We start from the raw sequence: 50,178 nt of genomic DNA, 5'->3' as shown, positions 1-50,178 counted from the left end.
TCGCCAAGCCCATCCCCGCCGTCATCATCTGTGAGCTGCTGGGGGTGCCGTACGAGGACCGGGGCCGCTTCCAGGAGAACATCGACAAGTTCCTCAGCGGAGAGGTCGGCGACGAGGAGCTGATCGCGGCCTACCTCGCGACCCAGCAGTACCTCGCGGAGCTGGTGGCCGCCAAGCGCGCCAACCCCACCGACGACGTGCTCAGCGACCTGCTCGACAGCGACCTGACCGACGAGGAACTGCAGGGGATGGCGCTGATCCTGCTGTCGGCCGGGTTCGACACCACCGCGAACATGCTGGCCCTGGGCACCTTCGCCCTCCTGCAGAACCCGGAGCAGCTGGCGGCGCTGCGCGCCGAGCCCGAGCTCGCCGAGGGCGCCGTGGAGGAGCTGCTGCGGTATCTGAGCGTGGCCAAGGGCTTCGGGAGGGTGGCGCTGGAGGACGTCGAGCTGGGCGGACAGACCATCAAGGCCGGCACGACGGTCCTGCTTACCTACAACACCGCCAACCGCGACCCCGAGCGCTTCACCGACCCCCACGCGCTCGACCTGCGCAGGCGGGAGGGCGGGCACCTGGCCTTCGGCCACGGCATCCACCAGTGCCTGGGACAGCAACTGGCCCGCGTCGAGCTGCGCGTGGCGCTCCCGGCGCTGCTCGAGCGCTTCCCCACGCTGCGCCTGGCCGTGCCGGCCGACGAGGTCGCCCTGCGCCCGGAGACCGCGGACATCTACGGCGTCAAGAGCCTCCCGGTCACCTGGGACTCCTGACCGCGAGCCAAAGCCGCAAGGACCAGCTCACTCTGCGCACCGCCGCGTACGGCGCCATCTCGTTGATGACCGCCGCTGACGCCACCGGCCACCCTCACCGGGCCGCCACCGACGGCTCCATCGCCCTGGCCCCCGCCACCGGCCTGGTCGGGCACGTGCTCGCCGCAAAGACATCAACCTGAACGGCAAGACCGTAGCCGAACTCGCCGACCAGGTGCTGCCGGCCCTGACGGCGGCCATGAACCTGCTCAAGGAGCAGGCTCCTGCAGAGGCCGACAACTTCCGCAGCACCGTCATCGTCGCCGTCGAAGCAGCCGCCCGCACCCACCGGGCCGTGCCCACCCCCACTCTGGCGGACATGATCCGCAAGATCACCGCAGCGCTCGACGCCGCCTGACAGGGCGTCGCCCCGCGCAGCCACCGCTTGTCACGGGGGGCTGTCCGGCCCTGTGACACGGCGGCGAGGGCGGTCAGGCAAGGGCCGGGCACCTTCGAGGGTGAACTCTTGCTGACCGTCCATCAGGTAGAGCGCTCACGGCGGCTGCGGCTTCGGGATGGTTGCGTGCACCTATCGCGGCGACTACGCGTCCATCGGTCAGTTCATCCTGATCAAACCCGCGCCGCCGTGCCGGGCCAGAGCCTTCGACGCTTTCGCGTATTGGCACCCAAAGGGTGCCGTTGCTGGAAACAACCCGCCCAAGAAGGAATGCACATGTCGAATTCGCGACGGCGAGGGTTCCTCGCCGCAGTCACCCTCGCGACCGCGCTCGTGGTCGCCGGCGCTCCCGCCGCCTCCGCGACGGCGAAGCCGAAGATCAAAGTCTCCGGCGGGCTCACCCAGCCCGTCTTCTCCTACGCCGACGCCATCCGCGAGCACGTACGGGTGCAGTCGACGGTCGACAGCGACGGCGATGGCAAGAAAGACCTGATCCGGGTGGACATCATCCGGCCGAAGGAGAGCGATTCCGGGCTCAAGGTCCCGGTGATCATGCAGGAAAGCCCGTATTACGACAACCCGGGTGTCGGCTTCGAGATCGAACACAAGAAATACGACGCGAACGGGAACGTGACGAAGTTCCCGATGTATTACGACAACTATTTCGTACCGCGCGGGTATGCGTTCGTGTCCGTCGACATGATCGGCACCAGGCTGTCCGACGGCTGCCCGACCTCCTACGGCGCCCCCGACGTGCTGGGCGGCAAGGCGGTCGTCGACTGGCTGAACGGCCGGGCGACCGCCTACGACGACAAGGGCGACCCGGTCAGAGCGACCTGGACCACCGGACGCACCGGAATGATCGGCCACTCGTATGAGGGAGGACTCGCCGCCGGCGTCGCCGGCACCGGCGTGGCAGGGCTGGAGACGATCGTGCCGATCGCGGCCTACACCAGCGGATACGAGAACGCGCACGCCAACGGCGTCCTCACCTGGTTCAAGGGCGGGGCGAGGTGGCAGTCCGAGCATGTCGACAAGGATCCGGCGGAGAAGTGTGAGGCGGTGCGCGAGCGGATGGACGCCGAGTCCGGCGACGCCACCGGCAACTACAACGCCTACTGGGACGAACGCAACTACCGGACCGGGCCGATCTCCAAGGCGCGCGACGTCCGCGCCAGCGTCTTCTCGGTGATGGGTATGCAGGACCGCAACGTGGTGGGCAGCCAGTTCTCCGAGTGGTGGGCCAAGCTGCCCCGCGACGTGCAGCGCAAGGCGTGGGTGACGCAGTACGGGCACCTCGACCCGTTCTGGGCCCGCCGCGAGGTGTGGCTCACCACCCTCAACAAGTGGTTCGACCACGAACTGATGGGCATCGCCAACGACATCATGCGGCAGCCGCGCGTCGACGTGCAGCTCGGCCCGGACCGCTGGATCACCCAGACCGACTGGCCGGCACCCGCGGCGCGGCCGACGACCCTGCGCCCGCAGCAGGACGGCTCCCTGGGCGGCACGCCCTCGACCGGCACCGGCAGCTACCTCGACACCGCCCGGACCGAGATCGCGATGGCTGCCGACCCCGCCACCGCCAACCCCAACCGGCTGGCCTTCCTGAGCCCGCCGCTGAAGAACGCGATGCGGCTGTCCGGAACGCCGACGGTGAGCCTGCGCCTCAAGCTGGACCAGCCGACCGCCAACCTGGGCGTCCTGCTCGTCGACTACGGCCAGGACACCCGCATCAACTACCGCGAGACCACCACGACGGCCTCGCAAGGCCTCAAGTTCATCGGCGGCGAAGACTGCGTCGGCCCGAGCACGGCCGATGACGACGGCTGCTACCTGCGGGCCGGCGACAACACGGCGACCTCCGGCTTCAACGTGGTCACCCGCGCGATCCTGGACGCGCAGAACCACAGGTCGCTCAGCCGCTCGACACCGCTGACGCCGGGCAAGCCGTACCAGATCACCTGGAAGATGCTGCCGCAGGACTACGAGTTCAAGGCCGGGCACCGGCTCGGCCTGGTGCTGACCGGGACCAACGACGACTTCAACCTGGACGAGTCCGGCAACGGCTCCGGCACCGACGTCGAACCCGGCACCGGGGCCAAGGTCACCGTCGACCTGGCCGGCACCTCGATCTCACTGCCGCTGGTCACCGGCACGTCCATCAAGTAACAGCAAGATCGATCATGCGTACGGTCGCGGCCGTACGCATGACATCCCGGGTTGGGGTCGGCCTCGGCTGGACCAGAGCCGCTGCACTCGACCACGTCCGGGGGGCGCCTTTGACCTGCACGATGTAGCCGGGCCCAGCGCTGCGGAACTGACTGCAAGCCCAGGGCGGCCTCGGCCACCTCGTCATCTCATGACGTCGGCACAAACCGCCGCTGATCGAGTGGACTCGACGCGGTGTCGGTGACCGTATGGACGCTCACCCCGATCTGGCAGTTCGTCACCATTGCGGGCGTGCCTCGCCACACACGGTGAGCCCTTGCCGTCCTTCGGGACACCCGTCTCGTCGGCCACCGGCTCTACCAGGTCAATCGCTCGACGGGCCAGCCTGGCCCACACCGCGACAGCCACCCCACGGCACTGGTTGCTGGTCTCTTCTGTCCCGGATTTCCCATGGTCAACAGATAGTTGTACTTTTCGAACGGTGAGACCTTTACGTGTCCGATCGCTCACGGCCGTCGCGCTGGTCGCCGCGAGCCTCCTCGTAGCGGCTCCGGCCGATGCGGCGTCCACGCCCTCCGCAGAAGTGCTCTTCGACGGAGGCAACGAGGCCTACGTCAGCGGCGCCTACCGGGTTGACTACCACTCCTTCCGCGCGCCGGCCGTGATCCGAACCAAGGGGAACACGGTCATCGCCTTCGTCGAAGGCCGGGTCGGCGACAACGACGACTACGGCAACATCGACCTGATCTACAAGACCTCCAGGGACTCCGGCAAACCTGGCACCTGGTCCGGGATCAAGGCGGTGGCCACCGGGTGGCCGGACGCCGTCGGCAACCCAACCGCGGTCTTCGACGGGCAGACCGTCTACCTGTTCTTCAACCGGATGGCGGCCAGTTGGACGAGCGTCGGCGACTTCGACAGCTGGGACGACCGCGAGGTGTGGGTGGCCTCGTCGGCCACCGACGCCAACGGCCTGCCCACCGGCGGCTGGACCCTCACCGAGAAGACCGACACGCTCAAACCGCACAAGGACCCGAGCGATCCATTGAACAGGAGATGGTTCAACGACTCGATCGGCCCCGGCGCCGGCATCAAGATGACCGACGGGACCCTGGTCATCCCGGCCAAGTGGCGCAACATCTACAAGCGGCCAGGGGATACTGACTGGCGCTACCAGGAGTTGACGAACACCGGCGTCACCATGACCGACGAGGCCACGATCCTGCAGCGGTTCGGCGGCGACCTCTATCGCAACGATCGTGCCAGGTTCGCCAACGCCGGCGATCCGCCGCTGCTCAAGCGGCTGGTCGCCACCGGCACCCTCGATGGCGGCTTCTCCGGCTACGCCGATCACCTCGAGCCGGACGGCCGGGTCCTGCCCGATCCCGACTGCCAGGCCTCGACGCTGCGCTTCGCCGGGTCGCCGAACCGGATCCTGTTCCTCGGCCCCCACCCCGGCGGCAGCTCCCGAAGCCGGACCCCCATGCGCGTCTGGATGAGCTACGACGACGGCGTCGGCTGGCCGTACACCCGCCTGCTCGGCGACTTTCCCGCGCCCCTGCCGAAGGGACGGGACGGCAGGCCGAACGTGAACGGGGTCGAAGGGGGCTACTCCAGCATGCTGCAGACCGCCGACAACCAGGTCGGCGCGGCCATCGAGTGGGGCGAGCAGAACAGCTCGGGCAGCGACAAGAACATGAGCATCATCTTCCGCCGCTTCCACCCCACCTGGATCGCCAACGGTCGCCCAGAACCGCCGCCGGGATAGCCGTCCCCTTGGCTGCCGCAGCGCTCACCGCAACCGCCCCCGTCCGCATTCCGAGGCCCGCCCAAGAGCGGTGGGATGACGTGGTCGGCACCTGCACGATGATCCGCGGGTGCTGCGGCCGCGGTCACGCCGAGCAGTGGACGAGGGACAACGCGCCGGACAGCGGCTATCAGGCGACCGGCCCGGCCAGGAGATCGGGCCGTCCCGATCAGCGGGGGGTGCTGTCACACGGTGGCGCGGAACCGGTCGCTACGGCTTCCAGCAGGCGAATGTCGCTTGCACCTCTCGGGACCGCGTTGGATGCGCCCGTTGTGGGCGGCCAGGATGATGCGGTCCTCACGGCGCAGGATCCATTCGACCGTCTCGGCGATCGCGGCGTCGCGGTTGATCATCGCGCTCTGCATGTCGCCACGGCTCATCGCGTGGACGACCGTGTCGAGGGCGACCGCGACGCGCAGTGACCCGAGCGCCGCGCCGGTGGTCCTCGGCGGTGGTGCGCCGCAGGTAGTCCAGCCGCCTGCCTGTCATGTGTGCGGTGAGGTCGGCGAGACCTGCCGTCAACGCATCTCTGGCCTCGGAGGGGAGAGCACCGTAGGCGGCGAGGGCCGCGGGCGCGGACGTCGCCGCGGTGGCCGCGGCCGTCTCCCGGATGCTCAGGTCGGCCTGGAACTCGGGATCGGCCTGCGCGAGGTAAACGAGCACGGCGTCCAGGCCGGGGAGCAGGGAGGCGTTCGAGCCGCCCAGGTCGAGCCCGTGGAAGCAGGTGGTGGGGTGGTGCCGCCGCATCCACTCCAGGTGGTCGCGCATCTGCGTCCACAGCCCCGTCAGCGAGGATCACGCGATGGTCGTCGTGATTTCCTGACGCCACGCCTGTGACCAGGTCAAACTCGTACACCACTCCCGCCGACGCAATCGGTGAACGCGCCGGCGCCTGCAGGTTTCTCAGCCGGGCCCGTGACGGTAGGTTCTCCCGCTCCGTTTGATGAGGTGTTCGCCGCCAGTGGTGTGGCGGGTCATCAAGACGCCTGTACGGTCGCCAAGGGCGAACGCGTTCGCGGAACGCTGCCTCGAAGGACCGTCACCGGACTGATCAGTGAGCACCGCAGAGCAGCCTGATCGCCCTGCAAACGCCCGGATCGGCAACAGTATTCGCCGTTCTGGCACCGCACCGGCCTTCACCCGTACGTCATGAAGGGCGAGCGGGATGAGCGGCAAGATGAGGTCGATTGGCCAACTGCTCCTTCTTCCCTCCCGGAACTTCGCCTGGATGCAGCGCACAGCCCCCGCGCGCAAACAATAGTAAGCCTTCGCCGGCGGACTCCAACAGGTGATTACCGTGCGAAGCGATGTCATTTTACAATCATCGGCGGGTAATTTTCTGTGAAACCGTTTCGGCCTGGATCGGGTCGGCGTCCTTTCGCAGGTATAAATCATGGCATCACTCATGTTCGCAAACGCAGAGCGGCCCCGTCGACCGCCAGCAGGAGAGGTGTGCCGCGAAATGATTTGCCACTTCACCGAGAAAGGTCCCACCGAGGTAAGCCGTAATATGCGGCGGTTCACGCTGTTCGTGCTCACGCTTGTCGTATCGGGCATCGTCACGCCGCCACCGGCAGTTGCAACAGGTCCCACCGGTTGGGGAGACGGCAAGCACAACAAGAACTATATGGCAGTGAACAGCCCCACCAACATGCGCGGCGCACAGCAGATATCAGTTTCCATCAGCGGCAAGACCAAAACGCAGGCCGCCTACTGCAAAAGGAAGGCTCGGATCTGCAGGATCTCCCAGCGAATGGGCTACTGAACACGGGATCCGCCCGACCCTCTTCGTGTCGAACGCACACCATTTTACTACAAAGGTTCCGCAATAACCCGGCCCTGGAGTGTCGAGGCCTGATCGGTGTGCCGGTGATCAGTACGCTCACAATCTATCGGTACTCTCTTAATAGGCAGAGGACAGCAAGAAGAATGATTGATCGGACTCGCGGCGGAGCGATCAGGTCGAAGCCTCTCACGGCTCACTTGCTGGTCTTCGCATCTGCTTCGACGATGTTCGCCGGGTGCATCACACCTTTTTCCGCGTACGCGGACACATCGAGCTTCCAGTCGCTGCGCGAAGCAAGGAGTCTCGATATCACCTCGGGTACGGGCGGAGGACCCGACCCCTCCGAAAACGACTCCGTCGTCAGCAAAACGATTTCCGTGGAAAGTCCTACCAACAACCAGGGCTACCAGCACACATCGACCAGCACCCCCGGCGGGGCGACCAGCGTTCAGAACGCCCTCTGCAGGCGGGCTCCGGTGTGCAAGATAACTCAGAAGGTGATCGTGGTGGCCCCCGGCAAGGTCAAGGAGGTTGCCGAAACGGCGACGGACGCCGCCATGCCGGACAACGAAGAAGACCCGGGGCGAGAAGGTGTCGAAACGCGCACTGCTGAACGCGGGATGGACGCCGAGCCTCTCCTTGGCGAGAGATCCATCTCGTCCGTTTTCAAGGCAGCGCTGTTGTCGGAGATGGTCGAGGCTGTCCGTGGTGAGCGACCGATGGCGTCTGATCCGGCCGACACATCGAACGGAGCAATCAGAGGCTGTCGATCTGCGTTGCCGTGGCGCTCATCTGGGAAATCGGGGCAGTGCTGTAGCCTCGCCTGGGACCTCGGCAACCAAGGACGCCTAAGTTCTGCCGATCGCGCTGGAACGCATGTATGCACCGTTAAAGGGTGAATCCACCAAAAGCCCATGGTGTCAAAGTCGGCATATCTCCACGAAACGTCGTCCAGGAGGCTGCTGAGCCGGTCTCGTTGAGCGTCCTTGATGTCGGCGTCGACTCGATCGGGTGGCGCCCGCAGCGCTCTGGCCTGTTTCAGGGTCCGGTGCGGACGATGCATATTGAAGTAGGTCTCGTATTCGGCAAGGACCTTGATGAGGATCCGGTCGCGTACGCTGCCCACCACCGCTCCACCAAAGCGTTCTCATGTTGTGAAACCGAGTTGCTGAAGGCCGTCGGCGGGGTGGCTGCGGTAGTGGTCGGCGGCGGCGGTGATGTTGGTCCAGTCGATCAGGCGGTCCAGGTCGACGGCCAGAGCGGCGAGTTCGCTCCGGCCTGAGGGCCTTCTGTCTGTGGTGGCGAGCGAGGCCGGGTGGCCGCAGTTGGCGATGTCGAAGGCGTCGCCGTCCAGGCGGGCGAGCAGCCGCCCTAGATCGGGGTCGCCTTTGTCGTTCGCACTCGGGGGGGTGCCCTCAGCCAACCAACTGTCTCAGGCCCTTGTGCGGGTCCAGCCGAGATACGGGTAATAGCGGCCTTGAGCGGATCTTGAAGACGCCGGCTTGTGCGACGTTACGGATTCGGGTGTGACCATGGGGCGGATGGCTTCGTCTGTGGTGGTGTGAAGACGACATCCCGTTCGCGGAGGACACCATCGGCAGCCGTATCGAGCAGCTCTATCGCGAGCACTGGCAGCTGGTCTGCGGATATCTCATGCGGCGGACCCGTGACCCGCATCTCGCCGAAGATCTTGCTCAGGAGACGTTCGTCAAGGCCACCCGCGCGATGCTCGGCTGGCGCGGCGAGTCTCCGGCCGCATGGCTGCTCGCCATCGCCCGCAATGTCCTCCTCGACCATGTACGACGCAGCCGGATCTCGCTCCCGCTGCCCTCTCCCGACGCTCTGGGCCTCCCCGAGCTCACCCCGGACGCCATCGCGGTCCGCGACGTGCTGGACCGCATGCCGGAGCGGCAGCGACAGCTGCTCACGCTCGTCTACTTCGACGGGTTCTCCCTGGCGGAGGTGGCCGCGATGACCAGCCGTTCCGTCTCGTCGGTCAAAACCGCCCTGTGGCGGGCCCGCGCAGCCTTCGCCGAAAGCTATGGAGAACACCGATGACCGAGCAGGAAGACATCCCCCCGATCCCGAACTTCGACCCAGGCAAGACGAGACGAGCCGTACGGCGGGGTGTGCTGCGCACCGCCCTCACCGCCACCGCGATCTTGCTCGTCGGCGTGCTGCTGCTCGACCTGGGAGCCCAGTGGATCCAGCGGCGCGGCGACCGGGACGACCGCATGCTGAACGTGCTCGGCACGGCCCTACAGGTCGCCAACCCCGGCTACAGCACCGACGCCATGAGATGCTGCGACACCACCCCGTTCTCACTCTCCTTCACCGTGCGGCTCACCCCGCTCCGGGCCGGGGGATACTCCTCGTCGAACCAGTTCTCCGGCGGCGCCATCTTCACCGTCAGCCAGAACCAGTTCGGGCGAGTCGAATGGCCGCCTCCGGGTTTCATCAGGGAGACACCCCTGTTCACGGCGCTCGACTCCGTCGGCACGGATGCCCCTCCGAGCAAGGCGGACACCAAGAAGATCTTGGACCGGTTGCCCGAGTCGATGTACGCCCTGGCGGTGGTCGATTTCGCCAAGCCGTTGGGGGAGAGCGAGTTCTCGGCGTTCGTCCAGCGGCACACAGCCGTTCCCCCGGAGACGGCGATCTACGACGGGCGGATCGGCGGGACCCCGATCAGCTGGCGCTTGGACACCCCCCTGGCCGACGCGCCGCAAGGCGACGCCCCGCAGCTCGCCCCCGGCGAACTGCCGCGGAACGGGCTGGCCGGGTTCCGTCGCTGGGTCGGGGGCCTGCGCGACCATGACGCGGTCAACCTGGACAAGTTCGGACTCGGTCTGAAGCTGCTGCGAAAGTCGGCCGCTGACGGAATGGCGTACGCCTACATCACCCAGCACGCCCGCGTCCGCGACCTCCGCGCCCTGATCGATGACCCCCAGGTCCGCGCGATCAGAGTGGCCGACGTCGCCTACGATCTCACCGGTCTGAACTGATCGCGGGCGCCTGGGCGCGCTGTCAGCGTTCTCTGCCAAGCACACCGGTCGACCGCAGTCGCGCGCCCGCTGGCGGGCGGGCCGCTCGCGGACGTGGCCCTGCCAGCCGGCCAGGTCCCCGGTGCGGAGCGGCGTGATGATGTCGCCGAGGAGGTTGTGGCGGGTTGCCGGCTTCGAGCGCGCCGCGAGCTGCCGGCCGTGTTCCGTCGGTGACCGACGTGAGTTGGCGGGCGGGGATCGGGTCCGCTGTGAGCGGGAGTTGCTGGCTGCCGAGGCCGGGGTGCTTGGCCGACGTCCGGCTGGGAACGCTGCCACGTACGACGGCCCAGCCCGGTTAGCGCTGGCAGCGCCCATAGTCGACCACGAACGTCCCACTGCCCGCCGCGCCCGCGCCGGCCGGGTCCGCCGCCCCCGCCGCCGCGCCGATGCCCACGTCGGTCAGCGTCGGGCTCAGGACAATCTGGCGGTGGCCGTACGTGCTGACGTACACCCACCAGTGGACGGCGGCCCGCGGCGTGCCTGACCCGCCCCAGCCGGTGTAGGTGGTCTCGGCGTAGGCCCAGGACAGCGGGTTCGGGCAGTAGCCCGCGCCCGTTATCCGGCTGTACGGCGTCGAACCGGTCTGCGGGTTGGTGTGCGAGTCCGCGCCCGGCCGCCACCACTTCAGGCTCGCGGCGGCGCCGGCGTGCGCGGCCGCCGCGGCATCGAGCTGGCTGTTGCGCGTGAGCGGGCTCAGCCCGGCCCTGGAGCGCTCAGCGTCGATGAGGCAGTGCACCGCCTGCCGCACCATCGTCAGGTTGCCGCTCGTGGGAGCCTGGTCGTAATACGCCGATGCGGCGGCGCAGTTCGGCGCGGCAGTGGCCGGGGCGCTCGCCATGGCGCTCAGCGCCGTGAGACCGAGGGCGGCGGCACCGAGCAGGCGGACGGTGCGCGACAGGACGGCGGGGAACTGGGGCCGCCGCCGGATGGATGGTGACAGATCGCTCATGAGAGGACTCCCTTCGTTGAGCCTCCAGTGAAACGGCGGCTCCCGGGCGGGCGCCTGAGTAGGCCCTACTCAGATGTCCGCAGGCCGGAGCCCGCCGGAGGAATCGTCGGCCGGCCCGCCCGATCGGGCCATGCGGTCACCGCAGGCCGCGATCACGCCGCCGTTCACAGCGATGATGAGCAGAGTTCCCCAGAGACCGGGAGGTACCCCCGATGCCCGGCGGCCCCCAGACCGAAGCGTCGACGCCGTGCCCCATGGAGACGCCGTGCCCCGTGGACACGTGTGGGTACGGCCAGGTGTATCCGGCAACCCCGCTCGCCTTGTGCTGAGCGGGCCCATTGCACGCCTCATCCCAGGCCCCTCGGTCGGAACGTGAGGCCCCGCTCGCCTGCACGTCGACGGGCTGCTCCGGCAAGCCTTCCCGCATCTGCCCACCGATACCGATGCGCCTTCACCAGTGGTCCAGGCACTGCGCCGGCAGACGCGCCGCACAGCTTCAGTAATCAGCGAGGTGCCAGGCGAGGTCGACCGGCACGAACTCAGACATGCCTTCTCCGGCGGAGATCACGGATGGGTACCCAGGTCGGTCGACTTCGCCCCGATCGAAGAGCTCGCCGTCTGGTGCTGCCTCGAGGCGGTCAGCTTGGACCTGGAGTGTGGCCCAGCCGCTACGTCGTTTCCGTCACCGATGTCCACCATGACGAGGTCCGGTCCTCGCCGCATCTCCCTGTCAAGTCAGCGTGTCGAAGTTCTTGCCACGGTCTCGGCCGACGTCCGGGAAGGTTGTTCCGGTCCATGGCCTATCGGCTGTCTGAAGGTGTGGACGGCCCGACGCTGTCGGCCTGATGAGGAGCTCTGCATTGGCCGCAGAGGTTCCGAGCCCCGTGGGGCCGGCAAGGCATCGGGGGCGACCGTGGGGGGTTGCGGGGTGGAAGGGTGAGACGTCCCACCACCAGGAGACGGCGGGTATCGGCAAGGGCGCCGGGTTGATGGCGTTGGCCGGGGAGGAGCGGATGGCGGGCATCGCGACATTGTCGGCGGTGTGTTCGCCGGGGTTGTTGGGGTTGCTGTAACGGTCGCTGGCCAGGTGCCAGTCCAGGCTGCCGCGGACCCATTGGCACAGGCCGTTGATGAAGCGGGCCGTGTGGGGTGGGACCTGGGGGCGCACTTGGAAGCTCAGCTCGATCAGTCGGCGCATGGTCCGGTCGTGCATATCGGCTGCTTGGTCGGCGGCTTCCTGCATGGAACAACGGTGCTCGGCGGCCAGAACCGGGATGAGGTTCAGGACCGCGGGGAAGTCGTACCGGGCGGCGCGGAAGGCTTCTTTGTTGTAGGAGATGATGTCGTTGCCCCAGCCGACCAGGGCGGTGGCTATGTCGCGCAGGGCGTGGATGCGAGGGTCGTGGAGCTCTTCGGCGGTCAGGAGATAGCCGTGGGCGGGTTCGAGGAAGGCGAAGGCCGATTCGGTGGCGCTGCTTTTCTGCCAGAGCATGATGTAGTCGTTGAGGCTTGGCGGCCGGTCGGTCTCGCGGATGGCAGCTTCCCAGCTGAGCCCGGTGAAGTAGTCGTGGACCTGGTCGATCCATCGATATGTCTGTGCCGGTGTGCCGTTCTCCGCAAGGTCGGAGCGGATGTCCAGCGAGGACATGGCCAGCTTGTCGTCGTGCGGCATCGGTGTTCCGGGGGTGGTCAGCACGCGGGCCAGACGTGTCAGATAGGTGACCACCGCGGCGGTGGGTGTGCCGTTTTCGGTCTCGTCGGAGACGGCGTCGTCGAAGACGAACAGCCAGCTGTAGTAGTTGGTGGCCGCTTGGAGAGGGCCGGGCAGCCCGTCGGGGATGCTGCGGCCCACGAGCCGTCCGATGTGCGCGCGCCGGTAGTACTCCTTCTGCCGGTCGTCGCGGAACAGGTCGAAGCGCTCCATCCATGCCATCGCGCGCCGGTCGAGCTCGTCGGTGAGGGGTGAGATGGCGGTGGGGAAGGGGCAATACAACGACGGAACCGATCAAACCGAGCGTCTGCTCAGCACCTGCTGGACGTAATTTTCGGCACGCACAGGCCGGCGGATCAGTACGGGTGGTGGTTCGGCTTGTTCGCCCAGGCGGCGTACGCCTGGGCGCCGAGCTCGGGATAGATCTGCTCGATCCGGATCTTGCGCTGGTCGAGGGGCCGCTGGAAGTCCTCGTACTGGAAGGCGTCGTCGAAACCGATCTTCCTCGTCGCCTCGAGGTCGGAGCTGAAGTGGACCGAGTCGATCCGCGACCAGTAGATGGCGCTCATGCACATCGGGCACGGAGCCCCGCTCGAGTAGAGGGAGTATCCCATGAGCATCCGGGCCCGCTCCGGCAGGAGGTCGGGAGATCCTTCCGGGTGCGGCACGAGTTCGAGCGTCGAGGCGTTCAGGTGGTCCTCCGCAACGGAGGGTGCCTCCGGGTTCAGGATCTGGATGGCCTTGCGGATGGCCTCGATCTCGCCGTGCGCGGTCGGGTCGCCGGTGAGCAGGACGCGGTTCTGCCCGCGGGCGAGAATCTCCCCGTCCTTGGTGATGACCGCGCCGAACGGGCCGCCCCAGCCGTTCACGACGGACTCCGTGGCGAGTCGCACGGCTTCGGCCATGAATTCCTTGGGTCCCATCTCATAACCTCCGGCAGGTAAATTAAGGCTGAAATTTCGTCATGATCGACTGCCGTGTCCGAGCCATTGCCGCCATGCTTCTCCGGGCGGCCGTGGACTATACTTGCCCAGGTGAAGCCTGGTTCGAACCGTGGGGCCTCGGAGCGCGGCGTGACCGTGGTCATTTCGTCAAAGGTTCGCGAAGGCCGCGAGGAGGATTATCGCCACTGGCAGCAGAAAACAAATGAGCGCATGCGCTCATTCGCTGGTTTCGAGGGGGTGGAGGTTTATCCGCCGATTCCCGGCGAGCAACCCTCCTGGGTGTCTGTTTTTCGTTTCTCGGATATCGCCCGGCTGACCGGGTGGCTGAATTCGGAGTCGCGCAGGGCGCTGCTCGACGAGGTCCGGCCGCTGCTGGAGGAGCCCCCGGCGCTGGAGGTCCTCGCGGGAAGGACGTCCGGCAGCGAAGCGGTCACCGCGGTGATCTCCCACAACGTGCGGCCGGGCCGCGAGGGCGACTACACGCGCTGGCAGGACAGGATCCACAGGGCAGAGGAGAGGTTTCCCGGCTTCCTCGGATTCGAGGCGTTCGCGCCCGTGCCGGACGTACAGCCGCACTGGGTGGTCATGACCCGGTTCGACACCCGCGAACACCTTGAGAACTGGCTCGCGTCCGACACCCGCAGAAAGCTCCTGGACGAAGGCCGTGACTGCGTCATCGACTTCGACGTCCGCACCGTCAAGTCGGCGTTCGGCGGCTGGTTCCGGTTCGGCGGCGGGGCCGCTGGGGAGGGCGCTCCGCCCAACTGGAAGCAGGCCATGTGCGTGCTGCTGGCCCTCTATCCGACCGTGATGGCGCTGAACCTGACGGTGAGCCGGGTGCTGACCAGCGCGGGCCTGCCCTCCTACCTCGTCCTGTTCATCGGCAACGTGCTGAGCGTCGCCATCCTCACCTGGGTTCTGATGCCGCTCGTCAACAGGGCCTTCGCGGCTTGGCTGCGCCCCGGTGTGCCCCGCTCGTTCCTCGCCGGCGCCGCCGGAGCGCTCGTGATCGTGCTGTGCTACGCGCTGTCCATCGCCGTCTTCGCCGTGATCACCCGTTAGCGGCCGCGGCAGGCGCGTCCATCTGGAGGATGTACGACATGGAGCTGGGCCGAGACCTCAAGGGGCTGCTCGTCAGACGAGGCGAGGCCGGCTACGAGGCCCTCAGGGCGGCCACGGTGTGGAACGGGCTCAAGCCGGAGCGGTTCCCCGACGTGATCGTCAAGGCCGCCTCCGAGCGGGACGTCCAGACGGCCGTCAGGTTCGCCCGCTCGGAGGGCATGCGGGTCGCCGTGCGGGCGGGTGGCCACAACTGGGTGGGCGCCTCGGTGCGCGACGGAGGCATGCTCATCGACCTCTCCCGGCTCGACGCGTGCGCCGTCGACACCGCCTCGGCCACGGCGAGCGCGCAGCCCGCCGCCAGAGGCCGTGATCTCGCCGCCGCGCTCGCCGAGCACGGGCTGGCCTTCCCCGTGGGGCACTGCGGCTCCGTCGCGCTCGGCGGCTACCTGCTGAGCGGCGGGCTCGGCTGGAACCCCGGAGTGTGGGGGCCGGCCTGCCTGAGCGTCGCGGAGATCGAAGCCGTGACGGCGGTCGGCGAGGTGGTCCGGTGCAGCGAGAACGAGAACGCCGACCTCTTCTGGGCGGCGCGCGGAGCAGGGCCGGGGTTCTTCGCGGTCGTCACCCGGTTCCGGCTGATTCTGCGTCCTCTCCCGGCGGCGATCACCACCAGCGCCTACGTCTTCCCGCTCCCGTACGTGGCGGACGTGACGTCCTGGGCCGTCGAGGCCGCGGCGTCGCTCCCCCCGACGGTCGAGCTGAGCGTCGTGCTCGGCACGGCGCCGCAGGAGCCCGGGACGAAGGCGATTGTCGTCACAACCACCTGTTTCGCGGACTCCGCGGACGAGGCGGCCCGATCTCTTGAGGAGTTCCGAGCGTGCCCCCTCGCCGGGCGTGCCCTGGCCCGCTCGGCGGAGCAGCCGGTCACCTTCGACGCCCTGTTCGAGGGCTCCGACGCGCTCTGGCCGGAGCGCCACCGCTTCGCGGCCGACACCCTCTGGTCGATGGAGGACCTCGGCGCGCTGCTGCCGCTGCTCGCGGACGACGTCGCGAAGGCTCCGTCCGGCAAGTCACTCGTGCTGGCGAACATCCCTCCCGCGCCGCCCGGCGGAGCCGCGATGCCCGATACGGCCTTCTCGGTGCTGGGCAGGAGCTACGTCGTGGGTTACGCGATCTGGCAGGACCCGGCGCACGACCAGGTCAACATCCGCTGGTTGCGCGAGGCGATGGGCAAGGTCATGCCGCCGGCGGTCGGGCACTACATCGCGGAGGCCGATCTGCTGGCCGCTCCGTCCCGAAGCCGGCGGTCGTTCACACCCGACACGTGGGAGCGCCTGCAGGCGGTGCGAGCGCGATGGGACCCCGAGGGCGTCTTCCAGCCCTACCTGCAACCATGAAGCTCAGGCCGCCGATCGAGCTGCCGATCACGACGGGCGGCGTCGAGCTCCGTCGCTGAGGTCGGCCAGGTAGACCTCGCCGCGGGCGCTGCAGGCTCTCGGACAGGACGTCCGTGATCCCCGGGCGACACACCGGCCCCGGACCCACTCCTGCAGACACTTACCGCTTAACCTGCAGAAACAGGATCACGCGAAGATCGATTCATACTCCACGTCCGTGGAGGTGACCCTCTGGTCTCTCCCCGAAGGAGTTTCGTGTCGTGAAGGGTTACACCGTCCCTCTGTCTCCCCGTGGAATCGTGAACCTGGCGTCCGCTCCGCCGTGGCACTACGCCGGCACCGTGGTGGGCGTGGAGTTCTTCACCGACCCCGCCGCCGCCGCGGCGACCTTGCCCGAGGGCCTGACGCCCGACCCGGACTCCGCCGGCCACGGCGTCGCGATGTTCATCGACTGGCAGTACTCCTCCACCGCCCTGGAGTACCTGGACCCTCCACGCTCGCAGTACCGGGAGTTCTTGATCACCCTGGACGCCCGCTACAACGACACTCCCGTGGCCTGGTGCCCCTACATCTACGTCGACAACGACTCCGCCATGGCCCGTGGCTGGGTCCAGGGCTTCCCCAAGAAGCTCGGCGCCGTCCACCAGACGCGCGCCTACTCCGTCGGCGGCCCCGGCACCTCGGTCCTCGGCGAAGGCGGACAGTTCGCCGCCACCGCCTCCGCCGCCGGACAGCGCATCGCCGAAGCCAAGATCACCTTGGAACGGCTGCTCCCCGACCCCGCGGCCCTGATGAACCGCCCCGTGGTCAACCTCCGCCACTTTCCCCGCCTGGCCGCCGGACAACACGACAACCCCGCCGTCCACGAACTGGTCATGTCCGTCCTGGACGACGTCGCCGTCAGCGACGCCTGGGTCGGCACCGCCGACCTCGCCTTCCTCCCCGCCCACGGCGAAGAACTCGCCGACCTGCCCATCCAGCGCATCGGCAAGGGATTCCACTTCGATCTCGCCTACACCGTCACCGACCTCAAGACCCTCGGCGACTAACGCCGAGGTGTGATCCGCAGGTGCATCTGAACTGTCGGCGAACAGGTCGGGCCGGCGTGTTCAGGCGACGACAGGTTCGCCGCTCAGCGCGACACCGGCCCGGCGCAGTTCTTCCAGTGCGGTGCGCGTGGTGTCGGCGGCGACGCCGGCGGTGTAGTCGAGCAGGACCCGCACCCTGAAGCCCGCGCGCGCCCCGTCCAGTGCCGTGGCCTTCACGCAGTGATCGGTCGCGATGCCGACGACATCGAGGTCGTCGATGTCACGGGCCTTCAGCCAGGCGGACAGTGTCGTGCCGTCCTGGGCCGAGCCCTCGAAACCGCTCTTGGAGGCGGAGTGAGCGCCCTTGAAGAAGACCTCGTCGACGTGCCCGGAGTCGACGGCGGGCGCGAAATGCGGATGGAACTCGCCTCCCTCGCTACCGGCGACGCAATGCACGGGGAACGAGTCGTGGAAGTCGGGGTTGTCGGAGAAGTGGGCGCCCGGATCGATGTGGTGGTCACGGGTGGCGACGACGAAGGCATACTGCCCATCGGCGCGCCGTACCAGCTCGGCGATGGCGGCGGCTCGATCCGCGCCACCCTTCACCGGAACGCTGCCGCCCTCGCAGAAGTCCTTCTGCACATCGACGATGATCAGTGCACGACTCACGGAAAATCCCCTTTCTGCGGGTGCACGATCACTCTTCCGTCGATGGGCGGGCACACCGCTCGCCGGACGTTCGTGACATTGAGTGCAAGTGTACTCACTATATGTGTTCGCGCTGGGGGGTGGAAGGGTGTCCCGGTCGAAAACCCGGTTTCGCGCTGGGAGCTGGGGGTTCGCTGCGCGATCGGAGTGGCGGCTGCGACTGTCGCGAGGTGTTGTTGTCGCTCCTTCACCCACTGGCCTGGCACCCGAGGGTCGGTCAAGGCGCTGATCGTTCGGATGAAGGGGGAGAACAGTACGCCGCCACCGGGCAGGGCGTCGGAATCAGCGTCTTGTACGGCTTGAATTCTTGTATGACAATAATTTTCGTCTGACAACAAGCCTGGCGAGAGGTGTGTCACCATGCGAACTTCCGACTGGCCCCGTACGGCGACCCGCTGGACGCAACTGACGTTGGCCGAGGACGACCCGGCGCATCTCGATGTCGACTTCTGGACGGAGGTGATGCGCGACAGCAGATCCAACGCGGCCTGCATCAGCGCCGGTGGCTACATCGCCTACTACCCGACCCGGATCCCCTTCCACCACCGCAGCTCCTTCATGGGCGACACCGACCCGTTCGGCGCGCTGGTCGAGGCCGCCAGAGGGCTGGGCATGCACGTCATGGCCAGGGTGGACCCCCACGCCGTGCACGCCGACGCGGCCAGGGCGCATCCCGAGTGGCTGGCGTGCGACCCGCAGGGGGCGCCCATCGAGCACTGGTCCTACCCCGACATCTGGCTGACCTGCGCTTTCACCGGCTACCACCGCGAGTTCATCACAGAGGTGACGCGCGAGATCGTACGGGAGTACGACGTGGACGCCGTCTTCGCCAACCGCTGGGAGGGCTACGGCGGCATCTCCCACAGCGAGGAGGCCCAGCGCTCTTTCCGGGACGAGACCGGGTTCGAGCTGCCAGAACGCGAGCAGGACCCGTCCGATCCGGCCTGGCCCGCGTACGTGGCCTGGCGGCGGCGCAAGCTGAGCGAGCTGGTCGCGATCTGGGACGCGGCGGTCACGGACCTGCGGCCGCATGCCCGTTTCATCCCCAACCTGGGCGCGTTCGCCGCCCGCGACCTGGAGCCCGAGCTGGTCCGCCGGGTCTACCCGCTGTTCGTGGTCGACAAGCAGGGCCGCTCGGGGATCGAGGCGCCCTGGGTGGCCGGGCGGGTGGCCAAGCGCAGCCGCGGCCTGTTCCCCGACCGGCCGATCGGGCTCATCGCCTCCGTCGGCCCCGAGCACCACCAGCACCGGTGGAAGGACTCGGTGGCTCCCCCCGAGGAGGTGCGGACCTGGATCGTGGACGGGTTCGCGCAGGGCGCGTTCCCGTGGTTCACCAAGTTCAACGCGACCGTCTCCGACCCCCGCTGGGTGCCGGCCGTGGTGGAGGCGTTCGACCTGCACGCGCGGCTGGAGCCGGTGCTGTCGGCGCTGCCGATCACCGCCGAGGTGGCACTGCTCGACCCCGGCCGGGCGGGCAAGCTCGTGCCGGGGGCGGCGCACAGCTTCCCCGACGAGGACGGGTTCTACCAGGCGCTGGTGGAGGCGCGGATCCCGTTCGAGCTCCTCGCCGACCAGATGCTGACCGCCGAGCGGCTGCGGCCGTACAAGGTGCTGGTCCTGGCCAATGCCGAGCATCTTGGCGAGGCCCAGTGCCAGGCCGTCCGCGAGTACGTGGCCGCGGGCGGCGGGCTGGTGGCCGCCTACCAGTCCTCCCTGTACGACGAGCACGGCGAGCCACGCGCGAACTTCGGCCTGGCCGACGTGTTCGGCGTCGACCTGCTCGAACCGGTCAGAGGGCCGGTGAAGAACAACTACATCGCCCTGACCGGCGAGCACCCGGTGAACGCCGGCTTCGGCGGTGCCGAGCGCATCATCGGCGGCACCCGGCTGCTGAAGGTCGCGGCCGGGGAGGACACGCGGGTGCCGTTCCGGTTCGTCCCGGACTTTCCCGACCTGCCCATGGAGGAGCTGTACGCCAGGCAGGCCCCCGACGCCCCGGCCGTCATCACCCGGGAGGGCCCGGGCCGGGTGGTCTACTTCCCGTTCGACCTGGGCGCCGTCTTCTGGGAAACGCTTCAGGCCGACCACGGCCGCCTGATCGCCAACGCGGTGCGGTGGGCGCTCGGCGCCGAGCCGGCGGCCACGGTGCGCGGCCCAGGGCTGGCCGACCTGGCCGTCCGCCGCGACGAGCGCGGTGTCGCCGTGACCGTCGTGAACCTCACCAACCCGATGACCATGCGCGGCGCCATCAGGGAGACCATCCCGCTGCCCCCGCAGACCGTGACCGTCGCCCTGCCGCCAGGCGTCGAGGGTGCCGCGGCCCGGCTGCTGGTCGCCGACGCCGACGCCCCCGTCGTGGTCCGCGACGGCCGGGCCGAGGTGGAACTGGCCGGCATGGGGCTCGTCGAGGTCGTGCACCTGATCTGGGAGCAGCGGTGAGCCGGGTGTGGTGGCGTGAGCCGTTCCGGATGTTCCAGACCAACCTCCGCGAAGTGGATGCCGGGCTCGACGTCGAGCGGGTGCTCGACTACCTGGAGGAGTTCGGCGCGAACGCCTGGCTGATCAGCGTCGGCGGCATCCTGTCGAACTACCCGACCGACCTGGACTTCCAGACGCGCAACCCGCACCTGGCCGACCGGCCGTCCGGCGACCTGGTCGGGGACGCCGTGGCGGCGGCCCGCCGCAGGGACGTGCGCGTCCTGGCCCGCATGGACTTCTCCAAGATCGACCACCGTCGCGCCGAGGAGCATCCCGAGTGGTGCTTCGTCTCGCCCTCCGGCGAGCCCCAGGTCTACAACGCGCTGACCAGCGTGTGCCCGAGCGGCGACTACTACCAGGTCAAGCTGTTCGAGGTCATCGGCGAGGTGCTCGACAGGTACGAGATCGACGGCTTCTTCCTCAACTGGATGTCGTTCAACGAAGTGGACTACAGCCGGCGCCACTGGGGGGTCTGCCAGTGCCTGGCGTGCGCCCGCAGGTTCGGCGACGAACTGCCCGAGGGTCCGGACTCGCCCGGCTACGGCCGCTGGCGGACGTTCGCGCGCGACACGCTCGAAGACCTCAACGCGCGCATCAGGGCCGAGATCGCCCGGCGCCGGCCGCAGGCGGCGTTGATCCTGGGCGAGCACGCCGACATCGTCTTCCACGAGGCCAACAACGCCGTCGGCCGGCCCCTGTGGCACCACCGCACCAGCGAGCACGTCAGCGCGGCCAAGTCGTACCGGCCGGAGGTGCCGGTGCTGGTGAACTCGGTGGGGTTCGTGGACATGCCGTACCGGATGGCGGGGGAGGAGCCCCACCATTTCGCCCAGTACCTGCTGCAGGCGATCTCCCGTGGGGCGATCCCGTCGACGTACATCATGGGGACGCCCGACGACAGCCCGTACGAATGCCTGGGGATCGCGGGCGAGATCACCCGCTTCCACCGCGACCACGCCGGCCTCTACCGGGACCTGGTCTCAGAGGCGGGCACGCTGCTCGTCCGGCCCGAGGGGGCGTCCGCCGAGTTCCAGGGGCTGTACCTGGCGCTGCTGGAGCGGCACATCCCCTTCGACGTGCTGCCGGTGGACAAGCTGCCGGTGAGCGACCTGTCCCGGTACGGGACCGTCGTGCTGCCCGACCTCGGCCCGCTGGCCTGCCCCGAGGTGCTGGACGCCTACGCCGAGTCGGGCGGGACCGTGCTGGCGACCGGTTCGAGCGGGTTCGACGTCGACCGGCCCCAGCTCGCCTGCCTGCCTGCGGCCCGCCGTCTGGCGAGCTGGGAGAGCGAGGAGTCCGTGCGCTCGCTCCACCTGCGCGGCGAGCGCGGCATGGTGCCCGTGATCGGCGCCTTTCACGTGATCGAGCCGGCCGCGCAGGCGCAGACGGGCCTGTACGCGCTGTCGCGGGCCAGGTACGGCCCGCCGGAGAAATGCCACGGCCACCACGAAACCGGTCACCCCGGCTGGCTGAGCACCTCGTACGGCCGGGGCCGGGGCGTGCTGATGCCGTGGACCGTCGGCCGCGGCTACCGGGAGAGCGGGCTGAGCGCGCATCGCGACCTGTTCGCCGACCGGGCGGGCCCCGGCCTGCAAACCAGCCTGCCGGAACAGGTGGAGATCGTGCCGGCCCGCTCGGGCGAGGTGAAGGTGATCCATCTGCTCAACCGCTCCGGCGACGCCGACCAGCGCTTCCGCCGGCCGGTGCCGATCGCTCCGGCGTGGCTGGAGCTGTCGTGGCCGGGCGAGTGGCGGGCGCATGCGCTGCGCGCGGGCCGCGAGCTGGAGATCGACGACCGCAGAGTGAGGCTCCCCGAGATCGGCCTGTACGAAGTGATCGTTCTGGCAGATTGTCAAACAAGTATTCATGACCTATTGACGCTCAGGTCAGACAAATGAACACTAGGTCATCACCGGGGTAGCCGGTCCCCTGTGAGAGCGACGGGAGAACAGTGATGAGCGGACTCGATCGGCGGGGATTCCTGAAACTGGCGGCGGCGGGAGCGCTGGGGGCCGGCCTCTCAGCGTGCGGCGGCGGTTCCGAGGGCGGCGCCACCTCGCTGAGGTACGCCTTCTGGGGCAACAACATCCGGCAGCAGAACTACACCAAGGCACTCAAGGAGTTCGTCGCCAAGAACCCGGGCATCCAGGTCGAGCCGGAGTTCGCCGATTACTCCGCCTTCCAGGAGCGCATGACCACCCAGATGGCCGCCCGCGACGTGGCCGACATCTTCTGGGTGGCCTCGCCCCAGGTGATGACCTACCACAAGAGCAAGCTCTACCGCCGCCTCGACGACGTCCCGACCCTCAACCTGGCCGACTACTCCAAGGAGGAGCTGGAGTCGTTCAAGCTGGGCGGGCAGCTCAACACCATGCCGTTCGGGATCTTCGTCGCGGTCATCCGCTACAACGAGACGTTCGCCGAGGAAGACGGCGTCAAGCTTCCACCGAAGGAGGCCGACTGGGACGCCTGGTCGGCCTTCCTCATCGACTACGCCAAGGACAACCCGGGCAAGCGCAAGGGCATGCCGTACGAGCCCGACGCCGACCTGGGCTTTGAAGCCTGGCTGCGCCAGCACGGCGAGCAGCTCTGGACTCAGGACGGCAAGCCCGGGTTCACCGCCGACACCGTGCGCGCCTGGCTCGACTGGTGGGACAAGCTGTACAAGGCGGGCGCCGTGACCACGCTCAGCGAGCAGGAGGGCATAGGTCCCGACTGGGCGCTGGTCGGCAAGAAGGTGCTGGCCAAGATGGGCAACTCCAACCACCTGATCGACGACGCCAAGATGTTCCCTGATTACCGCTTCAAGCTACGGTCGATCCCCGTGGCCAAGGACGCCCAGGCCGGTCATCCGTTCCTCTACTTCCCCCGGATGGCGATATATCAGGGCATCGACGATGACAAGGTCGAGACCGCCGGCAAGCTCATCAGCTACAACACCGGCGACCCCGCGATGATCAGGACGGTCGGCATGACCATGGGCGCGCCCGTCAACCCCAAGGTCTTCCAGCAGTCCCTGCAAAGCGCCAGCGGGGACGAGAAGGAGATGCTCACTACCGTACAGGCTGGTCGCGAGGCCGAGCGCCGCCCCCGCTTCGAGGCACCGCCCGGCACGAACGGCTGGCGCACGGCCATGGGCAAGGTCGGTGAGGAGCTCGCGCTCGGCCGGCTCAGCACCGCCGACGGCGCCAAACGGCTACTGGACGAGATCCAGGCCGGCATCACCCGGGCCCAATAGGAGAGCGTCATGGCGAAACGCAGCCTCGAACGACAGGGCGGCGCCGCGCACGTCTTCCTCATCCCGTGGTGGCTCGGGCTCGTGCTGATCACGCTCGTACCGCTGCTGGCCTCGCTCTACCTGGCCTTCACCGACTACAACATCCTCAGCACGCCGGAGTTCAACGGCCTGGCCAACTTCGAGCGCATGTTCGCGGACAAGAACTTCTGGGCCGCCGTCCAGGTGACCCTCGTCTACGTCGTGATCTCCATCCCCCTGCAACTCGGCTTCGCGCTGCTGCTGGCCCTCATCCTCGACCGGGGGCTGCGCGGGCTGGCCTTCTACCGCAGCGCCTTCTACCTGCCCTCGCTGCTGGGCACCAGCGTCGCCGTGGCGATCCTGTGGCGGCAGCTCTTCGGCGACGACGGCCTCGTCGACCGGGCGCTGTCGCCGTTCGGCCTCGAACTCGGGAGCTGGCTGCAGAACCCGAGCCTGTCGTTGTCGACGCTGATCGTCCTGAACGTGTGGACGTTCGGCTCGCCGATGGTCATCTTCCTGGCCGGGCTCCGCCAGATCCCCGAGGAGCTGTACGAGGCCGCCAGGGTGGACGGCGCCAGTGTGGTCCGCCAGTTCACCCGCGTCACGATCCCGCTGCTCACCCCGATCATCTTCTTCAACCTCATCCTGCAGACGATCGGCGCATTCCAGACCTTCACCCAGGCCCAGGTCGTCAGCGGCGGCACCGGGGGTCCCGCCAACTCGACGCTGTTCTACACGCTCTACATCTACCAGCAGGGATTCACGAACTTCGACATGGGCTACGCCTCCGCCCTGGCCTGGGTGCTGATGGCCGCGATCGGCCTGGTGACGGCCGTGCACTTCATCCTGTCGAAGTACTGGGTCTTCTACGGAGACGACTGATGACGACCGCGACCACCTCGTTCGAGTCCACGCGGGCCGGCTCCAGGGCGGCCATCCGGCGGCGTGGCCGCCGCGACCTGCTCAAGCACCTCGGGCTCGGCGCCTTCGTGGTGCTGATGCTCTATCCGCTGGTCTGGATGATCGTCAGCTCGGTCAAGCCCGACCACCTGATCCTGACCGAGACCGGCCTCATCCCCAGCGAGGTCACCTTCGACAACTTCGTCGAGGGCTGGAACGCGCTGAACCGCCCCTTCTCGGTCTTCTTCGTCAACTCCCTGGTCGTCACCGTCGGCGCGATCATCGGCAACCTGTTCTCCTGCTCGCTGACCGCGTTCGCGCTGGCCAGACTGGAGTTCCGGATGCGCAGGGTCTACCTGGCCATCACGCTGGTGTCGGTGATGTTGCCGATGCACGTGCTGGTGATCCCGCAGTACATCTTCTTCTCGCAGCTCGACCTGGTGAACACCTACTTCCCGCTGCTCGTGCCCAAGTTCCTGGCCACCGACGCGTTCTTCATCTACCTGATGGTGCAGTTCATCAGGACCATCCCGCGCGACCTCGACCGCGCGGCCTGGATCGACGGCTGCGGCCCCTTCCGCACCTTCTGGTACGTGGTCCTGCCGCTCATGCGGCCGGCCCTCGTGACCACCACGATCTTCACCTTCATCTGGACCTGGAACGACTTCTTCGTCCCGCTGATCTACCTCACCTCGCCGAAGATGTTCACGGTGCCGGTCGCGCTCAACTCCATGGTCGATTCCGAATCGCAGACCGGCGTGGGCATGCTGTTCGCGATGTCGCTCGTGTCGCTGCTGCCCGTACTCATCTTCTTCGCCGTCGCCCAGAAACAGCTCATCCGCGGCATCGCCACCACGGGGCTCAAATGAGGATCACCGTCACCGGACACCACGACGAGATCACCCGCCGGCGCATCCGGCGGGCCGCGGGGGACGCGCAGGTCACGTTCACGGCCGACCCGGCGGAGGGCATCGAGATCGCGGACGCCGTCGTCGGGAACGTGCCGGATCCGCTGCTGGCCAGGGCGCCCAAACTGCGCTGGGTGCACAGCCCGGCGGCCGGCGTGGACGGCGTGCTGTCCGACCGGCTGCTGGCCAGCGAGGTGATCCTCACCTCCTCCACGGGCAACGGCGCGATCCCGCTGGCCGAGCACGCGATGATGCTGATGCTCATGCTCGGCAGGGACGCCCCGCGCTGGTTGCGGGCCCAGTCGCAGCGCCGCTGGGACCGTTACGTCCACGGCGAGCTCGCGGGCCGGACCGTCGGCCTGTACGGGCTCGGAAACGCGGGCCTCGACCTGGCCGCCAAGGCGAAGGCGTGCCACATGCGGGTGCTCGGCATGCGCAGATCGCCGGGCGCCACCGCCCCCGGCGTGGACGTACTCCTCGGCCAGGACGACTTCCCGCGCTTCCTCGCCGAGTCCGACTTCGTGGTGGTGACCGCGCCGCTCACGGCGGCCACCGCGGGCCGCTTCGACCGGGCGGCGTTCGCGGCGATGCGGCCCACGGCGTTCTTCGTCTGCGTCTCGCGCGGCGGGATCGCCGACGACGAAGCGCTGCTCGACGCGCTGCGCCGGGGCGAGATCGCCGGAGCCGGGCTCGACGCCCACGGCATGGAACCCCTCCCGGGCGACAGCCCGTTCTGGACTCTGCCGAACGTCATCGTCACCCCGCACAACGGCGCCACCACCGACGAGACCGCCCGCCGCGGCCTCGACATCATGCTGGACAACGTGGGCCGGTTCGCGCGGGGCGAGCCGCTGCGGAACATCGTCGACAAGGCCGCGGGATACTGAGAGGTTTAGTATACTTGTCTGACGATTTCGGCGATCTCGGGAGGAGTTTCGTGGACGGCCAGACCAACTTTTCCCTCGGACCGTCTTCTCTGACAGACGCACTCTACGAGTCGGTCAGAAAGCGCATCGTCAACGGCGAGATCGCCCCGGGGGAGAAACTCACCGAGATCCGCATCGCCGGCGAATACAACGTCGCGCGCCCGACCGCGAAAGCGTGCCTGGAGCGGCTCACCGCGCTCGGGCTGCTGCGCCGTACCACCCACAAGACCGCCGTCGTCCCCAAACTGGACGAGGAGGAGATCCGCGACCTGTACTTCAGCCGCGAGACCGTCGAACGCGCGGCCGTCGCGGCGCTGGCGCGCACGGCCACCGTGCCGCCCGCGGCCGTGCGCGCCCAGGCGGCGATGAAGGCCGCCGCCGGCGACATGGCCTTCGCCAACCAGGTCGAAGCCGACATCGCCTTCCACTCCGCGCTGGTCGGCGCCGTCGGCAGTCGCCGGCTGTCGCGGATGCACGAGGTGATCCTGGGTGAGGTGCACCTCACGATGGGCCAGTTCCAGGCCCACCGCACCACCCACCCGATGAACGTGGTGCACGAACACGACGACATCCTCAAGGCTATCGGCGACGGCGACCCCGAGCGGGCCCAGCAACGCCTGGCCCACCACCTCGACCAGGCCCAGGAGCGCCTGCTCGGCCAGCTCCGCCGCGAACAATCGGAAGAGGCCCCCGCGTGACCCAGTGGACCGTCAACTGTTCCATCCTCTACACCGACCTGCCCCTGCTCGAACGCCCCGCCGCGGCGGCGGCCGACGGGTTCGCGGCGGTCGAGTTCTGGTGGCCGTGGCCGGTGGCGGTCCCCGCCGACCGCGACGTGGACGCCTTCGTCCGCGCCGTCGAGGACGCCGGGGTCCGGCTGACCGGCCTCAACTTCTTCGCCGGCGACATGCCCGCCGGCGACCGCGGCGTGGTGTCATGGCCCGCGCGGGCGCGCGAGCTGCTCGACAACATCCCCGTGGTGGCGGCCATCGGCGAACGGCTCGGCTGCCGCGCCTTCAACGCCCTGTACGGCAACCGGCTCGACGGCGTCGAGGCGAAGGATCAGGACGAGCTGGCTCTGGAGTCGCTGACCGCCTGCGCACGCGGCGTCGACGGCATCGTGCTGCTCGAACCGGTCAGCGGCGCCCCGCGCTACCCGCTGCTGACCGCCGACGACGCCGTGGCCGTCCTCGACCGGCTCGGCGAGGTGCCCAACGCGGGCCTGCTCGCCGACTTCTACCACCTGGCCGTCAACGGCGACGACGTGCCCGCCGCCATCCGGCGGCACGCGGCCCGCATCGCTCACGTGCAGATCGCCGACGCCCCCGGCAGGGGCGCGCCCGGCCAGGGCACGCTGCCGCTCCGGCAGTGGATCGACGACGTGCGGGCCGCCGGATACGACGGCCACGTCAGCCTCGAATACCGCTTCGAAGGCCCCGGCGCCTTCGACTGGCTACCACGCGGACAGCGCGCGGGAGGATCAACGTGAGCACCATCGCCTTCATCGGACTCGGCATCATGGGCAGCCCCATGGCCGTTCACCTGGTCAATGCCGGGCACACCGTGGCCGGCTACAACCGCTCGCCGCACAAGACCAAACCCCTGGTCGAAGCGGGCGGGCGGGCGGCCGCGTCCGTCGCCGACGCCGTGACGGGCGCCGAGGTGGTCGCGCTCATGGTGCCCGACTCGCCTGACGTACGCGCGGTGCTGACCGGCGAGGACGGCGTGTTCGCCAACGCCGCCCTCGGCACGCTCGTCATCGACTTCTCCACGATCCGCCCCGACGTCACCCGCGAACTGGCCGACGAGGCGGCCCGGCACGGCCTGCGCTACCTCGACGCCCCCGTCTCCGGCGGCGAGGCGGGCGCGAGGAACGCCACCCTGTCGATCATGGTGGGCGGCGCGAGCGAGGACTTCGCGTCCGCCAAGCCCGTCTTCGACGCGGTCGGCAAGACAGTCGTGCACGTCGGCCCGAGCGGCTCCGGCCAGACGGTCAAGGCCGCCAACCAGCTCATCGTCGCCGCCAACATCGAGGCCCTGGCCGAGGCCGTGGTGTTCCTGCGGGCGTATGGCGTGGACCTGGAGGCGGCGCTGGAAGTGCTGGGCGGCGGACTGGCCGGCTCCGCCGTGCTGGCGCAGAAACGCGACAAGATGCTGCACCACTCCTTCGAGCCCGGCTTCCGCATCGCGCTGCACCACAAGGACATGGGCATCGTCACCGCGGCCGCCCGCGAGGCCGAGGTCGTGCTGCCGCTGGGTGCGCTGGTCGCCCAGCTCGTCGCCTCGGCGAACGCCTCGGGCGACGGCGCCCTCGATCATTCCGCCCTGCTACGAGGCGTCGAGCGCCTGTCGGGTGAAGCCCTCTGAACCGGGGTGATCCGCCTCTTCTGCGCTGACGATCACCCAGGCCACGTTGATCGCGATCACTGTGACGAGCCACGCGCTACCCCGGCATCGAGTCCGGGGGCTGGTTTCGCGTTCCGCTAGATTCTCGGCCATGTTGTACGGGCGGGCCACGGAGCAGGCGCAGGTCGATCAGCTGCTGGAGGACGCGCGGTCCGGGCGCAGCGGCGTGCTGGTGGTGCGCGGGCAGCCGGGCATGGGCAAGTCCGCGCTGCTCGGCCACATGACCGAGCGGGCCGCCGGAGTGCGGGTGCTTCGCGGGGTCGGTATCGAGTCCGAGGCCGAGCTGCCGTACGCCGCCCTGCAGCTGCTCCTGCGTCCCGAGCTTGATCGCATCGACGAGCTGCCGGAAGCCCAGGCGGCGGCGCTCCAAGGCGCGCTGGGCCTGGGTACGGCGACGCCGGAGAACAGGTTTCTCGTCGGACTGGCCGTGCTCAGCCTGCTGGCCGAGGTCGCGGGCGAGGGGGCGCTGCTCTGCCTGGTCGATGATGCGCAGTGGTTCGACCGGGCGTCCATTGACGCGTTGGTGTTCGTGGCGCGGCGGCTGGACGCCGAAGGTGTCGCGCTGGTGTTCGCGGGCAGGGAGGAGTTCCGGCCGCAGGGGCTGCCCGAGCTGTGGCTGGACGGCGTCGACCGTGACGCCGCCGTCGCGCTGCTGGCCGAGAGGGCCGGGGATCTGACGCCCTCTGTGCGAGAGCGCGTCCTGGACGAGGCCGAGGGCAACCCGCTCGCACTCATGGAGCTGCCGTCCGCGCTCACCGCTGAGCAGCGGGCCGGGCAGTTCAGTCCATTCGCCACCATTCCGGTCGCCAGCCGGGTCCAGGAGGCTTTCCAGCGGCAGATCAGGGCGCTGCCCGGTACCGCCCAGTCGCTCCTCGCGGTGCTCGCCGCCGACGACCTGGGCGACCTGGGCATCGTGCTGCGCGCCGCGGAGTCCTTCTCCGCCCGGCTGATAGACCTGGAGGCCGCTGAGCAGGCCAGGCTGGTCACGGTGAACGGGGCCGCGGTGGCCTTCCGCCATCCGCTCATCAGGGCCGCTGCCTACCAGAACGTTCCGTTGACGGCGCGGCTGGCCGTGCGGCGCGCGCTTGCCGAGGTGCTCGTCGGCGGCGAGCACGCCGACCGCAGAGCCTGGCATCTGGCCGCCGCGACGACCGCACCCGACGAGGAGGTGGCGCGCGAGCTGGAGCTGGCCGCGGAGCGGGCACGCACCCGTGCCGGCTACGCGGCCATGGCCGCGGCCTACGAGCGGGCCGCCGAGCTCACCCCCGACCCCGCCAAGCGGTCGGTACGGCTGGCCGCGGCAGCGGTGGCGGCCAGCGACGCGGGCCAGCCGACCCGCGCGGGCGCCCTGGCCGACCGGGCAAGCCAGGAGATCCGGGATCCGCTCGCCCTCGCCCATCTCATCCAGGTGCGGGCCCATCGGGAGTTCGAGCAGGGCACCCCGGCCGCGGCCGGCGGGCTCATCATCGGCGGCGCGGAGCGGGTCCTGCCGCTGGACGCCGAGCGGGCCGCCTACTTGCTGGTGGAGGCGGTGCGCTGCGCGTGGTACGCCGGCGACCCCGAGCTGGCGGGACGGGCGGCGAAGCTGCTCCGGGCATTGCCCGAGATCGGCTCCCCGCTGGTGAGCGGTGCGATCGGGCTGGCCGCGCTGCTCGAGGGCGATCTGGAGAACGCGGTCACGCCGATCCAGGAGCTGGTGCTCGAACCGGATCAGTCCGAGTTCCAGGTGCCGGGACTGCTCTTCGTGGCCCAGCTGTGCGCGCCGATCGGGCGCTACGGTCTGGGCGAGGCCGCCGCGGCGCGCGTGGAGGCCGAGTGCAGGGCTCACGGCATGGGCGGCTGGCTGGCCGGCGCGATGGAGACCAGGCTGCACGCGCAGACGCTGCTCAGCAGGTCTCGCGAGGTGGCGGCCAGGCTGGAGGAGATCATCCCCGTGGTCGGCGACCTGGGGCAGGCGAACAGCGTGGTCGCGCTCACCGCGCTGCTCGCCCTGGCACGCGCCGAGCTGGGCGACGAGGAGGGCTGCAGGGCGGCGGCCGCGGCCGCCTTCGAGCAGGCCGGAGCGCGCGGACTCCACCTGGCCGAGGCGATCGCGGTGGCCGGGCTCGGGCGGCTGGAGCTCACGCTGGGCCGTCCCGAGGCGTCGCTCGCAATCCTGGAGCGCATTCCCGCCGCGGCCGGCGCGCTCTTCTTCGCCCCCGACCAGGTCGAGGCCGCGGTCAGGGCCGGGGAGCCCGAGCGGGCGCGCGTGCCCTTGGCGTACTACCTGGACTGGGCGGCCCGCGTCGGCCTGCCGTCCGCACACGCGGTCGCGCTGCGCTGCCGTGCCCTGGTCGAAGACGACGAGGGCCTTTACGAGGAGGCCGTGCGGCTGCACGAGCAGGGCGAGCAGCCGCACGAGCGGGCACGCACGCAGCTGCTCTACGGCGAGTGGCTGCGGCGCGCGCGCAGGCGCGCCGCGGCCCGCGCCCAGCTGCGTGGTGCGCTGGAGACCTTCGACCGGCTCGGTATGGCGCTGTGGGCCGAGCGGGCGCGCGCGGAGCTGCGCGCCACGGGCGACGTCCCCGCCGCCCCCCGCCAGGCGGACGACCCGCTCAGCGTGCTCACCGCGCAGGAGAGGCAGGTGGTACGGCTGGCCGCCACGGGCGCGTCCAACCGCGACATCGCGGCCCAGCTCTACCTCAGCCCGCGAACGGTCGGCTACCACCTCTACAAGGCCTTCCCCAAGCTGGGGATCACCTCACGGGCCGAGCTGGCCGGGCTCATCACCTGAGCTTGGCGTACAGCTTGATGATCTCGTCTTCGCCGGCGACGAGCGGCAGTTGGTCGAAGGTCAGGGCCCAGTCACTGGAGACGCCCCCGGTGTCGCCGATGCGCTCGATGACGCCGAAGCTGACCGGGTCGGACTGGTCCTCGGGCAGGACGGTGCCGTGCCACTCCAGGTACGTCGCGCCGTCGACCTTGACCGCCTGGCCCGGCCGCAGCCGGACGTCACTGACCTGGTCGAAGAAGGTCTTCAGGTAGGCGCGTTTGCCCTGCGTGGTGGCGAGCACGCCGCCGTCCAGTCCGGGCGCGGACAGCGGCGCGCCGGTGAGCCTTCCCGCGAGCGCGCCGGCGTCCTCGTTGTTCCACGCCTCCATGCGCTCGGTGAGCTCGTCGGGGCTCAGGACGGGTGTGCGGCCCCGGTCGGGTGTGCCGCCGTCGGTGACGTTCGCGAACAGATCGGGCAGCGTGGGGTCGAGCGGCTTGAACCAGGAGTGCCGGTCGTAGTAGCGGCGGCCCTGGATGACTTTGCCGTCGTCGGTCAGCAGGACCCGGTAGACCGCGTCGTAGGCGACCTCGTGGCCCTTGAGGGTGGCCTGGTTGTGCGCCTCGAACATGACGGCGGGGCCGTTCACGGCGATGCGCGTGCCGCGGAAGCGGAAGTCGGGAACGAGGCTGAGCGAGCCGCTGATCGCCGTCCTGATGGCGTCGAGGCCTTGGGTCGGGAGCCGGTCCGCCTTCGCCGGCTCCCACAGCGTCGCGTCCTCGGACCACAGGTCGACGTAGGCGTCCACCCGATCGGGGGTGGAGACCTTGCCGAACTTGATCTGCCGCTTGATGAACGCGCACGCGCCGGGCGACACCCAGCCGCTGATGGAGGTGACCTCCGGTCGCGCCTCCGCGCAGCCCGTTTCCTCCCAGCCTCTCCCCGTCGCCTGCGCCGGGGCCGCGCTCGTGCACAGCGCGAGCGCGGCTCCGGCCGCGAGCCCCGCTGCCGCTGTCCGGATCACCTTCATGACCTGCTCCTATCGGTGTTCTTTCTGGTGACACCGAAATTAGGCCGATCTTCTTCGCGGCGAATCCGTCAGCGTGACGGTAGTCCCGATGCGAGAAACGGCGGGCGGGTCAGGGGTCGTTCCTGGAGGCGTGGGCGGCGCGGAGGATCCGTGCGGCCTCGGCGCCCGTGATGACCTTCGAGGCGGCGAGCCGGGCCACGACCTCGGCCACGTGGCGGGTGAGCTCCCGGCCGGAGTACTTCTCGTCCTCGATCAGGTCCTCGACCGTACAGCCGTCGGAGCGGTAGCGGTTGCGGACGCCGCTGTCGGTCTTCTTGATGACCACCTGCGGTGTCAGGTCGGAGCCGGGGCAGGCGTCGGCCGGCGGGGTGTAGCGGAGGAGGCGGGCGCCTCCCTGGACGGCGTTGTTGGCGGCCTTGGTGCCGCTGCGGAACCACAGGTTGCCCGCGCCGTCCTGGGCGGAACGGTAGGTGCTCGAATCGCGCAGGACCGTGACCGCCTTGGAGAGGGGGTCGACGCGGAGCAGGTAGCCGTCGAGCGAGGCGTAGACGTGCTCGTCGGGGTTGACGTGGAGCTCGTCCTGGACGCCGCTGTAGCCGGCGGGGAGCTCGATCCGGCGGGTCACCCGGGAGGAGGCGGGGTCGAGGATGAACAGTACGCCGTCCGCCAGGCCCCAGATCAGGCCGTCGGGGCCCTGGACGATCGAGGTGATCGAACTGGCTCCGGGCACGGGGGTCAGCTCGGCCGTCTTCGTGCCGGTGGCGAGGTCGTAGGTGAAGAGTTTCGCCTCCTTCGCCTTGGGCGTGGTGCCGCCTCCGCCGTTGACGGTGGTGCCGCCCCACAGGGTGTCGCCGCGGACCAGGAGGGAGATCACGCCCTGGTCGGCGACGGGGGCGCGGTTCACGGTGTGCTCGCCGGTGGCGTAGTCGTAGACGGTGAGGGCGCCGCCCCACAGGCCGTAGTCGGGGGTGCTGCCGATGTAGAGCTTGCCGGCGGCGGTGGCGAACGTCTGGGGACGGTTCTGGCCGTCGCCGATCAGGCGGAACAGCTCGCGGGGGTTGGTGCCGGTCTTGAACGGCAGGGCCGGGTCGTAGACCATGACCCCGCCGTTGGGGTAGGTCCCGAGGTACATCTTCCCCTCGTGCCAGAACCACCCGTCGGTCTGGGCGACGCGGCCCAGCTCGGTCACCTTTCCGCTGGCCGGGTCGAGGGTGGCGACGTTGCCGTTGATGTACAGGTTGGTGTAGATCTTGCCGTCCTGGCCTGCGCTGACGTTGTTGATGTCGATCGGCTGGGCGGGGAAGGGCAGCTTGAAGCGTTCGGAGGCGCCGGTGGCCGGGTCGTACGAGAGCGCGTCTCCGAAGTAGTTGCCGATCAGCGCGTAGAGGCGGCCGTTCACGAAGCCCCATCCGACGCTGGGGCCGCCCGCGGCGACGGGTCCTGGGACCGCCTCAGGGGTGTCGGTCGTGAGGTCGTAGCGCCACAGGGCGGTGCCGGAGGTGAAGTAGACGTACTTGCCGTCGGCCACCCGGGTGGTGCCGCGCGAGCTGATGACGAAGCCGTCGGCGAGCACCGCCCCGGTGTCGGGATCGAGCACCACCGCCTGGAGCTTGCTGCGCTTCACGAACAGCTTGCCGCCGACCAGGTTGATGTCGTACGGGTGGCTGGCGTCGCCGCGCAGCGCCTCCGGCCAGATGTCGCGTTTCTCCCCCGTTCGCAGGTCCATCCTGATCAGGTGGCCGCCGGTGCCGACGGCCGCCCACAGGACCTCGCGCTCGGGGTCGACGGCGACGTCCATGACGTACTGCTGGCCCTCGTACATGGCCCCGAGATCGCGGAAGCCCTCGGCGGGGGAGTAGGAGAACGCGTGCGCGTCCGGGTACGTGCCGCCGTAGATCTTGCCGTCCTTGCCCGGCTGGAACCCGTAGAGCACGGTCTGCCCGGCGACCGGCGCGCCCAGATCGGTCGCCTCTCCGCCGGCGGGGTCGTAACGGTACACGTGGCCGTTGGGGTAGCTGCCCGCGTAGACGGTGCCGTCGTCGGCCTGCGTGATGCCCCAGCCGCCCGAGGAGCCGGGCAGCTCCACCGTACGGAGGTGCTGACGGGTCACGGGATCGACCACGGCCACCACGCCGGGCGTGCCCATCTGGACGCCGTAGACGACGGGACGCCCGCTCGCGTCGGCGCCGAAGAACCCTTCGAACACCGTGAGCGCCGTCGACTGGACGCCGAAGTCGGTGACCGAGCCGACCGGCGGCCGCGGCTCGTCCTGCGCCGAGGCGGGAGCGGCGGCGGTGACGAGCAACAAGGCAGATAAGAGGATCGTGGTGAATCGCATGCTCATTTCCTCCCTGTGGCGATCCGGACCAGATCGCGCTCGCGCAACGTGTAGAGACCGCAGCCCGCGGGATCGGCCGCGAGCTTGGCCCCGTCGAACCAGTCGCCGGCGAGTCCGTCGGCGAGCGTGTGGGCGGTGAAATCGGTCAGGTCCATCCGGTAGACCCGGTCGCCACGGCTGACGGCCTCGCCGGAGACGCCGTACACGCGTCCTGCCTGGACGACCAGGTCGCCGCCGAAGCCGCCGACCTTCACGGTTCTGGTCACCTTCCGGCGTTCGGGGTCGATCTCGAAGAACACTCCCGTGTCGGACACCCCGTAGACGCGTCCGCGCAGGCGTACGACGTCGGCGATGTAGGCCGCGCCCGGCACCGGCTCCACCTGCCAGAGGAGCCTGCGTTCACGCAGGTCGTACGCGGCGAGCCGGGCGGTGCCGGTCTTCGGCGGCAGGCCGAAGCCCTCCTGGATGTAGGTGCCGAGGTAGGCGGTGCCGTTCCAGGTGGCGACGGAGTAGACGCTCTGGCCGGGTACGGCGGGCCGCCGCACGTCGAGCTCGCCGGTGCCCGGGTCGTAGAGCGACAGGGCGCCGCCCTCCTGGCCGGGTTCGGGCTGCGTGGCGACCACGATCAGGCCGGTACGCGGGTCGTAGGCCAGGTCGCGCGGCCGGTCCTGCCGGTTGCCGATCCTGGCCAGCAGGCTCGCGGTGTCCGAGCCCGGCTCGTGGCCGTACAGGAGGGCCTGGGTGTAGACGCCCAGGTAGACGCGGCCGCCTACCTCGACCATGGACTTCGGCTCGCCGGGGACGCCGACGCGGCGCGACCCGCCGGAGGCGTCGTGCACCTGCATGCCGCCCTTGCCTCCGAGGTAGACGTACCGCCCGTCGGCGAAGACGTTCATCGGCTGCTCGGGACCGGCGCGCAGGCCGCGGGAGACGAGGTTGCGGTACTCCAGCCCGGCGGTGGCGGGATCGTAGACGAACACCGCGCCGTCCTGGATGCCCCAGATCCTGCCATCGTGCGCGAGCAGGCTCGGCGTCCCTCCCTCCGGGTACGGCACCCCGAGCGCCTCCACCTCGCCGGTGGCGAGCCGGTAGCGGTACAGCGTGCCCGTCGGGCGGCCGGTGAAGTAGACGTACTCGCCGAGGAACGCCACCGAGGTGACGTACTTCTCGCCGGGGGCCTTGGCGATCCGGTAGTCGCCGGGGTCGGCCTTGTTCAGCACGAGCAGTTCGCCCTGCGAGGAGATGCCCATCGCCAGGTGGGTCGCGTTCATGGCCATGCTCGCCACGAAGTCGCGGGTCGCCAGCTCGGCAGGCAGGATGTCCTTCCTGGCGCCGGTGGCCCGGTCTATGGCCACGAGGTGGGCGTGGGCGCCGACGCCCGCGTAGACCGTGTCGGCGTCGGCGGCGATGCTGCGGACGTACTGCTCGCCCGGGCTGGCCACGCCGAGATCCCGGGTGGCGCCGGTGGCCGGGTCGTACTCGACCACCCGGCCCGACTCCGACATGCCGAGATAGATCTTGCCGTCCGGTGAAGCGGTGATGTTCCAGATGAAGTGGTCGTCGAAGGCGGCGACCTTCGTGACGCGACCGGTGAGCGTGTCCAGCTTGTACAGGTCGGAGGGGACGTGGGTGCCGACGTAGACGTCGGTGCCGACCCTGGTCATCGCCCAGGCCCCGATGCCGGTGGGGAGATCGTGGTGGGCGGTCACCTTGCCGGCCGCGACGTCGTACGCGCCGACGACGTTGGGCGACAGCCCGCGGGTGACCACGTACATGGTGTCGCCGACGAACTCGGCGTTGCCGAGCGCGTTCGTGACGCTCGCGGGCCCGAGAGAGGTGATCGTGCCCTCTGCCGGGCCGCAGCGGGACGGCGGGGCCCCGGCTTGGGCGACGCCGGGCGAGCCCGGTAGGAGCAGGCACGCGATGGCGGTGAGGGGGATGAGCCTGCGTAAGAAGGACATACGGCTCCCGACAGGATCTGCATTACGGTCACACCTGTAACGCCGATCCGTGGAACGGATCGAGCGATGAAGGTAATAACGGTCCCGACCGTAATAAGTTGATCGCGATACTGTCAACAGGCCGCGAAGATTCTCCCCCCGGCGCGTGGCGCTGCGGGCTACTGCCGGTCGAGCGCGACCGCCTGCCGGATGTAGTCGCGCAGGGCGTCGCGGTCCACCGCGTCCGGGCTCTTGAGCTTGACGTGCCTGGTGGTCTTCCCCACGCCCTCCAGCAGGCCGTGATCGTCGCTGAACTCCGCGCCACGGGCGAACGCGAAGGTGACGTGGGTCCTGCTGTGACTGATGATCGCGAGGATCGAGCCGCCCTTCCACGCGGGCGATCCGCGGCTGATCACCTCGGACGCGCCGGGCGCGCCCTCGGCCATGAGCTCCCGCAGGACGCGGACGATGCTCTGGTGCTGCGGCGACAGCCTCGTCCGTACGAACTCGTCGACGTCGGTGCTGGACATGGGACGGCCCTCCTCGGCCACGGGTGAACTCCAACCGATGCCGCCCACCGTGCCGGAGGGTCCTTACGGTCTGTTTACGCTCCCTCGAGCACCCCGAGCCCCCGGCGGGCGCAGACCCGTAAACAAACCGAAGACGCCTTCACGCAGGGTTTGACCACGACGCGAACCCGAGGGAGGCCCGAGATGCCGGACAGCACACCTCTGCGGCTGGTGATCATCATCGGCAGCACCCGCCGCGGGCGGTTCGGCCCCGTCGCGGCCTCCTGGCTCGCCGGCCACGCCCGCAAGCGCCGGGAACTGGACGTCGATCTCGTCGACCTGGCCGCCGCCCGCCTGCCCGACACCCTCACCGACCAGGACGAGCCCGTGCCGGAGCCGGTACGGGCGCTGGCCCCGAGGCTGGCCGCCGCGGACGCGTTCGCGGTGGTCACGCCGGAGTACAACCGGAGCTTTCCCGCTCCGCTCAAGACGGCCATCGACTGGTTCCACGAGGAGTGGCAGGCCAAACCCGTCGCCTTCATCTCCTACGGGAGGGAATCCGGCGGTCTGTACGCCGCGGCCCAGTTGCGCGAGGTGTTCGGCGAGCTGAACACCGTAGCCATCCGCACGTTCGTCAGCCTGCCCTGCTACTGGGAGCTGTTCACCGCAGACGGCGACTGGCCCAAGCCCACCGCAACGTGCAACACCACGGTCAGGACGACGCTGGACGAGCTGACATGGTGGGCGTACGCGCTGCGCGAGGCGCGGGCCAGGCGTTCGCACACCTACTGATCATCGCGACCCGCAGGAGCACCGCCATGCGCAAAGTGATCGTTTCCGTGTTCGCCTCGATGGACGGCGTCCAGGAGAACCCACACGAATGGTCCCTGGTCTACGCGACCCCCGAGTACGAGAGCTACGCCCGCGACCAGTTGTTCGCCGCGGACGCCCTGCTGATGGGACGGGTGACCTACCAGGGCTTCGCCGAGTCCTGGCCGTCCATGAGCGAGGAGGGACCCGCGCCGGACGACTTCACCCACCGGATCAACACCATGCAGAAGTACGTCGTCTCGACCACGCTCGACGAGGCCGGCTGGACCAACTCGACCCTGCTCAAGGGCGACCCCGCCGAAGCGGTGCGCGAGCTCAGGCGGCAGCCCGGCCAGGACATCCTCATGTACGGCTGCGGCGAGCTGGCCAGGACGCTGACGCGGCACGACCTCGTCGACGAGATCCGCGTCTGGGTTCACCCCGTCGTCCTGGGGCGCGGAGAGAGCCTGTTCACCGGGTGGGACGAGACACGGTTCTGCCTGGCCGGCACGCGGACGTTCGCGTCGGGTGTCGTCGTCCTGGCGCACACGCCGATCCCCGCCGCCGAGAAAGACCACCGACTCCCATGAAAGCCGCCGAGAAAGAGCACCGACTCCCATGAAAGAGGAGCACATCGCCATGACCGACATTCAGCATCGAACGCAGGACGCCATCGACCTGCTGGTCGAGTCCGGCGTCGAACGGGGCCTGCAGGTCGCCGTCTACCTTCGCGGCGAGCTGGTGGTGGACGCCGTCGCCGGCCAGGCCGACCCGGCGACCGGCCGGCCGGTCACGCCGGACACGCCGTTCCACGTCACCTCGACCGGCAAGGGGGTGACCTCCACTGTCGTCAACGTGCTCGTGGAACAGGGCGTTCTCACCTTTGACACCCCTGTCGCCGAGCTTTGGCCGGAGTTCGGCGCGCACGGCAAGGACCGCGCCACGATACGCCACGTGCTCAACCACTCGGCCGGCGTACCGGGTCTCCCGCAGGGCACCACCCCGCAGGATCTGACCGAGTGGGACAAGATGTGCGCCGTGATCGCCGACGCCACACCATGGTGGGAACCCGGCACGAAAACCGGATACCACCCGCAGTCGTTCGGCTACATCATGGGCGAGATCGTGCGCCGGGTCAGCGGCCGGCCGATCTCCCAGGTGCTCCGCGACGAGGTCGCCGGGCCGCTCGGCGTCGCGGACGAGCTGTTCTTCGGCGTGCCGGCCTCCGAACTCGGCCGGCAGGCCCGCATGGAGGAGGCGGCGGGCGGCATGGAGCTGACCCCGGACCTGATCGCCGCGATGGCCGGGCAGGTGCCGTTCTTCAAGGTCGTGGACGGATGGACGGCGGCACCGCCGGCCGCCCTGCCCACCGCGGCCTTCTGCAACCGTGACGACGTGCTCGCCGCCGACATCCCGGCGGGCGGTGTCATGACCGCCCGCGCCGTGGCACGCATGTACGCCGCCCTGATGGACGAGGTCGACGGCGTGCGGCTCATCTCCTCCGAGCGGCTCCGGGAGGTCACCACGGTGTCGATCGGCGGAGTCGACGAGGTCACCGGATCCCCGGCCGCCCGGGGACTGGGGTATGACATCGGCTTCCCCGGACCACTCGACGGCCCCACCCTGTTCGGGATGGCCGGGAGCGGGGGGACCGCGGCGTACGCCGACACCGCGAGCGGCATCGTGGTCGCCGTGGCCAAGAACCGGGTGACCGCCGGCGACTACAGTACGTTCCACCACATAGGCGAGCTCGTCGCCGGGGCCCTCGGCCCGCGCTGAGCGGCCTTCCGGGCCCCCGGATCTTGTCACCCCTCCGCGTTATCGTGGCGGTCATGCGCATTGGGGTGCTGGGCCCGCTCACCGTGTGGAGCGACGACGGCGGCATCGTCGCGGTGCCCGGCCTGAAGGTCCGGGCACTGCTGGCGGCCCTTCTGGTGCACCGGGGGCGACCGGTTCCCGCCGACCTGCTGATCGATCACTTGTGGGGCGACGATCTGCCGGGCAATGCGCCGGGCGCGCTGTCGGCGAAGGCCTCTTACCTGCGCCGAGCGCTGGAGGACGCCGAGCCGGGCGGTCGCGCGCTGGTCGTGTCCCCGCCGCCGGGCTACCTGCTGCGCGTCGAGGCCGACGCGGTGGACGCCTACCGGTTCGAGAGCCTCACCGCCAGGGCCCGCGAGACGGACGACCCGCAGGCGAAGGCCGAGCTGCTGTCCGGAGCGCTGGCTCTCTGGCGGGGCCCGGCCTTCGCCGACTTCGCCGACGAGCCGTTCGCCCGCACCACGATCGCGCGCCTGGAGGAGCAGCGCCTCACCGCCATGGAAGACCTGGCCGAGGCCCGGATCGCGCTCGGCATGCACGCCGCGGTCGCCGGCGAGCTCGGCGACTTGCTGGCCGGCCACCCGCTGCGGGAACGGCCGCGCGCCCTGCACATGCTCGCCCTCTACCGGGCCGGGCGGCAGAGCGAGGCCCTGAGCAGCTACGAAGAGTCCCGTGCCCACCTGGCCCAGGAGCTGGGCGTGGATCCGGGGCCCGCCCTGACCGGGCTGCACCGGTCGATCCTGGCCCACGATCCGGAGCTCAACGCGCCGCGCGCCCCGGCCCCGGCGACCAACCTGCCCAACGCCCTCACCGGCCTGATCGGCCGCGACGAAGCGGTCGTCGAGGTGCGCACGCTGCTGAAACAGCATCGGCTGGTGACGCTCACCGGCTCGGGCGGGGTGGGTAAGACCCGGCTCTCGATGGACGTCGCCGCCCCCATGGCCGAGACCTTGACCGACGGCGCCTGGCTCGTCGAGCTGGGCGCATTGCGGCCTGGCCTGCCCGATGAGCGGGAATCGCTCACCGACCTGGTGATGGCGGTCCTGGACCTCCGCGACGGCGGAGCCGGACCGCGGGAGGCGCCGGCCGACCGGCTCGCCCGCGCCCTGCGCACCAGGCGGCTGCTGCTGGTGCTGGACAACTGCGAGCACGTCATCGAGCCCGTCGCGGAGCTCACCGGCCTGCTGCTGCGCGCCGTGCCCGGACTGCGCGTCCTGGCGACCAGCCGGGAGCCGCTCGGCCTGGCGGGCGAGGTGGTGTGGCCCGTCCCGCCGCTGGAGGTGCCGGGCCCCGGCGACGGCACCGACCCGGCGACGCTGGAGCGCTTCGGCGCGGTGCGGCTGTTCGTAGCCCGTACGGCGGCCGCGGCGCGCGGTTTCACCCTCACCCCGGACAACGCGGAGGCCGTCGCGGTGCTGTGCCGCAGGCTGGACGGCATCCCGCTGGCGTTGGAGCTGGCCGCCACCCGCGTGCGCACGCTGGGGATGCATGGCCTGCTCGCCCGGCTCGACGACCGGTTCCGGCTGCTCACGACCGGGCACCGGGGCGCTCCACCACGGCAGCAGACGCTGATGGGGATGATCGACTGGAGCTGGGAGCTGCTCACCGAGCCCGAGCGCACGGTGCTGCGCCGCCTGGCCGTGCACGCCGATGGATGCACCCTGGAGGCCGCCGAGGCGGTCTGCGCGGGCGGCGGCGTACCGCCCGGTGACGTGCTGGACCTCCTGGCGCGCCTGGTCGACCGGTCCCTCGTCGTCATGTCCGACCGGCACGACGACGGTCCCCGCTACCGGCTGCTGGAGTCGGTGGCCGCCTACGGCCTGGACCGCCTGCACGAGGCCGGCGAGCTCCGGCAGGCCACGCGGCGGCACTGCGCCCACTACACCGACCTGGCCGAACGGGCCGAGCCCCACCTTTATGGCCCCGACCAGCGGCGCTGGCTGCAGCGGCTGGACGCCGAGGCGGGCAACCTGCACGCCGCGCTCGATGACGCGGTCCGGCACGGCGCGGCCGGGCTCGCGCTGCGCCTGGCCAACGCGCTGGCCTGGTACTGGTTCCTGCGCGGCCGGCCGGCTGAGGCACGCCGGTCGCTCCAGGCGGCGCTGGGCGCCGCGAGCGAGGCGCCCCAGGCGGCCCGGGCCAGGGCCATGGCCTGGCACACCGGCATCTCGTTCCTGCTGGGCGACATCGCCGACTGGCCGGCCCGCCACGAGGCGGTGCTGAGCGCATACGAAGGCGTGGCCGATGAGCAGGGGAGGGCCAGGGCCGAGTGGTTCCTCGCGTTCGCCGAGATCGACCTCGGCGATGTGGCCGCCACCGGGGAGCTGATCGACCGGGTCCTGACCACGTTCCGCGCCGTCGGCGACCAGTGGGGCGTGGCCGCGGCGCTCAGCCTGCGCGCCAAACACGCGCACGTGAGAAGCGACGCGGGCGCGCTCGAACGTGACGGCACGCGCGGCGCGGAGCTGTTCCGCCGGCTCGGTGACCGGTGGGGCCTGCTGCAGGCCACCGAATGGCTCGGCGCCCACGCCGCGCTGACCGGCGACTATGAGCAGGCCGCCCGCCTGCACCGCGACGGGCTGCGCATGGCCGGAGAGCTCGGCCTCTGGCCCGAGTACGCCGGGAGCCTGTCCTGGCTGGGCTGGATCGCCATGGAGCGCGGCGACCACGCGTCGGCGCGCGAGCACTGCGAGCAGGGGCTCAGGCTCGCCACGGAGCAGGGCTCGTCCCTCGGCGCCGTGTTCGCGGAGATGGGGCTCGCCTTCGCCGCCCGCAGGGAGGGCGACCTCGACGTGGCCGAGACACACCTGCTGCACCTCCTGCGGGCCGCCGCGCAGCACAACACCGGGCCTGGACGTGCCCTGTTCGCGCCGAGCGTTCTCGTCGAGCTCGGCTACGTCGAGGAGCTTCGCGGCAACCCGGCGGCGGCCATGACCCGCCACGCGGAAGCCTTAGCCATCGCACGTGACCTGGGCGCCGTCGCGGACACCGCGCAGGCGCTGTCCGGTCTCGCCGGCGCGTGCGCTCTCGACGGCCACCCCCGCCAGGCCGCCCGGCTGCTCGGGGCGGCCGCGGCGGCCCGTGAGTCGATTCCGAAGGCGGTCACGCCTGCCGAACAGGCCGACCTCGACAGGATCACCTTCGCGGCCCGTACGGCGCTGAGCGAGGAGGAGTTCGCCGCGGCGTTCGGCCACGGTCGCCTCCTGCGCCCCGACGAGGCCTGCGCCCTCTTCGACGGTCCGGGGCATCCACGCGTGCGCGCCACCACCTGAATCCGCGATTACCCGAAGGGTTACCTGCGAGCTGCCGGTACGTCGGCGCTGCAGCTGTGCGGAAGATCCGTGGTCACCGGCTCCGTAACGGCGGTCGGCGTCGCCTATTCGAACAGGGACGTGTCTCCCGTGCCCCGCCGGAGAATCTCGGGCTCCTCCTGCGAGAAGTCGACGACGGTCGTCGGAGTGGCGCCGCATTCGCCGGAGTCGATGACCGCGTCCACCACGTGGTCGAGCCGCTCCTTGATTTCCCAGCCCTGCGTCGAAGGTTCGGTCTCGTCAGGCAGCAGCAGGGTGCTGGACACCAGCGGCTCGCCGAGCTCGGCCAGCAGCGCCTGGGTGACGACGTGATCAGGGATGCGGACGCCGACCGTCTTCTTCCGGGGATGCAGCAGCCGCCGCGGCACCTCCTTGGTCGCGGGCAGAATGAACGTGTAACCGCCGGGAGTCGCCGCCTTGACCTGGCGGAACAGCGCATTGCTCAGGTGTACGAACTGCCCGAATTGGGCGAAGTCTCGGCATACCAGGGTGAAGTGGTGGTCGCTGCCAAGGCCGCGGATCTCCCTGATCCGGTCGAGGCCCTCCTTGTTGCCCGGTCGGCATCCGAGGGCATAGCACGAGTCGGTGGGGTAGGCGATGAGTCCGTCCGCCCGCAGGATCTCGGCGATCTGGCTGATCAGGCGAGGCTGGGGATTGTCCGGATGAAGATCGAAGTATCTGGCCACGCCTCGGATCTTAGGGTCAGGCGTCATGGCATGACAGGCGACCCCCGGGCGGTGCGGTCTCGCCCTCGCTGAGTCCGCACCGCAGGCTCCTGATTTCGTGTCAGTCGGCGACCTCGCCGGTGACCTCGAGTGGACCCACGCCATCCGCCTGCTCGCTCTTACCAGGTGAGGTCGCTCTTGTAGAAGACGGTCGCCCGGAACTGGTCAGGAGTTCCGCTGATCTTGCTGGAGAAGCCGAACGCGAGGCGCGGGCCGTCCGACGATCGCCAGATCGCCATTCCCTGAGGTTCGCGACCGGGCAGCGACTCGCCCGCTCTCGTCCGGTACACCTCCTCGACCGAACCCCCGGTCTTGTTCATGTCGAGACGGACCAGGTAGGACGGCTTGGCCGGGTCCGTGGGCTTCGCGGGCGGACCACCGTAGGAGAGGTACGCGTACTGGCCGTACGAGGTCACGCCCTGGAAGAGGTCGGAGTCGGAGAGCCCGAGCTGGGCGTTGGTCGGGAGGGCGCGCTTGGCGAGGACGGGAGTGGTGTCGCTGATGCCCTTGTCGATGACGGCGGGGAGGTCGAACAGCGCGAGGCGCCACGGGCTCGTCGTCCCCATGTACCGGACGAGCAGCCGGTTGGTGTAGGGATCGATCGACGGTCTCGGACAGTCCAGGAAATCGGAGAGCCCGATCGGGAATTTCCGGACCCCCGCGTCCGTGGCGTAGTCGAGCTGGGCCCCGTCGCTGTACTTGATGCGGCAGATCGTGTGGCTGTTCGGGGCTGTGTCGGGGGACAAGCTCCTCCAGTCGCCCGCGAGCCACACATACGGAGATCCGGACGTGTCCGGCTGGATCGCCATCGACGAACCGTGGTCGAACCCGTGGAGCGCCATGGCGCCCAGCACCTTGCCGGTCAGGTCGGTCCTGGTCATCCAGAGGTCGCCGTTCGTGCTCCCGACCTTGGACTGCGCGAAGTAGATGTGCTCGTGGACGTGGTCGACGGCGAAGGACTGCATCGCCCAGTAAGGCTGGTGAAGTACGGCCCGCACAACGGGATCGTCGCCGTCCCCTTCGAAGACGAAACGCTGCGATGTTGCGACGGTCGCGGACGCCGATTCAGCCGCGAACAAGGAAAGGCCGCCGCCGGCGGCTGCCACTGCTATCCCTGTACCGGTTCGAAGGAGCGTGCGACGACTTACGGCAGATGCTTCCCCGAGGTGGATATTTTCGCGCAAGTGCATCACCCTGCCGGTCATTCGGCTGATTGGTTGATCACGATCAACGTAGCAATCGGACCGATGGGTGTCGATAAGATCGCCAGGAGCATGTCAACCGCAGTGCGCCGAACGTGTTCGTGACGGTGAGGCAGGCCAGGCGAGGCATCGGCGACCGCGACTGCACCTAGGTACACCCCTGCCGGGCACCTGGATCGATTCTCCCTGGTCGCGCCGGCCCCTAGCGTCTGCGTCATGACAACCCCCACCACCGGCCGCCGCGCGGCCAACGTCGCCTTGTGGGCGCTCCAGGTCGTCGTAGCAGGCTTCTTCGTGATGTCGGCCGTGAGCAAGTTCGCGAACGCCGAGCCCTCCGCCTCCACGTTCGAGGCGATCGGATGGGGCGACTGGTTCCGCTACTTCGTGGGCGTGCTGGAGGTGGCGGGGGCGGTGGCGCTGTTCGTCCCGCGGCTGGCGGGAGTGGCCGGGCTGGCGTTCGCGGGCCTGGCGGTGTGCGCGACGCTGACCGAGGTGTTCGTGTCGGGCGGGAGCGTGGTGCTGCCGCTGGTCCTGCTCGCGCTCTGCGCCGTGATCGCCTGGGGGCGCAGGGAGAGTACGGCGCGGCTGTGGGCACAGGTCGCCGGCGCATGACGAACCAGGCACGGCGGATACGACTCGACGGCCTGATCCGTTTGGCGACGTGCGAAACCGCAGACCAGCGCCACGAGTGAGTTGTGGCACCGGACAACCCCGCGGTGCGGGCGCTCCCGAACACAGATACGCATGGACACAATGAGTGACAGCGCAGATACTCATCGTGTCAGCCCCTTTTTGCCCCCTGCAATCAGGCCACCACCGTCAGCGTGCATTCGCCGGCGTGCCGCGCGCTGCCCGGAGTCGTGGCTGTCAGGGGACAGGACAGAAGGAGAACGATGCAGTCGAAGTGGTTCCTGGCCCTCCCCCTCACCGTCCTCACGGCGGGGGCGTGCCTGATGACAACCGCCGTCGCCAGCCAGGCGTCCGCACCGGTCACGGCGGCCGCCCGCCTATCGGCTCTGCCACCCGGCTACCAACTCGTCACCCTGCCCAACGCCAACGTCCCCAACTTCCAGCGCCGCACGCTTTTCTGTCCCGGCAACAAGAAGGTCCTCGGCGGCGGCGCCGAGGCTCGCGGCAACAGGGCGATCCTGGTCGGGTCGTTCCCCACCGATGACGGCCGCGGCTGGATCGGCATCGGCCGCCAGGACGGCTACAACGACGTCGGCATCAGCGTCTTCGCCATCTGCGCCGACTGACCTCCGGCTCACCCGGCCCCGGCCGTCCGTCGGCCGGGGCCGGCCCATGGTGCGCCGCGCATGAGATGGTCAAGCGAGGGCCTGCCCGTGCAGGTCGGCTGCCGGGTGCCGCAGGTGTCGGAGCCGGGCTACAACGCCTGGCGCGGCCGGCTCGCCGCACCCTCCGCCGAGCTGGCAACATTCCTAAAGTTTCCGGCATCTCATGATGCATGAGATTTCGTACGGCTCTGGGGGCACTTATCCTGACCCCCGTCACGCTGATCGCACAGCCTGCTGAGGCTGCCACGCGGGCCACGATCGCGTACGCGCAGCTGAAGCAGACCTGGGAACTGGTGCTCACCGACGGAGACGTGGTCGAGGTGCCGGAGGCGCTGGCCAAGGCGCCCGCCGACGCGGTCAATTCCGGTTCTCGGGCGCCGTTCCTGGTGAGCGGAGACGGGCGGCATTTCTTCTATTTCCGGAAATCAGATGAGCGGTTTGTCGAGCGCACTCTGAACAGCAAGGAAAGGGTCGTATCGCGGAACCTCACGGCGTACTCGATCAACGAGGAGTGGCCGTTGGTGTCGGACGACGGCAGCTATGTGATCACGATGACCTCGGGCCCGGGGGTGGGGGTCTTCGCGGACCTGCGGAAAGGCAAGGAACTGCCGCCTCCGGGAAAGACGGACGCGTGGGGTTTCGGCGGATTCAGCCCGGACGGCAAGCGACTGCTGCTGGAAGGGGAACGGGTGGTGGTGTTCGACCGAGGGCTGCGTACCCGGACCCGGCTCAAGACGAGGCTGTCACCGGCCGCACTGGCGAACGACTACGTCACCGCGGCGGTGCCGGTCGGCACCTACCCCAAGTACCGCCAGCTCCGCCTGCTCAACCTGCGTACCGGCCGCGCGGGCAGCACGGTGACCGTACGGCTGCCGCGCGGGCAGTACATCGACGACCTGGACTTCGACCGGGCCGGACACGTGATCGTGCGATCGAGGACCAAGACGGGGGTGGCGATCTACCGGGTCTCGAAGGCGACCGGCAAGACGACACTGCTGCGGCGAGTCGCCAGACCTGCCGCGGCGGTCTGGGTGCTCCCGGGGGACAGCGCGTACGAGCCGTGGACGGAGCAGAAATGACGTGAGGGGCGCGCTCTGTTCGGCTGTCCCTGGCGGGTCACGCATCGCGCTTGACGAAAGAGGCCACAGCGATGGCGAGCGCGAGCGCCGGCCACGCGGTAAGGACAGCCGCGCCTTGGGCAGACGTAAGACCTTCCAGCGGCGCCGGCCCTATCGTGTACATGCGCATCCCGGCCTGGCTGGGCAGGTAGCCGGCCAGCGAGGTGACGCCCGCCAGGAGTGGCGGTACGACCAGTACGAGTGACAGCATGGTGACCAGGGCCGCGATCAGGTTGCGGATCAGGGCGGCGACGGCGTAGCCGAGCAGGCCGATCAGCACGAGGTAGGAGCCCGCGCCGAACAGCGCTCCGGTGTGCTCGCCGCTCCAGCGCATGCCCGGCGTTAGCAGGGCCCCGACCAGGGGCGCGGCGATGGTCAGCGACGCGGCCGGCAGCGCCGTCACCACGTAGGCGGCCGCCTTCGCGGTCATGAGCAGCGTGCGGCCTGGAACGGCGGCCAAGGTGGTGCGAATCTGGCTGCCGGCGTACTCGGTGGCGACGGTCAGGATACCGAGCAGGATGTGCCCGATCTGCCCGTACTCGACGACCCGCAGCGCGGCCTCGGCGGCCGAGGCGGAGCCGCCGAGGTGTTCTCGCCCCGCGGCGAACGCGATGGCGAGCACGGTCGTGCCGAGCACGGTCGCGGCGACGGTGATCAGTGTGGCGGGCAGGGTGCGGAGCTTGAGGAGTTCCGCTGCGATGGTGTTCCAGAGGTCGTTGGTCACCGTGGCGGTCCTCTCAGGCGTCCCGCCGGGCGAACACCCGCGCGGCGACGGCGAGCAGCGCGGCGGCCCAGGCGGTCATGACGAGGCCGCCGGGAAGCGGTTCGAGCATGCCTTCCGTACGCTGGAACACCCCGATCATCTGGGCCCCGGCCACATCGGGCAGGTAGTTGGCCAGCGGGGTGAGCCTGGTCAGCAGAAAGGTGACCGACACCAGCGTGGTGTTCGCGACGAACATGATCAACGGCAGGATGCCGCTGCGGGTCAGGACGGTGACGGCGAAGGCGATCAATGCGATCAGCACCCAGTACGCGACGCCGCCCGCGGCCCGCCAGCCGAGCGCTGCCACCACCTCACCCGGCGAGTTGCCGTGCGGGCCGAGCAGGGTCTGCGACAGCGCGATGGTGGCGGGGATCGTGACGGCGGCGAACCCGCCGGTGACCATGATCAGCACGATCGTCTTCGCCGCGAGCAGCATGCCGCGTCGCGGCGTGCACGTCAGACTCGCCAGGATCTGCCGGCCGCCACCGGGGTCCTTGCTGTTGGGCGTGTACTCGCTGCTGATGATGACGACGCCGAGCACGATCGTGGCGACGGTGCCTATCGGGATGAGGTTGAAACCGATGTCCATCGTGGTGTTGTAGGCCAGCGCACCGGGGTCGCCGCTGTCGAGCCTGCTCCGCATGCGGTCGGCGGCCATGGCGGCGAATCCGAGTGTGGACGCGGCGCCCAGCACGAGCGACAGCAGCGCCGAAGGGAGGGTGAGGAGCTTTCTCAATTCACCGGCGACGGCATGGGCGAGGGTCATGACCCGCTCCACGCGTCGCGAGCGGGGTGGGCAGGAGTGGTCAGGGCGAAGAACGCCTCCTCCAGCGAGGCGTGCCCGGCGGTGACCTCTGCGAGCGGGCCGTGCGTGACGATCCTGCCTGCGCTGATGACCACCAGGTCGTCGGCGGTTTCCGCCATCTCGCTCATGAGGTGGCTGGAGACCAGCACCGTACCCCCGGTCTTGGCGTGATCTTTCAGCAATCGCCTGATCCAACGGATGCCGTCCGGGTCGAGGCCGTTGACCGGCTCATCGAGGACCAGCACCTCAGGTTCGCCGAGCAGGGCCGCCGCCACGCCGAGTCGCTGTCCCATGCCGAGCGAGAAGGTGCCGACCCTCTTGCCGGCGACCTCCGCCAGCCCGGTCTGCTCCAGTACCTCGCGCACCCGGGTCTTCGCAATGCCGTTGCTGCGAGCCACCCAGGTCAGGTGGGCGCGCGCGGTTCTGGACCGGTGCGCGCCGCTCCCCTCGAGCAGCGACCCGACCGTGCGCAGCGGGTCGCGGAGTTTCCGGTACGGCGTGCCGCCGATCAGCGCGCTGCCAGAATCGGCGCGGTCCATGCCGAGCAAGATGCGCAGAGTGGACGACTTTCCGGCGCCGTTGGGGCCGAGGAACCCGGTCACGCGACCTGGGGCGGCGGTGAAACCGGCGTCGTCCACGGCGAGCCTCGCGCCGTGGCGTTTGGTGAGTCCGACTATCTCGATCATGGTGCTCAGCGTTCCAAGAGCGCGGCGGCAGGCGCATCGGCCAAAGGTTGACACTCGGCCGTCAGGCGAGGGTGTCCACGTAGCCGGACTCGTAGGCGAGGATCACGAGCTGGGTTCGGTCCCGCACGCCGAGCTTCAGGAACAGCCGGCTGAGGTAGGTCTTGACCGTGGCCCGGCTGAGGAACAGCGCGGCGGCGATCTCCTCGTTCGACATCCCCTGCACGATGGCCGCCACGACCTCTCGCTCCCGCTCGGTCAGCGCGCCGAAGGGGGACGGCCCCGGCCGCGGCCGGCTCCTGCTCCGGGCATAGTCCACGATCATGCGCCTGGTCACCTCTGGGGCGAGCATGGCGTTGCCGTCGTGGACGGTCCGGACGGCCTTCAGGATGTCCTCCGG

Annotated in this window: 43 protein-coding genes and 2 pseudogenes (1 of these 45 cut by a window edge); 28 read left to right on the top strand and 17 right to left on the bottom strand. The window is 69.5% G+C overall.

What is annotated here, in order from left to right:
- The 3 genes from ABZS69_RS44005 to ABZS69_RS43995 all read left to right on the top strand — a co-directional run.
- Positions 1–767, top strand: a 767-nt coding sequence (locus tag ABZS69_RS44005) for a cytochrome P450 (RefSeq protein WP_355383399.1), incomplete at its 5' end; no start/stop codon positions are given.
- Between the two features lie 238 nt (positions 768–1,005).
- Complete coding sequence (locus ABZS69_RS44000; RefSeq protein WP_355383396.1) at positions 1,006–1,164, top strand: hypothetical protein; 159 nt, start codon at positions 1,006–1,008, stop codon at positions 1,162–1,164.
- Between the two features lie 315 nt (positions 1,165–1,479).
- A complete protein-coding gene (locus ABZS69_RS43995) occupies positions 1,480–3,375 on the top strand; it encodes a CocE/NonD family hydrolase (protein WP_355383393.1) in 1,896 nt (631 codons plus the stop codon).
- Positions 3,376–3,479: 104 nt separating this feature from the next.
- Here the strand turns inward: ABZS69_RS43995 and ABZS69_RS43990 are convergent.
- A pseudogene (locus ABZS69_RS43990) lies at positions 3,480–3,710 on the bottom strand (transposase); the annotation flags it as partial.
- A 146-nt stretch (positions 3,711–3,856) separates the two neighbouring features.
- Between ABZS69_RS43990 and ABZS69_RS43985 the strand changes: the two are divergent.
- Complete coding sequence (locus ABZS69_RS43985; RefSeq protein WP_355383390.1) at positions 3,857–5,143, top strand: sialidase family protein; 1,287 nt, start codon at positions 3,857–3,859, stop codon at positions 5,141–5,143.
- A 224-nt stretch (positions 5,144–5,367) separates the two neighbouring features.
- On the opposite strand, the pseudogene ABZS69_RS43980 reads toward ABZS69_RS43985, so the two are convergent.
- A pseudogene (locus ABZS69_RS43980) lies at positions 5,368–5,929 on the bottom strand (erythromycin esterase family protein).
- Positions 5,930–6,575: 646 nt separating this feature from the next.
- Between ABZS69_RS43980 and ABZS69_RS43975 the strand changes: the two are divergent.
- Positions 6,576–6,947 carry a hypothetical protein gene (locus ABZS69_RS43975; RefSeq protein WP_355383388.1) on the top strand — a complete coding sequence of 124 codons (372 nt, stop codon included), beginning with the start codon at positions 6,576–6,578 and terminating at the stop codon, positions 6,945–6,947.
- Between the two features lie 218 nt (positions 6,948–7,165).
- The gene (locus tag ABZS69_RS43970) at positions 7,166–7,867 is read left to right on the top strand and encodes a hypothetical protein (RefSeq protein WP_355383386.1); all 702 of its coding nucleotides are present in this window, start codon (positions 7,166–7,168) and stop codon (positions 7,865–7,867) included.
- Positions 7,868–8,115: 248 nt separating this feature from the next.
- Here the strand turns inward: ABZS69_RS43970 and ABZS69_RS43965 are convergent, their stop codons facing one another.
- A complete protein-coding gene (locus ABZS69_RS43965; protein WP_355383383.1) occupies positions 8,116–8,391 on the bottom strand; it encodes a hypothetical protein in 276 nt (91 codons plus the stop codon).
- Between the two features lie 128 nt (positions 8,392–8,519).
- Between ABZS69_RS43965 and ABZS69_RS43960 the strand changes: the two genes are divergently transcribed.
- Entirely contained in the window at positions 8,520–9,026 is a 507-nt protein-coding gene (locus tag ABZS69_RS43960) for a sigma-70 family RNA polymerase sigma factor (protein ID WP_355383410.1), read from the top strand.
- Complete coding sequence (locus ABZS69_RS43955) at positions 9,023–9,973, top strand: hypothetical protein (protein WP_355383380.1); 951 nt, start codon at positions 9,023–9,025, stop codon at positions 9,971–9,973. Before ABZS69_RS43960 ends, ABZS69_RS43955 begins: the two co-directional genes overlap by 4 nt.
- 334 nt (positions 9,974–10,307) lie before the next feature.
- Here the strand turns inward: ABZS69_RS43955 and ABZS69_RS43950 are convergent, their stop codons facing one another.
- The 3 genes from ABZS69_RS43950 to ABZS69_RS43940 form a co-directional block, all read right to left on the bottom strand.
- A complete protein-coding gene (locus ABZS69_RS43950) occupies positions 10,308–10,961 on the bottom strand; it encodes a CAP domain-containing protein (protein ID WP_355383377.1) in 654 nt (217 codons plus the stop codon).
- 730 nt (positions 10,962–11,691) lie between these two features.
- Complete coding sequence (locus tag ABZS69_RS43945; protein WP_355383375.1) at positions 11,692–12,885, bottom strand: terpene synthase family protein; 1,194 nt, start codon at positions 12,883–12,885, stop codon at positions 11,692–11,694.
- A 143-nt stretch (positions 12,886–13,028) separates the two neighbouring features.
- Positions 13,029–13,595, bottom strand: coding sequence for a nucleoside deaminase (locus ABZS69_RS43940; RefSeq protein WP_355383372.1), 567 nt, complete (start codon positions 13,593–13,595; stop codon positions 13,029–13,031).
- A gap of 54 nt (positions 13,596–13,649) precedes the next feature.
- Here ABZS69_RS43940 and ABZS69_RS43935 point away from each other — a divergent pair, with 54 nt between their 5' ends.
- From ABZS69_RS43935 to ABZS69_RS43925, 3 genes are all read left to right on the top strand, one after another.
- Entirely contained in the window at positions 13,650–14,678 is a 1,029-nt protein-coding gene (locus tag ABZS69_RS43935; RefSeq protein ID WP_355383370.1) for an antibiotic biosynthesis monooxygenase, read from the top strand.
- Between the two features lie 38 nt (positions 14,679–14,716).
- Positions 14,717–16,072: an FAD-binding oxidoreductase gene (locus tag ABZS69_RS43930; protein WP_355383367.1), complete on the top strand. Its 1,356-nt coding sequence runs from the start codon at positions 14,717–14,719 to the stop codon at positions 16,070–16,072.
- Between the two features lie 260 nt (positions 16,073–16,332).
- Positions 16,333–17,121 carry an acetoacetate decarboxylase family protein gene (locus tag ABZS69_RS43925; RefSeq protein ID WP_355383364.1) on the top strand — a complete coding sequence of 263 codons (789 nt, stop codon included), beginning with the start codon at positions 16,333–16,335 and terminating at the stop codon, positions 17,119–17,121.
- A 60-nt stretch (positions 17,122–17,181) separates the two neighbouring features.
- Here the strand turns inward: ABZS69_RS43925 and ABZS69_RS43920 are convergent, their stop codons facing one another.
- Entirely contained in the window at positions 17,182–17,769 is a 588-nt protein-coding gene (locus ABZS69_RS43920; RefSeq protein ID WP_355383361.1) for an isochorismatase family protein, read from the bottom strand.
- Between the two features lie 399 nt (positions 17,770–18,168).
- Here ABZS69_RS43920 and ABZS69_RS43915 point away from each other — a divergent pair, with 399 nt between their 5' ends.
- The 10 genes from ABZS69_RS43915 to ABZS69_RS43870 all read left to right on the top strand — a co-directional run bounded on the left by ABZS69_RS43915 (position 18,169) and on the right by ABZS69_RS43870 (position 31,455).
- Positions 18,169–20,247, top strand: coding sequence for a family 10 glycosylhydrolase (locus ABZS69_RS43915; RefSeq protein WP_355383358.1), 2,079 nt, complete (start codon positions 18,169–18,171; stop codon positions 20,245–20,247).
- Complete coding sequence (locus ABZS69_RS43910) at positions 20,244–22,184, top strand: alpha-amylase family protein (RefSeq protein ID WP_355383355.1); 1,941 nt, start codon at positions 20,244–20,246, stop codon at positions 22,182–22,184. The genes ABZS69_RS43915 and ABZS69_RS43910 overlap by 4 nt, the downstream gene beginning before the upstream one ends.
- Before the next feature lie 56 nt (positions 22,185–22,240).
- Complete coding sequence (locus ABZS69_RS43905) at positions 22,241–23,524, top strand: ABC transporter substrate-binding protein (RefSeq protein ID WP_355383352.1); 1,284 nt, start codon at positions 22,241–22,243, stop codon at positions 23,522–23,524.
- A gap of 9 nt (positions 23,525–23,533) precedes the next feature.
- On the top strand, positions 23,534–24,424 hold the full coding sequence (locus ABZS69_RS43900) for a sugar ABC transporter permease (protein ID WP_355383349.1): 891 nt from the start codon (positions 23,534–23,536) through the stop codon (positions 24,422–24,424).
- Positions 24,424–25,311: a carbohydrate ABC transporter permease gene (locus tag ABZS69_RS43895; RefSeq protein WP_355383346.1), complete on the top strand. Its 888-nt coding sequence runs from the start codon at positions 24,424–24,426 to the stop codon at positions 25,309–25,311. Before ABZS69_RS43900 ends, ABZS69_RS43895 begins: the two co-directional genes overlap by 1 nt.
- Positions 25,308–26,237 carry a D-2-hydroxyacid dehydrogenase gene (locus tag ABZS69_RS43890; protein ID WP_355383343.1) on the top strand — a complete coding sequence of 310 codons (930 nt, stop codon included), beginning with the start codon at positions 25,308–25,310 and terminating at the stop codon, positions 26,235–26,237. The genes ABZS69_RS43895 and ABZS69_RS43890 overlap by 4 nt, the downstream gene beginning before the upstream one ends.
- Before the next feature lie 50 nt (positions 26,238–26,287).
- Positions 26,288–26,974, top strand: a complete 687-nt coding sequence (locus tag ABZS69_RS43885; RefSeq protein WP_355383340.1) for a GntR family transcriptional regulator — start codon at positions 26,288–26,290, stop codon at positions 26,972–26,974.
- Positions 26,971–27,765 (top strand): TIM barrel protein, encoded by a 795-nt coding sequence (locus ABZS69_RS43880; protein ID WP_355383337.1) that lies wholly within the window; start codon positions 26,971–26,973, stop codon positions 27,763–27,765. The genes ABZS69_RS43885 and ABZS69_RS43880 overlap by 4 nt, the downstream gene beginning before the upstream one ends.
- Positions 27,756–28,643 carry a 2-hydroxy-3-oxopropionate reductase gene (locus tag ABZS69_RS43875; RefSeq protein ID WP_355383407.1) on the top strand — a complete coding sequence of 296 codons (888 nt, stop codon included), beginning with the start codon at positions 27,756–27,758 and terminating at the stop codon, positions 28,641–28,643. Before ABZS69_RS43880 ends, ABZS69_RS43875 begins: the two co-directional genes overlap by 10 nt.
- 130 nt (positions 28,644–28,773) lie before the next feature.
- Entirely contained in the window at positions 28,774–31,455 is a 2,682-nt protein-coding gene (locus ABZS69_RS43870) for an AAA family ATPase (RefSeq protein ID WP_355383334.1), read from the top strand.
- Here the strand turns inward: ABZS69_RS43870 and ABZS69_RS43865 are convergent.
- From ABZS69_RS43865 to ABZS69_RS43850, 4 genes are all read right to left on the bottom strand, one after another.
- On the bottom strand, positions 31,448–32,461 hold the full coding sequence (locus ABZS69_RS43865) for a nuclear transport factor 2 family protein (RefSeq protein ID WP_355383331.1): 1,014 nt from the start codon (positions 32,459–32,461) through the stop codon (positions 31,448–31,450). The genes ABZS69_RS43870 and ABZS69_RS43865 overlap by 8 nt on opposite strands.
- A 109-nt stretch (positions 32,462–32,570) precedes the next feature.
- Positions 32,571–34,799: a hypothetical protein gene (locus ABZS69_RS43860; RefSeq protein WP_355383328.1), complete on the bottom strand. Its 2,229-nt coding sequence runs from the start codon at positions 34,797–34,799 to the stop codon at positions 32,571–32,573.
- A gap of 2 nt (positions 34,800–34,801) precedes the next feature.
- Complete coding sequence (locus tag ABZS69_RS43855; RefSeq protein ID WP_355383325.1) at positions 34,802–36,760, bottom strand: PQQ-binding-like beta-propeller repeat protein; 1,959 nt, start codon at positions 36,758–36,760, stop codon at positions 34,802–34,804.
- Positions 36,761–36,918: 158 nt separating this feature from the next.
- Positions 36,919–37,269 carry a DUF1801 domain-containing protein gene (locus ABZS69_RS43850; protein WP_355383322.1) on the bottom strand — a complete coding sequence of 117 codons (351 nt, stop codon included), beginning with the start codon at positions 37,267–37,269 and terminating at the stop codon, positions 36,919–36,921.
- 183 nt (positions 37,270–37,452) lie between these two features.
- Between ABZS69_RS43850 and ABZS69_RS43845 the strand changes: the two genes are divergently transcribed.
- Genes ABZS69_RS43845 through ABZS69_RS43830 form a run of 4 tightly spaced genes read left to right on the top strand, consistent with a single transcriptional unit; the run spans position 37,453 to position 43,148 of the window.
- Entirely contained in the window at positions 37,453–38,040 is a 588-nt protein-coding gene (locus tag ABZS69_RS43845) for an NAD(P)H-dependent oxidoreductase (RefSeq protein WP_355383319.1), read from the top strand.
- A 26-nt stretch (positions 38,041–38,066) separates the two neighbouring features.
- Positions 38,067–38,648 carry a dihydrofolate reductase family protein gene (locus ABZS69_RS43840; RefSeq protein WP_355383316.1) on the top strand — a complete coding sequence of 194 codons (582 nt, stop codon included), beginning with the start codon at positions 38,067–38,069 and terminating at the stop codon, positions 38,646–38,648.
- A 49-nt stretch (positions 38,649–38,697) separates the two neighbouring features.
- Entirely contained in the window at positions 38,698–39,837 is a 1,140-nt protein-coding gene (locus ABZS69_RS43835; protein WP_355383313.1) for a serine hydrolase domain-containing protein, read from the top strand.
- Between the two features lie 53 nt (positions 39,838–39,890).
- A complete protein-coding gene (locus tag ABZS69_RS43830) occupies positions 39,891–43,148 on the top strand; it encodes a BTAD domain-containing putative transcriptional regulator (RefSeq protein ID WP_355383310.1) in 3,258 nt (1,085 codons plus the stop codon).
- A 104-nt stretch (positions 43,149–43,252) separates the two neighbouring features.
- Here ABZS69_RS43830 and ABZS69_RS43825 read toward each other — a convergent pair whose 3' ends face one another.
- Together ABZS69_RS43825 and ABZS69_RS43820 are read right to left on the bottom strand one after the other, a co-directional pair.
- Positions 43,253–43,900 (bottom strand): L-threonylcarbamoyladenylate synthase, encoded by a 648-nt coding sequence (locus ABZS69_RS43825; RefSeq protein WP_355383307.1) that lies wholly within the window; start codon positions 43,898–43,900, stop codon positions 43,253–43,255.
- A 131-nt stretch (positions 43,901–44,031) separates the two neighbouring features.
- On the bottom strand, positions 44,032–44,910 hold the full coding sequence (locus tag ABZS69_RS43820; RefSeq protein ID WP_355383304.1) for a hypothetical protein: 879 nt from the start codon (positions 44,908–44,910) through the stop codon (positions 44,032–44,034).
- Between the two features lie 420 nt (positions 44,911–45,330).
- Between ABZS69_RS43820 and ABZS69_RS43815 the strand changes: the two genes are divergently transcribed.
- From ABZS69_RS43815 to ABZS69_RS43805, 3 genes are all read left to right on the top strand, one after another.
- Positions 45,331–45,726, top strand: a complete 396-nt coding sequence (locus ABZS69_RS43815) for a DoxX family protein (RefSeq protein WP_355383301.1) — start codon at positions 45,331–45,333, stop codon at positions 45,724–45,726.
- A 281-nt stretch (positions 45,727–46,007) separates the two neighbouring features.
- Entirely contained in the window at positions 46,008–46,370 is a 363-nt protein-coding gene (locus ABZS69_RS43810) for a hypothetical protein (RefSeq protein WP_355383298.1), read from the top strand.
- Positions 46,371–46,579: 209 nt separating this feature from the next.
- A complete protein-coding gene (locus tag ABZS69_RS43805; protein ID WP_355383297.1) occupies positions 46,580–47,488 on the top strand; it encodes a hypothetical protein in 909 nt (302 codons plus the stop codon).
- Between the two features lie 37 nt (positions 47,489–47,525).
- Here ABZS69_RS43805 and ABZS69_RS43800 read toward each other — a convergent pair whose 3' ends face one another.
- From ABZS69_RS43800 to ABZS69_RS43785, 4 genes are all read right to left on the bottom strand, one after another.
- Complete coding sequence (locus ABZS69_RS43800; RefSeq protein ID WP_355383294.1) at positions 47,526–48,251, bottom strand: ABC transporter permease; 726 nt, start codon at positions 48,249–48,251, stop codon at positions 47,526–47,528.
- A 13-nt stretch (positions 48,252–48,264) separates the two neighbouring features.
- The gene (locus ABZS69_RS43795; protein WP_355383291.1) at positions 48,265–49,056 is read right to left on the bottom strand and encodes an ABC transporter permease; all 792 of its coding nucleotides are present in this window, start codon (positions 49,054–49,056) and stop codon (positions 48,265–48,267) included.
- Entirely contained in the window at positions 49,053–49,781 is a 729-nt protein-coding gene (locus ABZS69_RS43790; RefSeq protein WP_355383288.1) for an ATP-binding cassette domain-containing protein, read from the bottom strand. Before ABZS69_RS43790 ends, ABZS69_RS43795 begins: the two co-directional genes overlap by 4 nt.
- A gap of 61 nt (positions 49,782–49,842) precedes the next feature.
- Positions 49,843–50,178, bottom strand: the 3' end of a protein-coding gene (locus tag ABZS69_RS43785; RefSeq protein WP_355383285.1) for a response regulator transcription factor. Its footprint extends 342 nt past the window's final position; 336 of the gene's 678 nt are visible here — the last part of the coding sequence; its start codon lies beyond the right edge, outside the window; it ends in the stop codon at positions 49,843–49,845.

Origin of the sequence: Nonomuraea sp. NPDC005650, assembly GCF_040605375.1 — a bacterium.
Taxonomy (GTDB): domain Bacteria; phylum Actinomycetota; class Actinomycetes; order Streptosporangiales; family Streptosporangiaceae; genus Nonomuraea.
Note: the sequence above shows the minus strand (reverse complement) of the source record. Positions and strands in the feature narration are given on the sequence as shown.

Bases quoted from the DNA above. Each gene is read 5' to 3' on its own strand.
- ABZS69_RS43900 (WP_355383349.1), top strand. From the start codon at position 23,534: ATGGCGAAACGCAGCCTCGAACGACAGGGCGGCGCCGCGCACGTCTTC.
- ABZS69_RS43865 (WP_355383331.1), bottom strand. From the start codon at position 32,461: ATGAAGGTGATCCGGACAGCGGCAGCGGGGCTCGCGGCCGGAGCCGCG.
- ABZS69_RS43905 (WP_355383352.1), top strand. From the start codon at position 22,241: ATGAGCGGACTCGATCGGCGGGGATTCCTGAAACTGGCGGCGGCGGGA.
- ABZS69_RS43835 (WP_355383313.1), top strand. From the start codon at position 38,698: ATGACCGACATTCAGCATCGAACGCAGGACGCCATCGACCTGCTGGTC.
- ABZS69_RS43830 (WP_355383310.1), top strand. From the start codon at position 39,891: ATGCGCATTGGGGTGCTGGGCCCGCTCACCGTGTGGAGCGACGACGGC.
- ABZS69_RS43815 (WP_355383301.1), top strand. From the start codon at position 45,331: ATGACAACCCCCACCACCGGCCGCCGCGCGGCCAACGTCGCCTTGTGG.
- ABZS69_RS43955 (WP_355383380.1), top strand. From the start codon at position 9,023: ATGACCGAGCAGGAAGACATCCCCCCGATCCCGAACTTCGACCCAGGC.
- ABZS69_RS43890 (WP_355383343.1), top strand. From the start codon at position 25,308: ATGAGGATCACCGTCACCGGACACCACGACGAGATCACCCGCCGGCGC.
- ABZS69_RS43940 (WP_355383372.1), bottom strand. From the start codon at position 13,595: ATGGGACCCAAGGAATTCATGGCCGAAGCCGTGCGACTCGCCACGGAG.
- ABZS69_RS44000 (WP_355383396.1), top strand. From the start codon at position 1,006: ATGAACCTGCTCAAGGAGCAGGCTCCTGCAGAGGCCGACAACTTCCGC.
- ABZS69_RS43945 (WP_355383375.1), bottom strand. From the start codon at position 12,885: ATGGAGCGCTTCGACCTGTTCCGCGACGACCGGCAGAAGGAGTACTAC.
- ABZS69_RS43895 (WP_355383346.1), top strand. From the start codon at position 24,424: ATGACGACCGCGACCACCTCGTTCGAGTCCACGCGGGCCGGCTCCAGG.
- ABZS69_RS43845 (WP_355383319.1), top strand. From the start codon at position 37,453: ATGCCGGACAGCACACCTCTGCGGCTGGTGATCATCATCGGCAGCACC.
- ABZS69_RS43950 (WP_355383377.1), bottom strand. From the start codon at position 10,961: ATGAGCGATCTGTCACCATCCATCCGGCGGCGGCCCCAGTTCCCCGCC.
- ABZS69_RS43810 (WP_355383298.1), top strand. From the start codon at position 46,008: ATGCAGTCGAAGTGGTTCCTGGCCCTCCCCCTCACCGTCCTCACGGCG.
- ABZS69_RS43795 (WP_355383291.1), bottom strand. From the start codon at position 49,056: ATGACCCTCGCCCATGCCGTCGCCGGTGAATTGAGAAAGCTCCTCACC.
- ABZS69_RS43870 (WP_355383334.1), top strand. From the start codon at position 28,774: ATGTTGTACGGGCGGGCCACGGAGCAGGCGCAGGTCGATCAGCTGCTG.
- ABZS69_RS43915 (WP_355383358.1), top strand. From the start codon at position 18,169: ATGCGAACTTCCGACTGGCCCCGTACGGCGACCCGCTGGACGCAACTG.
- ABZS69_RS43840 (WP_355383316.1), top strand. From the start codon at position 38,067: ATGCGCAAAGTGATCGTTTCCGTGTTCGCCTCGATGGACGGCGTCCAG.
- ABZS69_RS43805 (WP_355383297.1), top strand. From the start codon at position 46,580: ATGAGATTTCGTACGGCTCTGGGGGCACTTATCCTGACCCCCGTCACG.
- ABZS69_RS43825 (WP_355383307.1), bottom strand. From the start codon at position 43,900: ATGACGCCTGACCCTAAGATCCGAGGCGTGGCCAGATACTTCGATCTT.
- ABZS69_RS43995 (WP_355383393.1), top strand. From the start codon at position 1,480: ATGTCGAATTCGCGACGGCGAGGGTTCCTCGCCGCAGTCACCCTCGCG.
- ABZS69_RS43855 (WP_355383325.1), bottom strand. From the start codon at position 36,760: ATGTCCTTCTTACGCAGGCTCATCCCCCTCACCGCCATCGCGTGCCTG.
- ABZS69_RS43975 (WP_355383388.1), top strand. From the start codon at position 6,576: ATGGCATCACTCATGTTCGCAAACGCAGAGCGGCCCCGTCGACCGCCA.
- ABZS69_RS43860 (WP_355383328.1), bottom strand. From the start codon at position 34,799: ATGCGATTCACCACGATCCTCTTATCTGCCTTGTTGCTCGTCACCGCC.
- ABZS69_RS43850 (WP_355383322.1), bottom strand. From the start codon at position 37,269: ATGTCCAGCACCGACGTCGACGAGTTCGTACGGACGAGGCTGTCGCCG.
- ABZS69_RS43930 (WP_355383367.1), top strand. From the start codon at position 14,717: ATGGAGCTGGGCCGAGACCTCAAGGGGCTGCTCGTCAGACGAGGCGAG.
- ABZS69_RS43790 (WP_355383288.1), bottom strand. From the start codon at position 49,781: ATGATCGAGATAGTCGGACTCACCAAACGCCACGGCGCGAGGCTCGCC.